The sequence below is a fragment of the Nocardioides sp. GCM10028917 genome, assembly GCF_042666175.1.
GTDB lineage: Bacteria > Actinomycetota > Actinomycetes > Propionibacteriales > Nocardioidaceae > Nocardioides.
Genome location: NZ_JBHTFL010000014.1, coordinates 54,559 through 107,100, shown reverse-complemented (window position 1 = coordinate 107,100; position 52,542 = coordinate 54,559). Strand labels below are relative to the sequence as shown.

The 52,542-nt window shown below is 71.8% G+C and carries 48 protein-coding genes (1 of these 48 only partly in view); 27 read left to right on the top strand and 21 right to left on the bottom strand.

Annotation, left to right across the window (positions count from 1 at the left end):
* The 3 genes from ACFQW6_RS22795 to ACFQW6_RS22785 all read right to left on the bottom strand — a co-directional run.
* A partial coding sequence (locus ACFQW6_RS22795) for an HNH endonuclease (RefSeq protein WP_378550970.1) occupies positions 1-1,163 on the bottom strand: 1,163 nt, incomplete at its 3' end.
* A gap of 119 nt (positions 1,164-1,282) precedes the next feature.
* A complete protein-coding gene (locus ACFQW6_RS22790) occupies positions 1,283-2,023 on the bottom strand; it encodes a dienelactone hydrolase family protein (protein WP_378550969.1) in 741 nt (246 codons plus the stop codon).
* A 46-nt stretch (positions 2,024-2,069) separates the two neighbouring features.
* The gene (locus ACFQW6_RS22785; RefSeq protein ID WP_378550968.1) at positions 2,070-2,714 is read right to left on the bottom strand and encodes a sulfotransferase family 2 domain-containing protein; all 645 of its coding nucleotides are present in this window, start codon (positions 2,712-2,714) and stop codon (positions 2,070-2,072) included.
* A gap of 91 nt (positions 2,715-2,805) precedes the next feature.
* Between ACFQW6_RS22785 and ACFQW6_RS22780 the strand changes: the two genes are divergently transcribed.
* The gene (locus tag ACFQW6_RS22780; protein WP_378550967.1) at positions 2,806-3,483 is read left to right on the top strand and encodes a hypothetical protein; all 678 of its coding nucleotides are present in this window, start codon (positions 2,806-2,808) and stop codon (positions 3,481-3,483) included.
* On the opposite strand, the gene ACFQW6_RS22775 is transcribed toward ACFQW6_RS22780, so the two are convergent.
* Entirely contained in the window at positions 3,474-4,118 is a 645-nt protein-coding gene (locus tag ACFQW6_RS22775; RefSeq protein WP_378550966.1) for a sulfotransferase family 2 domain-containing protein, read from the bottom strand. The two genes, ACFQW6_RS22780 and ACFQW6_RS22775, sit on opposite strands and share 10 nt — an antisense overlap.
* A 41-nt stretch (positions 4,119-4,159) precedes the next feature.
* Between ACFQW6_RS22775 and abc-f the strand changes: the two genes are divergently transcribed.
* Both abc-f and ACFQW6_RS22765 read left to right on the top strand, forming a co-directional pair.
* Positions 4,160-5,797: a ribosomal protection-like ABC-F family protein gene (gene abc-f, locus ACFQW6_RS22770; protein WP_378550965.1), complete on the top strand. Its 1,638-nt coding sequence runs from the start codon at positions 4,160-4,162 to the stop codon at positions 5,795-5,797.
* Positions 5,798-5,807: 10 nt separating this feature from the next.
* On the top strand, positions 5,808-6,371 hold the full coding sequence (locus ACFQW6_RS22765; protein WP_378550963.1) for a cytochrome b/b6 domain-containing protein: 564 nt from the start codon (positions 5,808-5,810) through the stop codon (positions 6,369-6,371).
* A 24-nt stretch (positions 6,372-6,395) separates the two neighbouring features.
* On the opposite strand, the gene trxA is transcribed toward ACFQW6_RS22765, so the two are convergent.
* From trxA to ACFQW6_RS22745, 4 genes are read right to left on the bottom strand one after another with little or no spacing between them, the layout of a single operon-like run.
* The gene (gene trxA, locus ACFQW6_RS22760) at positions 6,396-7,076 is read right to left on the bottom strand and encodes a thioredoxin (RefSeq protein ID WP_378550961.1); all 681 of its coding nucleotides are present in this window, start codon (positions 7,074-7,076) and stop codon (positions 6,396-6,398) included.
* Positions 7,073-8,662, bottom strand: a complete 1,590-nt coding sequence (locus ACFQW6_RS22755) for an FAD-binding oxidoreductase (RefSeq protein WP_378550959.1) — start codon at positions 8,660-8,662, stop codon at positions 7,073-7,075. Before ACFQW6_RS22755 ends, trxA begins: the two co-directional genes overlap by 4 nt.
* Complete coding sequence (locus tag ACFQW6_RS22750; protein ID WP_378550957.1) at positions 8,659-9,348, bottom strand: MBL fold metallo-hydrolase; 690 nt, start codon at positions 9,346-9,348, stop codon at positions 8,659-8,661. Before ACFQW6_RS22750 ends, ACFQW6_RS22755 begins: the two co-directional genes overlap by 4 nt.
* Positions 9,342-10,058: a maleylpyruvate isomerase family mycothiol-dependent enzyme gene (locus tag ACFQW6_RS22745; RefSeq protein ID WP_378550955.1), complete on the bottom strand. Its 717-nt coding sequence runs from the start codon at positions 10,056-10,058 to the stop codon at positions 9,342-9,344. Before ACFQW6_RS22745 ends, ACFQW6_RS22750 begins: the two co-directional genes overlap by 7 nt.
* Before the next feature lie 169 nt (positions 10,059-10,227).
* On the opposite strand from ACFQW6_RS22745, the gene uvrA reads away from it, so the two are divergent.
* The 6 genes from uvrA to whiA all read left to right on the top strand — a co-directional run bounded on the left by uvrA (position 10,228) and on the right by whiA (position 18,757).
* Positions 10,228-13,248 (top strand): excinuclease ABC subunit UvrA, encoded by a 3,021-nt coding sequence (gene uvrA / locus ACFQW6_RS22740; protein WP_378550953.1) that lies wholly within the window; start codon positions 10,228-10,230, stop codon positions 13,246-13,248.
* Between the two features lie 73 nt (positions 13,249-13,321).
* Complete coding sequence (locus tag ACFQW6_RS22735) at positions 13,322-13,798, top strand: Rieske (2Fe-2S) protein (RefSeq protein WP_378550951.1); 477 nt, start codon at positions 13,322-13,324, stop codon at positions 13,796-13,798.
* Positions 13,799-13,831: 33 nt separating this feature from the next.
* Complete coding sequence (gene uvrC / locus ACFQW6_RS22730) at positions 13,832-15,862, top strand: excinuclease ABC subunit UvrC (protein ID WP_378550949.1); 2,031 nt, start codon at positions 13,832-13,834, stop codon at positions 15,860-15,862.
* A gap of 2 nt (positions 15,863-15,864) precedes the next feature.
* The gene (gene rapZ / locus ACFQW6_RS22725) at positions 15,865-16,731 is read left to right on the top strand and encodes an RNase adapter RapZ (protein WP_378550947.1); all 867 of its coding nucleotides are present in this window, start codon (positions 15,865-15,867) and stop codon (positions 16,729-16,731) included.
* 1 nt (position 16,732) lies between these two features.
* Complete coding sequence (gene yvcK / locus ACFQW6_RS22720) at positions 16,733-17,701, top strand: uridine diphosphate-N-acetylglucosamine-binding protein YvcK (RefSeq protein WP_378550945.1); 969 nt, start codon at positions 16,733-16,735, stop codon at positions 17,699-17,701.
* A 69-nt stretch (positions 17,702-17,770) separates the two neighbouring features.
* On the top strand, positions 17,771-18,757 hold the full coding sequence (gene whiA / locus ACFQW6_RS22715; RefSeq protein WP_378550943.1) for a DNA-binding protein WhiA: 987 nt from the start codon (positions 17,771-17,773) through the stop codon (positions 18,755-18,757).
* 25 nt (positions 18,758-18,782) lie between these two features.
* Here whiA and ACFQW6_RS22710 read toward each other — a convergent pair whose 3' ends face one another.
* From ACFQW6_RS22710 to ACFQW6_RS22695, 4 genes are read right to left on the bottom strand one after another with little or no spacing between them, the layout of a single operon-like run.
* Entirely contained in the window at positions 18,783-21,833 is a 3,051-nt protein-coding gene (locus ACFQW6_RS22710) for an FtsX-like permease family protein (protein WP_378550941.1), read from the bottom strand.
* Positions 21,830-24,055 carry a hypothetical protein gene (locus ACFQW6_RS22705; protein WP_378550939.1) on the bottom strand — a complete coding sequence of 742 codons (2,226 nt, stop codon included), beginning with the start codon at positions 24,053-24,055 and terminating at the stop codon, positions 21,830-21,832. Before ACFQW6_RS22705 ends, ACFQW6_RS22710 begins: the two co-directional genes overlap by 4 nt.
* The gene (locus tag ACFQW6_RS22700) at positions 24,052-24,708 is read right to left on the bottom strand and encodes an ABC transporter ATP-binding protein (protein ID WP_378550937.1); all 657 of its coding nucleotides are present in this window, start codon (positions 24,706-24,708) and stop codon (positions 24,052-24,054) included. Before ACFQW6_RS22700 ends, ACFQW6_RS22705 begins: the two co-directional genes overlap by 4 nt.
* Positions 24,705-25,577, bottom strand: a complete 873-nt coding sequence (locus ACFQW6_RS22695; protein WP_378550935.1) for an ABC transporter ATP-binding protein — start codon at positions 25,575-25,577, stop codon at positions 24,705-24,707. The genes ACFQW6_RS22700 and ACFQW6_RS22695 overlap by 4 nt, the downstream gene beginning before the upstream one ends.
* Before the next feature lie 245 nt (positions 25,578-25,822).
* On the opposite strand from ACFQW6_RS22695, the gene gap reads away from it, so the two are divergent.
* From gap to ACFQW6_RS22665, 6 genes are all read left to right on the top strand, one after another.
* Positions 25,823-26,818, top strand: coding sequence for a type I glyceraldehyde-3-phosphate dehydrogenase (gap, locus tag ACFQW6_RS22690; RefSeq protein WP_378550933.1), 996 nt, complete (start codon positions 25,823-25,825; stop codon positions 26,816-26,818).
* Positions 26,819-26,820: 2 nt separating this feature from the next.
* Positions 26,821-28,035 carry a phosphoglycerate kinase gene (locus ACFQW6_RS22685; RefSeq protein WP_378550931.1) on the top strand — a complete coding sequence of 405 codons (1,215 nt, stop codon included), beginning with the start codon at positions 26,821-26,823 and terminating at the stop codon, positions 28,033-28,035.
* A 29-nt stretch (positions 28,036-28,064) separates the two neighbouring features.
* Positions 28,065-28,835, top strand: a complete 771-nt coding sequence (gene tpiA, locus ACFQW6_RS22680) for a triose-phosphate isomerase (RefSeq protein ID WP_378550980.1) — start codon at positions 28,065-28,067, stop codon at positions 28,833-28,835.
* Between the two features lie 44 nt (positions 28,836-28,879).
* On the top strand, positions 28,880-29,119 hold the full coding sequence (gene secG / locus ACFQW6_RS22675) for a preprotein translocase subunit SecG (protein WP_378550929.1): 240 nt from the start codon (positions 28,880-28,882) through the stop codon (positions 29,117-29,119).
* Positions 29,120-29,149: 30 nt separating this feature from the next.
* Positions 29,150-29,509 carry an RNA polymerase-binding protein RbpA gene (locus tag ACFQW6_RS22670; protein WP_172259783.1) on the top strand — a complete coding sequence of 120 codons (360 nt, stop codon included), beginning with the start codon at positions 29,150-29,152 and terminating at the stop codon, positions 29,507-29,509.
* A 154-nt stretch (positions 29,510-29,663) separates the two neighbouring features.
* A complete protein-coding gene (locus ACFQW6_RS22665) occupies positions 29,664-30,638 on the top strand; it encodes a hypothetical protein (RefSeq protein WP_378550927.1) in 975 nt (324 codons plus the stop codon).
* Positions 30,639-30,703: 65 nt separating this feature from the next.
* Here the strand turns inward: ACFQW6_RS22665 and pgl are convergent, their stop codons facing one another.
* From pgl to tkt, 6 genes are read right to left on the bottom strand one after another with little or no spacing between them, the layout of a single operon-like run.
* On the bottom strand, positions 30,704-31,438 hold the full coding sequence (gene pgl, locus ACFQW6_RS22660; protein ID WP_378550925.1) for a 6-phosphogluconolactonase: 735 nt from the start codon (positions 31,436-31,438) through the stop codon (positions 30,704-30,706).
* Positions 31,439-31,442: 4 nt separating this feature from the next.
* Positions 31,443-32,360 carry a glucose-6-phosphate dehydrogenase assembly protein OpcA gene (locus tag ACFQW6_RS22655; protein WP_378550923.1) on the bottom strand — a complete coding sequence of 306 codons (918 nt, stop codon included), beginning with the start codon at positions 32,358-32,360 and terminating at the stop codon, positions 31,443-31,445.
* Positions 32,357-33,880, bottom strand: coding sequence for a glucose-6-phosphate dehydrogenase (gene zwf / locus ACFQW6_RS22650; RefSeq protein ID WP_378550921.1), 1,524 nt, complete (start codon positions 33,878-33,880; stop codon positions 32,357-32,359). The genes ACFQW6_RS22655 and zwf overlap by 4 nt, the downstream gene beginning before the upstream one ends.
* Positions 33,877-35,538 (bottom strand): glucose-6-phosphate isomerase, encoded by a 1,662-nt coding sequence (gene pgi / locus ACFQW6_RS22645; RefSeq protein WP_378550978.1) that lies wholly within the window; start codon positions 35,536-35,538, stop codon positions 33,877-33,879. Before pgi ends, zwf begins: the two co-directional genes overlap by 4 nt.
* Positions 35,535-36,647 carry a transaldolase gene (gene tal / locus ACFQW6_RS22640; RefSeq protein ID WP_378550919.1) on the bottom strand — a complete coding sequence of 371 codons (1,113 nt, stop codon included), beginning with the start codon at positions 36,645-36,647 and terminating at the stop codon, positions 35,535-35,537. Before tal ends, pgi begins: the two co-directional genes overlap by 4 nt.
* A 27-nt stretch (positions 36,648-36,674) precedes the next feature.
* On the bottom strand, positions 36,675-38,774 hold the full coding sequence (tkt, locus tag ACFQW6_RS22635; protein ID WP_378550976.1) for a transketolase: 2,100 nt from the start codon (positions 38,772-38,774) through the stop codon (positions 36,675-36,677).
* A 224-nt stretch (positions 38,775-38,998) separates the two neighbouring features.
* Here tkt and ACFQW6_RS22630 point away from each other — a divergent pair, with 224 nt between their 5' ends.
* From ACFQW6_RS22630 to ACFQW6_RS22620, 3 genes are all read left to right on the top strand, one after another.
* Positions 38,999-39,967: a heme o synthase gene (locus tag ACFQW6_RS22630; protein ID WP_378550918.1), complete on the top strand. Its 969-nt coding sequence runs from the start codon at positions 38,999-39,001 to the stop codon at positions 39,965-39,967.
* Between the two features lie 246 nt (positions 39,968-40,213).
* Entirely contained in the window at positions 40,214-41,155 is a 942-nt protein-coding gene (locus ACFQW6_RS22625) for a hypothetical protein (RefSeq protein ID WP_378550916.1), read from the top strand.
* Positions 41,152-41,643 carry a class F sortase gene (locus ACFQW6_RS22620; RefSeq protein WP_378550914.1) on the top strand — a complete coding sequence of 164 codons (492 nt, stop codon included), beginning with the start codon at positions 41,152-41,154 and terminating at the stop codon, positions 41,641-41,643. The genes ACFQW6_RS22625 and ACFQW6_RS22620 overlap by 4 nt, the downstream gene beginning before the upstream one ends.
* 13 nt (positions 41,644-41,656) lie before the next feature.
* Here the strand turns inward: ACFQW6_RS22620 and ACFQW6_RS22615 are convergent, their stop codons facing one another.
* The 3 genes from ACFQW6_RS22615 to ACFQW6_RS22605 are packed head-to-tail and all read right to left on the bottom strand — an operon-like array spanning position 41,657 to position 44,363.
* Positions 41,657-42,604: a heme A synthase gene (locus ACFQW6_RS22615; RefSeq protein WP_378550912.1), complete on the bottom strand. Its 948-nt coding sequence runs from the start codon at positions 42,602-42,604 to the stop codon at positions 41,657-41,659.
* Positions 42,604-43,428: an ABC transporter permease gene (locus ACFQW6_RS22610; protein ID WP_378550910.1), complete on the bottom strand. Its 825-nt coding sequence runs from the start codon at positions 43,426-43,428 to the stop codon at positions 42,604-42,606. Before ACFQW6_RS22610 ends, ACFQW6_RS22615 begins: the two co-directional genes overlap by 1 nt.
* Entirely contained in the window at positions 43,425-44,363 is a 939-nt protein-coding gene (locus ACFQW6_RS22605) for an ABC transporter ATP-binding protein (RefSeq protein WP_378550908.1), read from the bottom strand. The genes ACFQW6_RS22610 and ACFQW6_RS22605 overlap by 4 nt, the downstream gene beginning before the upstream one ends.
* A gap of 64 nt (positions 44,364-44,427) precedes the next feature.
* Here ACFQW6_RS22605 and ACFQW6_RS22600 point away from each other — a divergent pair, with 64 nt between their 5' ends.
* The 9 genes from ACFQW6_RS22600 to sufU form a co-directional block, all read left to right on the top strand.
* Complete coding sequence (locus ACFQW6_RS22600; RefSeq protein WP_378550906.1) at positions 44,428-45,438, top strand: ATP-binding cassette domain-containing protein; 1,011 nt, start codon at positions 44,428-44,430, stop codon at positions 45,436-45,438.
* Entirely contained in the window at positions 45,435-46,259 is an 825-nt protein-coding gene (locus ACFQW6_RS22595; protein WP_378550904.1) for an ABC transporter permease, read from the top strand. The genes ACFQW6_RS22600 and ACFQW6_RS22595 overlap by 4 nt, the downstream gene beginning before the upstream one ends.
* 90 nt (positions 46,260-46,349) lie before the next feature.
* Entirely contained in the window at positions 46,350-47,057 is a 708-nt protein-coding gene (locus ACFQW6_RS22590; protein WP_378550902.1) for a helix-turn-helix transcriptional regulator, read from the top strand.
* Entirely contained in the window at positions 47,054-48,472 is a 1,419-nt protein-coding gene (sufB, locus tag ACFQW6_RS22585) for a Fe-S cluster assembly protein SufB (RefSeq protein WP_378550900.1), read from the top strand. The genes ACFQW6_RS22590 and sufB overlap by 4 nt, the downstream gene beginning before the upstream one ends.
* 82 nt (positions 48,473-48,554) lie before the next feature.
* Positions 48,555-49,778 carry a Fe-S cluster assembly protein SufD gene (gene sufD / locus ACFQW6_RS22580; protein ID WP_378550898.1) on the top strand — a complete coding sequence of 408 codons (1,224 nt, stop codon included), beginning with the start codon at positions 48,555-48,557 and terminating at the stop codon, positions 49,776-49,778.
* A complete protein-coding gene (locus ACFQW6_RS22575) occupies positions 49,778-50,113 on the top strand; it encodes a non-heme iron oxygenase ferredoxin subunit (protein ID WP_378550896.1) in 336 nt (111 codons plus the stop codon). Before sufD ends, ACFQW6_RS22575 begins: the two co-directional genes overlap by 1 nt.
* A complete protein-coding gene (gene sufC / locus ACFQW6_RS22570; RefSeq protein WP_378550894.1) occupies positions 50,110-50,871 on the top strand; it encodes a Fe-S cluster assembly ATPase SufC in 762 nt (253 codons plus the stop codon). The genes ACFQW6_RS22575 and sufC overlap by 4 nt, the downstream gene beginning before the upstream one ends.
* 65 nt (positions 50,872-50,936) lie before the next feature.
* Positions 50,937-52,175 (top strand): cysteine desulfurase, encoded by a 1,239-nt coding sequence (locus ACFQW6_RS22565; protein WP_378550892.1) that lies wholly within the window; start codon positions 50,937-50,939, stop codon positions 52,173-52,175.
* Positions 52,172-52,542, top strand: partial view of a Fe-S cluster assembly sulfur transfer protein SufU gene (gene sufU / locus ACFQW6_RS22560; protein WP_378550890.1) — the 5' portion only. 85 nt of this gene lie beyond the right edge of the window; the window shows 371 of its 456 coding nt (coding positions 1-371); its start codon is at positions 52,172-52,174; the stop codon falls past the right edge of the window. The genes ACFQW6_RS22565 and sufU overlap by 4 nt, the downstream gene beginning before the upstream one ends.

Sequence of the window (52,542 nt, the reverse complement as noted above, 5' to 3'; positions counted from 1 at the left end):
TGGTGAACTTCCTCATCACAACTCCTCAGGTGAGGTGTTGCGTCACTACCTAGAACTCGCCTGCGATCCCGCAGGATCACTTGCTCACGGATCCGGTCGGGCACCTCGTACGCCGGCGTGGAGAGGTCGGCGTTGAGGTCGATCACCGGCTTCACGGTGACCTTCGTGCGGGTGTCGCCGCACCAGTTCCTGACTTGGTCGAGGACGACGAGGCGTTTCCGCTCCTCGAGTCGACCGGTCGCGTCGAAGACTGTCGCGTCGCCGACAGCGCTGACATCGAAGTGGGCGTGCAGCACGACCTCGCGGGCGGCCGGCAAGCCGTCAGCATTGCGGGCGCCGGTAGCGCCGTGGGCGTGGAGGTCGAGGGCGGTCTGGGTCCGGGCCAGGTCGCCGAGGGCAGCGGCACGCCGGGCATCGAGCGGCGCCTTGGACCCGAGCGCCTTCAACGTTTCCGCGCCGTGAGCGAGGACCCGGTCGAGGTCCAGGGCGTCGGCGAGGTCGAGCTCGGCCTCGAGGCGCATCGTCCCCGCGTAGTGCACGTCGTCGTCGTGGATCGTGGCGTGGCGCGGGTCGACGTGGAGGTAGCCGTCCTCCGGGTCAGCAGCCGGGTCGGTGCTCACGAGGTCGAACCGCTTGATCGCCTCCGCGACCAGCCGGTCCAGCTGCGCCGCACCAACTCGACCGGCGACCGCGGCGACCTGCGCGTCCACGAAAGCCGCTGCCTCGACAGTCAGCGCCGGGGTCGAGTGGATAGTGACCTCGGCGACCGCGCGCGCCCGCCACGCCGGCACCCGGCCTGCCTGGACCTGCGCCCACAGCCGCGGGAGGCGGTGCCGGAGCTCGAGAGCGTGGCCCACGAGCTTCTTCGCCGCGGTCGTCGAGATCCCCAGGACGGTGCCGAGCTCGGCCAGGCAGAACTCCGCCACCAGCGGCGCACCCTCGCCCGCGATGGGCTCCTCGTGCTCACAGCCCGGCACGGTGAACGCGGCCGCGTCGTGGATGGACTCCGGCGGGTGCAGGTCGGCCCACTGAGCAGCCAGGACGAGCTGGGCCGCTGCCGCGCGTTCCTCATCGACGCGCTGGGCACGGATTGCTGACAGGATCGCGGAGGCGGTGAGGTCGTCGACCTCGCCTGCTCCAGAGCCTGCCAGCGTCTCGATCATGTGTTCGATCCTATCGGCGACCACCGACATCAGCCATGGCTGTGGACGGTTGCTGGACACCCTTCTCAGAGTGGTTTCGTGACGGGACTTCGTCCCTTCCTCAACCAGCGACCAGGCAGCTATCGCAGCCGCGAACCGAAGAACTCAAGCACCGCGTCCACGGCCACCTGAGAGCGGTGCTCCGTCACCGTGGAGTGGCCCTTGCCCTCGAGCTCGACGCGGAGGAAGGCGTCACCGAGCTCGGTCGTGAGCGTCTCGAAGCGCTTGCCGATCGCGGGGTCGGAGCGGAAGCGGACGCCGAGCACCTGCTGACCGGCGGAGCAGCGGCCCTTGACGATGTCGAGGTCGCCGGGGGAGAGGTTGACGTCGCGGGACCGTGCGGGGCTCACCGCGAACGGAGTGCTCGGCTGGCACAGCACCGGAGCGACGACCGACTCGTCGACCATCATCGCGAGGGCGAAGCCGCCGGTGAAGCACATCCCGCGCGCACCGACGCCGGGCCCGCCGAGCTCGGCGTGGAGCTCGCGCGCCAGGGATCGGAGCCACCCGGCCACCGGGGTCGTGACGCCACGGGCGAGCTTGGTGAGCTCCCGGCTGATGCAGACCCGGGGGAAGACCCGTGCCACGTCGGCGTTGTTGAACTCGGGGCCGGCCGGGCCGAAGAGGTGCGGCAGCAGGACCGTGTAGCCGGCCGCGACCAGCTCCTCGCCGAAGCGGACCACGCCGGCGGTCAGGCCCGGCAGCTCGTGGATGACCACCACTCCGGGGCCGGTCCCGCGACGCCAGACGGGGTGGGTGGTCGGGACGCCCGCCACGTCATCGGTGTGCTCGCTGCGGGTCCAGCCGTCGAGTGCGTCCACGGGAGGAATGTGGCAGGCCGGGGATCCGAGCGGAAGGGCAACGGGGTCAGAAGGTGTAGCCGAACGCCTCGAGGTCGGGCGCGTAGACCTCGGCGACCTTCGCCCGGGTCGCGTCGGTGTAGTAGTCGCGATAGCTGCCGTGCGGCGACTTGTTGCGGTGCGGCACATGGACCGGCTCGCCGCCGAGCCGGCGCTCGACGTGGGCGAGGTCGTCGGCGAACGTCTCGGTCCGTCCGACGAAGTCGACCTCGCGGTCGGGCGCGCGCAGGTAGTCCACCTGCGGCCGGCCGACCCGGGGCAGCTCCTCGGTGCCGCGCAGCACGAACTCGTCGAAGCCGGCGTACGACGCTGCCGCCCGCCACATGTCGTTGCCGCGCATCCGCGTGGCCTCCGCGCCCTGGGGGCGGCCGCTGGACGGTCCCCACTCGCGGTCCCAGTCCTGGATCATCGACCACCACGAGACCATCCGCGCCCAGGGGTTCCGGACGAACGCGAAGGACCAGTAGCCCGCCGTCTGCGGCTCGGCGCGGAGGATCCGGGCGTACGGGGCATGGCGGCCGAGCGGGGGCGTGACGCCGGGTGCCTTGCTCCGCGCATCGGGGCAGCAGCGCTCGAACGCGACCCCGACCGACACCCCGCCCGTCTTGGGCACGTGCACGAAGAGCGCACGCCTGGCGTCGGAGATGAGCACGGGCGCGAGGCTAACCCACGCACCGGTGACAGGCCCCGCCTGCGTCTCGCCCGCCCGCCGACCGGACGGGCCGGTGCGGGATGATCGGCCGGTGATGACGTTCCTCGAGCTCGGGCCCGGCCGGGACTTCGTGCTCCTCGCCCTGCCCAAGACGGCGAGCACGGCCCTCGAGCGGACGCTGTCGCCGTACGCCACCGAGTCGGTCAGCGCACCACCCGGCCGCAAGCACCTCCCGGCGCGGGGGTTCGTGCACACCAAGGCACACGAGCTCGCCGAGCAGGGGCATCCGCGCGAGTCCTACGAGCTCGTCGCCATGTTCCGTGAACCGATCGCCTGGCTCGAGTCGTGGTGGCGCTACCGGGCCCGGGAGGACAGCCGGCAGTCGACCGCCGACATGACGTTCGAGGAGTTCGCGCTGCACTACCTCGCCGGCCACGACGACGCGCCGGTCCCCAAGGGGCGCCCGGCGAGGTTCATCCACGCCCAGGGCGCGGTTGCCGTCGACCGGGTCTTCGCCGTCGAGCGGCCCGACGTCTGGTCGGCATGGTTCAGCGAGCGGATCGGCCGGCCGCTGGACTTCGAGCGGCGCAACGCCTCCACCGCTGAGCACGGGGAGCTCGGTTTCGCCACCCGCGAGGCGCTGGTGGCCCACTTCGCGCCGGAGTACGACGTGTGGCGCCGGCTCGAGGCCACGGGCGAGTGGGCGGGCGCGCGCGGCACCCGGCTGCCGGACCTCGACGGCCCGGCAGGTCCCAGCCGTCAGTCGTAGGTGTAACCGAAGACCTCGATGTCCTCGGCGTAGACCTCGGCGACCCGCTGGCGGGTTTCGTCGGTGTAGTAGTCGTGGTAGGTGCCGTGCTTGGACTTGTTCTTGTGCACCGGCGTCGACGGCTCGAGCCCGAGCTGCACCTGCACCTGCTGCAGGTCCGCGACGAAGTTCTCCGTGCGACCGATGAAGTCGACCTCGCGGCCGTGCTTCGGCGCGCGCAGGTAGGTGATCTGCGGCGTCCCGACGCGCGGCAGCTCCTCGGTCCCGCGCATCACGAACTCGTCGAAGCCGGAGTAGGCCGCGGCCGCTCGCCACATGGCGTTGCCGTCGCGCATCGAGCCGTGCCTGACGTCCTGCGGCTTGCCGCTGCTCGGCCCGTGCCGACGGTCCCAGGCCGAGATCATCGAGTACCACGAGACCATCCGGGCCCACGGGTTGCGGACGAACCCGAAGGTCCAGTAGTCGATCACCTGGGGCTCGGTCTTGATGATCTTGCCGAGCGTCGCGTGGCGGCCGATCGGGACGCGGGCCTTGCGCGCATCGGGGCAGGCCTCCTTGACGGTCTCCTCCACCGACACGCCGCCCGTCTTGGGGACGTGGACGAAGAGGACCTTGCGCGAGTCGCTGATCAGCACGCGGCGAGGTTATCCCACGCTCCGCTGACTACTCTGGGCGCGTGACCGGCACCCTTGTCGCGAAGGACCTGGCCGGTGGCCACGGGCCGCGCACCCTCTTCGAGTCCCTCGACCTCACCGTCTCCCCGGGGGACGTGGTGGGGGTCGTCGGGGCCAACGGCGCCGGGAAGTCGACGCTGCTGCGACTGCTCGCCGGCGAGTCGACGCCGATGGCCGGGCGGGTGTCGACCGCACCTTCGGACGCCTTCGTGGGCTGGCTCCCGCAGGAGCACGAGCGCATCGTCGGGGAGACGATCGCCGGCTACCTCGGCCGCCGGACGGGTGCGACTCGCGCGACCCGGGCGATGGAGGACGCCGCCGCGGCGCTCGAGTCGGAGGACCCTGAGGCCCCCGACGTGTACGCCGTCGCGCTGGACCACTGGCTGGCGACGGGTGCGCCGGACCTCGAGGACCGTGCTCCCGCGGTCCTGGCTGAGCTGGGTCTCGACCTCGGGCTGGACGCTCTCATGACCACGCTCTCGGGCGGTCAGGCGGCTCGTGCCGCCCTCGCTGCGCTGCTGCTGAGCCGGTTCGACGTCGTGCTGCTCGACGAGCCCACCAACGACCTCGACCTCGCCGGTCTCGAGCGGCTGGAGTCGTTCGTGCGTGGCCTCCGCGCCGGCGTCGTCGTGGTCTCCCACGACCGGGAGTTCCTGGCGCGCTGCGTCACCCGGGTCGTCGAGCTCGACCTCGCCCAGCGCCAGGTCGCGGTGTACGACGGTGGCTACGACGCCTACCTCGAGGAGCGGGCGGTCGCCCGGCGGCACGCCCGCCAGGCCTACGAGGAGTTCGCGGACAAGAAGGCCGACCTCGTCTCCCGGGCCCGCACCCAGCGGGAGTGGAGCTCGCAGGGCGTGCGCAACGCGATGCGGAAGGCGCCCGACAACGACAAGATCCGCCGGCGCGCGCAGAGCGAGTCGTCGGAGAAGCAGGCCCAGAAGGTGCGACAGATGGAGTCCCGGATCGCGCGCCTCGAGGAGGTCGAGGAGCCCCGCAAGGAGTGGGTGCTGCAGTTCGACATCGCGACCGCACGCCGCTCATCGAGCGTCGTCGCGGTCCTCGACGCGGCGGTCGTCCGGCTGGGCGACTTCCAGCTCGGGCCGGTGTCGCTCCAGGTCTCGGCCGGGGACCGCATCGCCATCACCGGCCCCAACGGCGCCGGCAAGACCACCCTGCTGCGGCTGCTGCTCGGTCACGTGGCACCCGACGAGGGCCGTGCCACCCTTGGCGCGAGCGTCGCGGTCGGCGAGATCGACCAGGCCCGTACGTCCCTGGCGGAGGCACTGCCGCTCTGCGACGCCTTCGAGGCCGCCGTGCCGGCGATGACCCCCGCGGAGGTGCGCACCCTGCTGGCCAAGTTCGGCCTCAAGGCCGACCAGGTCGCCAGCCTCGTCCACCGGCTCTCGCCCGGCGAGCGCACCCGGGCCGCCATGGCGCTCCTGCAGGCCCGCGGCGTCAACCTGCTCGTCCTCGACGAGCCCACCAACCACCTCGACCTGCCCGCGATCGAGCAGCTCGAGCAGGCCCTGGCGACGTACGACGGGACGCTGCTCCTGGTCTCCCACGACCGCCGGATGCTCGCCAACGTCACGCTCGACCAGCGCTGGGACCTCGACGGCGGCCGCGTCACCGCTCGCTAGCATCCCCGACGTGACGACGACGGGGGACATGCGTGGGTACCGCGTCTCGCAGAAGGTCCTGCACTGGCTGACCGTGCTCGCGGTGGCCGCCCAGTTCTCGGTCGGCTACCTCCTCGACCTCGACGGGAACTGCGACCCGCCCGGTGAGGAGCGGAGCGGCGGCGACACCAGCGACGCCGAGGAGGAGCGGCTCGACCGGCTCGAGGACCAGTGCGAGGCCCGCGCCGACGACTACGACCTGCTCGGCGGTGGGTTCGACCTCGCCGAGCTGCACCTGCTGCTCGGCCTCACCGTGCTGGCGCTGGGCGTCGTACGACCGCTGTGGCGCAGGGTCGCCGGTCTGCCGCCGTGGTCGGAGCACCTCTCGGCCGGTCAGCGACGCCTGGTCCACTGGACCGAGCGCGCCCTCCTGGCGCTGCTCGTCGTCGTGCCGCTCAGCGGGATCGTGCTGGTCACCACCGGGGACGACGCCTGGCTGCCGCTGCACGTCGGCGCCCACGTGGCGTTCTTCGTGGCGCTCGCGGCTCACCTGTCGACCAACCTGCGGCCGGTGATCCTGCGGCGGATGACCTGAGCGTCGGTCGGGTGCGCGGAGGGCTCAGGCCTCGAGCGGCCAGCCCCGCTGCGCCCAGCCGCCGGTGCCGCCCGCCACGTTGATCGCCGCGACGCCCTTCGCACGCAGGTGGTCCACGACCTGGCGGCTGCGGCCGCCGGCCTGGCAGATGACGAAGACGGGCTGGTCCTGCGGCAGCTCCGCGACCCGGGCGGGGACGTCGTTCATCGGGATGTGCACGGCGCCGGGAACGCGGCCGCCGGCCACCTCGTCGGCCTCGCGGACGTCGACGACGTAGGCGCCCTGGCTGTGGGCCGCGGCGAACTCGTCGAGGCCGACCTCGTCCTGGGGACCGTTGGCGGCGGCCTCCTGCGCGGCGGCCACCTCCTGGCGCACGGCGTCCATGTCGAGCTCGCGGGCCTGCTCGATCACGCCGGTGAGGGCCTGTGGCGGGAGCGCACCGGCCTGGTTGAAGAGCAGGATGCCGTCGCGGAAGAGCATGAGGGTCGGGATGGACGTGATCGCAGCCATCTGGGCGAGCTGCTGCTCGGCCTCGGTGTCGACCTTGCCGAAGACGATGTCGGGGTTGTCCTCGGACGCCTTCTCGAAGACGGGGGCGAACTGGCGGCACGGTCCGCACCACGCAGCCCAGAAGTCGACGAGGACGATGCCCTCGCCGCTCACGGTCTGCTCGAAGTCGGCCAGGGTCAGCTCACGCGTGCTCATGCCTCCAGCCTGCCACGGCGGTCCGAGTCGAGCAGCACCCCCGGGTTCAGCACCCAGGCCGGGTCGAGGACGGACTTCGCCGCGGCCAGGGCGGCGGCGAACGCGTCGGGCCGCTGCTCGTCGTACCAGGGTCGGTGGTCGCGGCCCACCGCGTGGTGGTGGGTGATGGTGCCGCCGTGGTCCACGATCGCGCGCGACACGCTCGCCTTCACCTCGTCCCACTGCTCGACCAGCGATCCCCAGCGCCCGGGGGCGTAGACGCCGTAGTAGGGCGCCGGGCCGTCGGGGTAGACGTGGGTGAACCGACAGGTGACCACCGCCGCGCCGCAGACCCGCTCCGCAGCCTCATGGGCGGCGGCGGTGACCGCGGCGTGGAGCGCGGGGAAGCGGTCCCAGGTGCAGGCGGTCTCGAGGGTCTCGACGACCATCGAGCGCCGGGCCATCGCGTCGCGCTGGTAGGGCATCCTGATGAACGACGAGCGCCAGCTCGCGGCCGCGCCGGCGTCGCCCCGCTCCGGGGTCGTCGCCGCGCCGCCGTGCTCGGCGGTGATCGCGAGGGCTCGCGCGACCGCGTCGTCGACGGGGTGGTCGGCCGACTCGAAGCCGAGCACGAGCACGCCGCCGCTGGTCGACGATCCCGCGTTGAGGAAGGCCTCCGCCGGGTCGAGCAGCCGGCAGTTGCCGGGGTGCAGGCCGGACTGCGCAATCGCGCGGGTGGCGTCGACCGCTCGCTCGTAGGAGTCGAACGTCACGGACGCCGTACGCCGCCACCGCGGCCGCTGCTGGAGCCTGACCCATGCCTCGGTGATCACTCCGAGCGTGCCCTCCGAGCCGAGGAACAGGCGGTCGGGCGAGGGCCCCGCACCCGAGCCGGGCAGCCGCCGGGTCTCGGTGACCCCGGCCGGCGCGACGACCCGCATGGACTCGGTCAGGTCGTCGATGTGGGTGTGGAGGGTGGCGAAGTGACCGCCCGCCCGCGTCGCCAGCCACCCGCCGAGCGTCGAGAACTCGAAGGACTGGGGAAAGTGCCGCAGGGTCAGCCCGTGGGGGCGGAGCTGGTCCTCGAGGTGCGGGCCGAGGACGCCGCCCTGCACGCGGGCGGCGCGGCTGAGCGCGTCGACCTCGAGCACCCGGTCGAGGCGCCCGAGGTCGAGGGTGACCGCTGGGCCGTCGAAGCGCGGCTCGACGCCGCCGACGACCGAGCTGCCGCCGCCGTACGGCACCACGGCGACGTCCTCCCCGCTGCACCACTCGAGGACGGCCGCCACCTCGTCGTCGTCACGGGGCCGGACGACGACGTCCGGGAGCGGTCCGACGTCGCCCTGGAGGTTGCGCACCACGTCGCGGAAGGCCTTGCCGCGGGCGTGGGAGAGCCGGTCGGTGGGCTCGGTGGACGCGATCGCCTGCATCCGCGGTGGGACGGAGATGCGGGGAGCCGGCAGGGCGAGCGAGGCCGGGTCAGGTGGGTCGTGCGGGGTGAAGTCGTGGTCGGGGAGCAGGGCCGAGGCGCGGGCCACCAGGGCCCCGGCCTCCTCGGTGGTGACCGCCTGCCCGACCTCGCCCCAGCCCCACCACGAGCGCGTCACCAGCCGCGCTCGCGCCACTCCGCGAGGTGGGGCCGCTCGTCGCCGAGCCGGCCGTCCCCGCCGTGCCCGGGGTAGAACCACGTCTCGTCGGGGAGCCGGCCGAAGATCTTGGTCTCCACCTCGCCGACGAGCTGGGCGAAGGCGTCGGCGTCACCGAACGTCGCTCCCACCCCGCCGGGGAAGAGGGAGTCGCCGGTGAACAGGTGCGGGGTGGGGCCGACGGCATCGTCTCGCAGGAGCAGGCAGATCGACCCGGGCGTGTGCCCGGCCACGGGGATCACCGACAGGTCGCAGGTGCCGACCGCGACCTTGTCGCCCGCGCCAACGCGGCGCTCCACGCTGACGCCGGTCTGCTCCTCGATGGCATCGGCGTCGGGGGCGCCGGCCACCACCGTCGCGTCGGGGTGCGCGGCCTTCACGGCGGCGAGCGCCCGGTGGTGGTCCCAGTGCTGGTGCGTGGTGACGATCGACGTCAGCGAGCTGTCGCCGATCAGCTCGAGCAGCCGCTCCGGCTCGGCGGCGGCGTCGACGAGGACGAGCTCCTCGGTCTCGCCGCAGCGGAGCAGGTAGCAGTTGTTGGACATCTCCGGGTCGACCGCGACCTTGGTCAGCGTCAGGCAGCCGAGCGCGCGGATGTCGGGAGCGCCACCGGGCGCCACGTCGCCGGTGTAGCCGTCGTTCACCATGTCTCCACCTCCGGGAGGTCGTTCGAGTCGGACGTGAGGCCCTCGCCGGAGCCCCGGCCGGTCAGCCACCACCCCAGCGCGGCCGACGTACCGGTGACGACGGGGCCCCCGTCGCCCTGCTCGGGCGAGGGGCCGTAGTGCCAGGTGCGGTCGAGGTCGGTGGGACGTACGTCGAAGGGCGCGGGGTAGGGGCGCTTGGTCATCGACTCCAGCAGGATCGCCCGGAAGTCTGCCGGCCAGTCGTCGGCGGTGTAGCCGGTGCCGAGGTCTGCGTGGTGGATCTCGAGCTCGCGCAGTCGCATCAGCACGACGTTGCGCAGCGCGAAGTCAGGTCCACCTGGCGTGCGCTCGAAACGGCCCTCCCAGTCGGTCTCGTGCATCGCCCCGAGCGCCTCCTCGAAGCGGGTGGTGGCGGCGAGGAAGCGGTCCCGCAGCTCGGCGGGCGCGACCGCGGCGAGCTCCTCGATGTCGGCGTCGCGGGCCTCGGACGAGGCGTACATGGGCTGTGGCCGGCCGACGTGCGCCCCGTGGAGGACGCCCGCCAGCCCCTCGCCGTTGAGCGCGAGGTGGGCCACGACGTGAGCACGCGTCCAGCCGGGGAGTTGGGACGGCTCGGCATACTGGGAGTCGGAGAGCGCGTCGACCGTGCGGACGAGCGCTCGATCGGCTCGGGCGATGGTGTCCGGGTCGGGTCTCGGGACGTCGATCACCCGCCCATCGTGCCACTTCGACAGACACCCCAGGGTCCACCCTGCCGGGTGGACGATGGGCCCGCTGTCGGTGGCGCGTGAGAATGTTGACCGGTGCGTCGACTTGCCAGCGACGACGCCCCGGGACGAACATGTGTTCGACTCCGTCAAAGCCAGAACGAGGACCACTGTGGCCGACCAGCTCATCATCCGGGGCGCCCGGGAGCACAACCTCAAGGACGTCTCCCTCGACCTCCCGCGTGACTCGCTCATCGTCTTCACCGGGCTGTCCGGGTCGGGCAAGTCGAGCCTGGCGTTCGACACGATCTTCGCCGAGGGGCAGCGCCGCTACGTCGAGTCGCTCTCGGCCTACGCCCGCCAGTTCCTCGGGCAGATGGACAAGCCCGACGTCGACTTCATCGAGGGCCTGAGCCCGGCGGTCAGCATCGACCAGAAGTCCACCTCGAAGAACCCGCGCTCCACCGTCGGCACGATCACCGAGGTCTACGACTACCTCCGCCTGCTCTACGCCCGCGCGGGCCGCGCCCACTGCCCGACCTGCGGCGCCCCGATCGAGCGCCAGACCCCGCAGCAGATCGTCGACCGCATCCTCGCGCTGGAGGAGGGGCGGCGCTTCCAGGTGCTCGCGCCGGTCATCCGGGGCCGCAAGGGCGAGTACGTCGAGCTCTTCCGCCAGCTCCAGCAGCAGGGCTTCAGCCGCGCGCGCGTCGACGGCCAGACCCACACGCTCGACGACCCGCCGACCCTCGACAAGAAGCTCAAGCACACGATCGAGGTCGTGGTCGACCGCCTCGCGGTCAAGGAGTCGTCCAAGCGTCGCCTCACCGACTCGGTCGAGACCGCGCTGGGCCTCGCCGGCGGGCTGGTGGTCTTCGACTTCGTCGACCTCGACGCCAAGGACCCCGGGCGCGAGATGAAGTTCTCGGAGAAGATGGCGTGCCCCAACGACCACACCATCGACACCGACGACCTCGAGCCGCGCTCGTTCTCCTTCAACTCGCCCTTCGGCGCGTGCACCGTCTGCTCGGGCCTCGGCACCCGGATGGAGGTCGACCCCGAGCTGGTCGTCCCCGACCAGGGGGCCACCCTCGGCGAGGGCGCCATCGCGCCGTGGAGCGGAGCGCACGTCGCCGACTACTTCCTCCGCCTGGTCAACGCGCTGGGCGAGGAGCTCGGCTTCGACCTCAACACCCCGTGGGACCAGCTGACCCCCAAGGCGCGCACCTCCCTGCTCGAGGGCCACAAGACCAAGGTCCACGTCGTCACCAAGAACCGCTACGGCCGCCAGCGCGCCTACTACGCGGCGTTCGAGGGCGTGCGCCCCTACGTCGAGCGCCGGCACCGCGAGGCCGAGTCCGACACGAGCCGGGAGCGGTTCGAGGGCTTCATGCGCGAGGTGCCGTGCCCTGCCTGCCGCGGCACTCGCCTCAAGCCGGTCTCGGTGTCGGTCACCCTGGGTGCCCGCGACGAGGGCGGCAAGAACATCGCCGAGGTCTGTGCGCTGCCGATCAACGAGGCCGCCCACTACCTCCGCACCGTCGACCTCTCCGTGCGTGAGCGCCAGATCGGCGAACGGGTGCTCAAGGAGATCCAGGAGCGCCTGCAGTTCCTGCTCGACGTCGGCCTCGACTACCTCTCCCTCGACCGGCCGAGCGGCTCCCTCTCCGGCGGCGAGGCACAGCGCATCCGCCTCGCGACCCAGATCGGCGCCGGCCTCGTCGGCGTCCTCTACGTCCTGGACGAGCCGTCGATCGGGTTGCACCAGCGCGACAACCAGCGCCTCATCGAGACGCTGGTGCGGCTCAAGGAGCTCGGCAACACCCTGATCGTGGTCGAGCACGACGAGGAGACCGTCCGCGTCGCCGACTGGGTGGTGGACATCGGGCCGGGCGCCGGCGAGCACGGCGGCCAGGTCGTCCACTCGGGCACGGTCGAGGACCTCCTCACCCACCCCGACTCGATGACGGGCCAGTACCTCAGCGGTCGGCGTGAGATCCCCGTCCCCGCCGTGCGCCGTCCGCGCACCAAGGGCCGCGAGCTCACCGTCCACGGAGCCCGCGAGCACAACCTGCGGGACGTCGACGTCAGCTTCCCGCTCGGCGTCTTCACCGCCGTCACCGGCGTCTCCGGATCCGGCAAGTCGACGCTGGTCAACGACATCCTCTACACCTCGTTGGCCAAGCAGATCTACAACGCCCGCACGGTCCCCGGTCGCCACACCAAGATCACCGGCCTCGACCACGTCGACAAGGTGATCCACGTCGACCAGTCGCCGATCGGTCGCACCCCGCGGTCCAACCCGGCCACCTACACCGGGGTCTTCGACCACGTCCGCCGGCTCTTCGCCTCCACCCCGGAGGCCAAGATGCGGGGCTACCTGCAGGGCCGCTTCTCGTTCAACGTCAAGGGCGGACGCTGCGAGGCGTGCTCCGGCGACGGCACGATCAAGATCGAGATGAACTTCCTCCCGGACGTCTACGTCCCGTGCGAGGTGTGCCACGGCGCCCGCTACAACCGCGAGACGCTCGAGGTCCACTACAAGGGCAAGACCATCGCCGAGGTCCTCGACATGCCGATCGAGGAGGCCGCCGAGTTCTTCGCCGCGGTGCCCGCCATCGCGCGTCACATGAAGACGCTGGAGGAGGTCGGGCTCGGCTACGTCCGCCTCGGACAGCCGGCGACGACGCTCTCCGGCGGCGAGGCCCAGCGCGTCAAGCTCGCCAGCGAGCTGCAGAAGCGCTCCACCGGCCGCACGGTCTACGTCCTCGACGAGCCGACGACCGGCCTGCACTTCGAGGACATCCGCAAGCTGCTGGGCGTGCTGTCCAGCCTGGTCGACAAGGGCAACTCCGTCCTGGTGATCGAGCACAACCTCGACGTCATCAAGACGGCCGACTGGATCATCGACATGGGTCCCGAGGGCGGGTCCCGTGGCGGCATGGTCGTCGCCGAGGGCACGCCCGAGGAGGTCGCGGCGGTCCCGGAGAGCCACACGGGCACGTTCCTCGCGCCGATCCTCGAGGGTCGTGGCGCGCAGCAGCCCGGTGCGCCACGGCGCCAGAAGGTCGTCGCCGCCAAGTCGGCCCCTGCATCGAGGACGACCAAGAAGGCGCCGGCGAAGAAGACGGCCTCGAAGACGGCGGCGAAGAAGGCCCCGGCCCGGAAGGCTGCTGCGAAGAAGTCCTCGTGAGCACCATCCTCGTGATGACCATCCTCGTGATGACCATCAGGGTCCTCACACGACCGCTGGCTAGGGTCGCCGCATGACCGCCATGAACAGACGTCGCGCCCTGACCGGCTCCGCCGCCATCGTCGTCGGTGTCCCCGTCCTCGCCGCGTGCGGCTCCGACGACGAGCCGACGGCCACCGACCCGTCCTCGTCGGCCTCGCCGTCGCCGAGCGACGAGTCGCCCTCGGAGCCCAGCGCCGACGGGACGGAGACCCCGAGCGCCGCGGCGGCGTTGGCGACCACCTCCTCCGTGCCGGTGGGTGGTTGCTTCGTCAACGCGGACGCCAAGGTCGTGGTGACCCAGCCGACCGAGGGTGACTTCAAGGCGTTCTCAGCCGTGTGCACCCACCAGGGCTGCCTCGTCGAGTCCAGCAGCGACGGCGAGATCCCGTGCCCGTGCCACCTCAGCCGCTTCTCCCTGGATGACGGGTCGCCGCTGTCGGGACCGGCGTCGGCGCCCCTCGCGCCGGTCGGGATCACCGTCGACGGCGACTCGATCACCCAGGCCTGATCCGCTGTCGGGGGCCGCCCGTAGGGTTGGCGGGTGGCCACGCCGAGCTCCTATCGACCCGCGCCCGGGTCGATCCCGACCAAGCCGGGGGTCTACCGCTTCCGCGACGCCAAGGGCCGCGTCATCTACGTCGGCAAGGCCAAGAGCCTGCGCCCGCGCCTGTCGTCGTACTTCCAGGACATCGGCAACCTCCACCCGCGCACGGCGACCATGGTCACGACCGGCGCGAGCGTGGAGTGGACCGTCGTCGACACCGAGGTCGAGGCCCTCCAGCTGGAGTACAGCTGGATCAAGGAGTTCGACCCACGCTTCAACGTCAAGTACCGCGACGACAAGTCCTACCCCTGGCTGGCGGTGACCGTCGGCGAGGAGTTTCCCCGGGTGATGGTCGGCCGCGGTGCCAAGCGCAAGGGCACCCGCTACTTCGGCCCCTACAGCCACGCCTGGGCGATCCGCGAGACCGTCGACCTGCTGCTGCGCGTCTTCCCGATGCGCTCGTGCAGCAACGGCGTCTTCAGGCGCTCGGCCCAGATCGGTCGCCCGTGCCTGCTGGGCTACATCGACAAGTGCGCCGCCCCGTGCGTCGGCAACGTCACGCCCGAGGAGCACCGCGAGATCGTCGACGACTTCTGCGACTTCATGGCCGGCAACACGGCGGCCTTCACCAAGCGCATCGAGCGGGAGATGTACGCCGCCTCGGAGGCGCTCGACTTCGAGAAGGCCGCCCGGCTCCGTGACGACCTCGGCGCGCTCACCAAGGCGCTGGAGAAGCAGGCCGTGGTGCTGCGCGACGGCACCGACGCCGACGTGATCGCGCTCGCCGAGGACCCGCTCGAGGTCGCCGTGCAGATCTTCTACGTGCGTGGAGGTCGCATCCGCGGCCAGCGCGGCTGGGTCGCCGACCGCACCGACGAGGGCGGCACCCCCGAGCTGGTGCAGGACTTCCTCCTCCAGCTCTACGGCGGCGAGGACGACGCCATCCCGCGCGAGGTGCTGGTGCCGGCCCTGCCGCCGGACAGCGACGTGCTGGAGCAGCTGCTCAGCGAGCGGCGGGGGAGCAGGGTCGCCATCCGCGTCCCGCAGCGCGGCGACAAGCGCGACCTCCAGCAGACGGTGGCCAACAACGCCCTCCAGGCGCTCGCCCTGCACAAGACCAAGCGGGCCAGCGACCTCACGACCCGCAACCGCGCGCTCGAGGAGATCCAGCAGTCACTGGGGCTCGACGAGGTGCCGCTGCGGATCGAGTGCTACGACGTCTCCAACCTCCAGGGCACCGAGGTCGTCGCCTCGATGGTGGTCTTCGAGGACGGCCTCTCCCGCAAGTCCGAGTACCGCCGGTTCGTGATCCGCGGCGTGGACGGCCAGAACGACGTCGCCTCGATGCACGAGGTGATCACCCGGCGGTTCCGGCGGCTGCTCGACGAGCAGAGCAAGCACGGCGCTGAGCTTCAAGCGGCTCCTGCGGTCGGCCAGAGTGCTCCGCAAGCGGAGCAGTCTGGCCAACCGCCGTCAGGTCCGATGCTCGTCGATCCGGAGACAGGTCGCCCGCGCAAGTTCGCCTACGCGCCCTCGCTGGTCGTCGTCGACGGCGGACCGCCCCAGGTGGCGGCGGCCCAGCAGGCGCTCGCCGAGCTCGGCATCAACGACGTACCCGTGTGCGGGCTGGCCAAGCGGCTGGAGGAGGTGTGGCTGCCGGGGGAGGAGGACCCGGTGATCATGGCCCGCACCAGCGAGGGCCTCTACCTCCTGCAGCGGATCCGCGACGAGGCCCACCGCTTCGCCATCACCCACCACCGCAACCGGCGCTCCAAGTCGATGGTGGAGAGCACCCTCGACGACGTCCCGGGGCTCGGGGAGGTGCGTCGCAAGACGCTCCTCAAGCACTTCGGGTCGCTCAAGAAGCTGCGCGAGGCCGACGTCGACCAGATCGCGCTCGTCCCCGGCATCGGGCCGCGGACGGCCACGGCCATCAAGGACGCCGTCGCCAAGGCCGAGGCGACCGGCAAGACTGCTGCCAAGGCGCCGACCGTCAACACCGCCACCGGCGAGATCCTGGAGGACTGAGAGTGGAACCCACGCCCGGCGAGCTCGTGATCGTCACCGGCATGACCGGCGCCGGTCGCAGCACGGCAGCCAAGGAGCTCGAGGACCTCGGCTACTTCGTCGTCGACAACCTCCCCCCGACGCTGGTGCGCGACGTCGTGCGGCTCGTCGACGACAGCCGCGGCATCGACCAGCCGATCGCGGTGGTGGTCGACGTCCGGTCGGGCTCGTTCTTCGACTCCCTGCAGGCCAACCGCCACCAGCAGGTGACCGGCCGCCCCACGACGCTGCTCTTCCTCGAGGCGACCGAGGAGGTGCTGGTGCGCCGCCAGGAGGCCGCCCGCCGGCCGCACCCCCTGCAGGGGGGCGGACGCCTCCTCCACGGCCTGCAGCGCGAGCGCGGCGTGATGGCTGACATCCGCGGCGACGCCGACGTGCTGCTCGACACCTCCAACTTCAACGTCCACCAGCTCCAGGACCGGATCGCCGAGCTGTTCGGCACGGCGGCCTCGACGCGCCTCAAGGTCACGGTCATCAGCTTCGGCTTCAAGTACGGCATCCCCGTCGACGCCGACTGGGTGGCCGACATGCGCTTCCTGCCCAACCCGCACTGGGTCCCCGAGCTGCGCCCGCAGAACGGTCGCGATCCCGACGTGTCGGACTACGTGCTCTCCCAGCCCGGCGCGGGCCGGTTCCTGGAGCAGTACCTCCCCGTCCTCAAGACGGTCGCGGAGGGATACCTGGACGAGGGCAAGCGGTTCATGCAGGTCGCCATCGGCTGCACGGGCGGCAAGCACCGCAGTGTCGCGATGACCGAGGAGATCGCCGGGCTCCTCCGCGAGTCCGGCTACGACGTCAGCACCGCCCACCGCGACCTCGGCAGGGAGTGACGTGGCCCGCGACACCGCCCAGGCTGCGGTGGCCCTCGGCGGCGGGCACGGCCTGTTCGCGACCCTGTCGGCGCTGCGCCGGCTCCACGACGACCTCACGATCGACGACCTGACGGCCGTCGTGACCGTCGCCGACAACGGCGGCTCGTCCGGCCGGCTGCGCGGCGAGTTCGGCGTCCTGCCCCCGGGCGACCTGCGGATGGCGCTCGCCGCGCTCTGCGGCGACGACGAGTGGGGACGCACGTGGGCCGAGGTCCTGCAGCACCGCTTCGCCGGCCAGGGCGAGATGAACGGCCACGTCGTCGGCAACCTGCTGATCGTCGGGCTCTGGGAGCTCATGGGCGAGCCGGTCCGGGCGCTCGACTGGGTCGGGCGGCTCCTCGGCGCCCACGGTCGCGTGCTGCCGATGGCGACCACGCCGATGGACATCACGGCGCGGGTCCGGGGCGCCGAGGAGGCCGACCCGGAGGCCGTCACCGTCGTACGCGGCCAGGTGGAGGTGGCCACCACGGGCGGCCGCATCGAGTCGGTCGCCCTCGTCCCGGAGGACCCGCAGGCCTGTGCCGAGGCCGTCGACGCGATCCTCGCCGCCGAGTGGGTCGTGCTCGGCCCGGGGTCGTGGTTCAGCTCGGTGATCCCGCACCTGATGGTGCCCGGGCTCCGCCGTGCCCTCGCCGAGACCGCCGGGCGGCTCGTCGTGGTGCTCAACCTCGAGGCGCAGGCGGGTGAGACGACCGGCTTCGGTCCTGCCGACCACCTCGCCGCCCTGTTCGAGCACGCACCCGACCTGACGGTCCACGCGGTGCTCGTCGACGCGTCCGCGATCGCGGACGACCACGCCCGGCTGGAGAAGGACGTGGCCGACCGCGGAGCCCGTCTGGTGGTGGCCGACATCGCCGTCCCGGGGGAGCCGCGCCACGACCCCGACCGGCTCGCGGAGGCGTTCCGCCGGGTCGTGGACGAGGCCTGAATCACGCCTGCGCGGGCGGCTCGACCGTTCCCGCCGAGGGTCGTTGACCTACGTGGCAGGATTCGCCCCATGGCTATGACGGCACAGGTGAAGGCAGAGCTCGCCTCCACCCAGATCACCAAGACCTGCTGCCGCAAGGCCGAGGTCGCCTCGATGCTCCGCTTCGCCGGGGGACTGCACATCGTGAGCGGCCGCATCGTCGTGGAGGCCGAGCTCGACACCGGCGCCGCGGCCCGGCGTCTCCGCACGGACATCTCCGAGGTCTACGGCCACCCGTCCGACGTGGTGATGGTCCAGGGCAACGGCATCCGCAAGGGCAGCCGCTACATCGTGCGCGTCACCAAGGACGGCGAGGCGCTGGCCCGCCAGACCGGCCTGCTCGACCAGCGCGGCCGCCCGGTGCGCGGCCTGCCGCCGGCGGTGGTCAGCGGTGGCGGGTGCGACGCCGTCGCCGCCTGGCGCGGTGCCTTCCTGGCCCACGGCTCGCTCACCGAGCCGGGGCGCTCGTCGTCGCTGGAGATCACCTGCCCCGGCCCGGAGGCCGCGCTCGCCATCGTCGGCGTCGCCCGCCGCCTCGGCATCTCCGCCAAGGCGCGCGAGGTGCGAGGCGTGGACCGCGTGGTGATCCGCGACGGCGACGCGATCGGCGCGCTGCTGACCCGGCTCGGCGCCCACGAGTCGCTGATGGCCTGGGAGGAGCGGCGGATGCGGCGCGAGGTCCGCGCCACCGCCAACCGTCTTGCCAACTTCGACGACGCCAACCTGCGCCGCTCGGCCCGCGCCGCGGTGGCCGCCGGTGCGCGCGTGGAGCGCGCCTTGGAGATCCTCGGCGAGGAGATCCCCGACCACCTCCGCCAGGCCGGCCACCTGCGCCTCGAGCACAAGCAGGCCTCGCTCGAGGAGCTCGGCCAGCTGCACGACCCCGTGCTGACCAAGGACGCGATTGCCGGCCGCATCCGGCGCCTGCTGGCGATGGCCGACAAGCGCGCCGAGGACCTGGGCATCCCCGACACGGAGTCGTCGCTGACCCCGGAGATGCTGGCCGACGAGGTCTGACCGGCCCCGACGGCCCCCGGAGGAGCTAGCGAGCCTTCTCCCGCAGGGACGCCCCGCGGGCCCGGCGCACGGTCGCCCAGGCGCTCAGCAGCGCCACCGTGCCGAGCAGGACGGCCACGACCAGGGCAGTGGCGCTCAACAGCGCAGGATCGATCCGCGCGACCACCCGGGGCCACGAGGCCTCCTCGACCTGCCCCAGGGTGATCCGGCCCAGCACGATGAGCTGCGCCGCCGCACCGGCGAGCAGGCCCGCGACGGCCGCAGCGCCGAGCACCACGACCTGCTCCACGGCCACCGACGACAGCACCGAACGGCGTCGTACGCCGACGACGCTCAGCGCGGCGGCGTCCATCCGGCGCCCCGGCAGCTGGATCGCTGTCGTGACCACGAGGCCGGCCACCGCCATCAGCAGCACGAGGACCGACGCGACCAGGTAGAGACGCAGGGCGAGGGCGTACGCCGTCCCGTCGAGGCGCTCGCGCTCCTGCGCGTAGACGCGCTCCACCGCGAGGCCCTGTCCCGCCAGCGCCGTCGTGACGCGTTCGGGCGTACCGGCCGCAGCCAGGACCCGGACCTCGAACTCCTCCTCGTAGACCGTGCGGTTGGTCGTCAGGACGGAGTAGTCGATCAGCACTCCCTCGGGGCCGAGGAACGGCACGCTCTCGGCGACCAGCACGGCCTCGGAGGGCGGGGGACCGCCGACGGTCGAGGTCGCGGCGCCCGCGGCGACCCGGCCGAGGCGGTCCACGGCCACCCGGCCGGCCACGACGGGACGCAGGCCCCCCATCCCGGACGTCAGCGCGCCCTTGCCGGTCCCGTCGGCGGTGACGACGAGACCGGTGCCGTCGACCCGCACGTCCTGCGCCGCCTGGGCGACGCCCTCGTCGACGAGGTGCCAGTCGCCGCGGGTGAGCACGTCGGAGGCATCGGTGTCGTCAGCCTCGAGCGGACCGACGACGTACTCCCCGGAGAGATCGGTGGGCAGGCCTGCCGGCCCGGCCAGGGCGAGACCCTCGACCGTGCAGCCGCGCTCGCATGGGATGGGCTCGGTGGCGGTGGACGTGCCGGGGCCGAACGGTCCGACGTACGCGTTGAAGGTGTCGCCGCCCGAGGTGCGCATCCGCATCTCGACGGTGACCTCGCCGGCGGTGCGCGGCACGGTCAGGCCGAGTCGGAGGCGTGCCCCGGTCAACGGAGGTGTGGGCGGCCTGGTGATGGCGGCGACGACGTCGTCCACGCTGTGCCCGGGCGTCCAGGAGGGGTCCCACGTCGAGGCGGTCGGCAGGCGCGGCACGTCGGCGACCACGTAGACGCCGTCCTGGGCGTTCCAAGTGCCCGTGGCCATCAGCCACCGGCCGTCGGGGTCGAGGCGGTGGGTGAGGGCCACGGCCTCGCTCATCGGCAGCTCGCTCGACCAGACCGTGCTGGCCGGAGCCTGGGTGGCGGCCACGCTGGCCCGCCAGGCACCGGCGGCGTCGAAGGTGCCGGCGCCGAAGGTGACGACGGCGATCGCGATGGTCAGGGGCAGCACGACGAGGGTGCCGACCGAGCGCCGCGCCACGGCCCGCACGGCCAGGAAGCCCGCGACACCACGCGCCGGTCGGCGGGCCAGCGCCCGCGCGGCCGCGCGGGTGCCGGCGGCAGCGGCGAGCCCGAGGACGGCGGCGATCAGGAGCGGCAGCACGAGGTCGGCCGCGTCGGCGGCACCGCCGGCCGGCCGGGTGAGCGCGGCGACCACCAGGACGAGGGTCAGCGCCACCAGGGCGAGGGCGACCAGCACCGCGAGCCGTCCGGCCGGCCGGGGCCGGGCCTGGCCGCTCAGCTGGTCGGCGAGGCTGCGGGCGAGGACCGTCCGCGTCGAGACGACGCAGACCGCGATCGAGCAGGCGACGACGGCGACGGACGCGAGCACGGCGTACGCCGGCACCGGTACCGGCAGCCCGGTGGGCAGCCATGCCCGCACGAGCGCCCAGGTGAGCGCCGCGCCGCCCGCAACGCCGATCGGCACGGCCAGGACGACGAGGAGCAGCGGCTCGCTCAGCGCCAGCAGCCAGGTCCGCCGGCGGTCGGCGCCGCGGAGCGAGGCCAGGGCCAGGTCGGGCACCCGCAGCTCGCCCGCCGCCGAGGTCAGGCGGCTGAGCAGGGCCAGGGCGACGAGGACGAGCGAGACCACGGCCGGCGTGACCGCGAGGAGCGCGGAGCGCCGCTCCCGTTCGACGTCGGCGACGATGCCGTCGAGGTCGTTGTTGGAGATCTCGGCGGCGGTGCCCACCGCGAGCTGCTGCGGTGCCGGGTCCGCGGCGGCGCGCCGGGCCAGCGCGGGCAGGTCGGCGGCGTCCAGGTCGGCCGGCACCTCGATGCGGCTGTCGACCCGGACCAGGAGCTGGCTCGGTGCCAGTCCGGCGAGCTGGTCGGGAGTGACGAGGTAGGGCGCCGGCTGCCGGGCGATGTCGGTGACCTGCCGTCCCGGGCGCACCGTGGCGGGGACCGACGCCAGCCGGCCCGGCTCGAACCAGAAGTCCTCGAGCGCCTCGCGCCGCTCGGACGAGACGGTCGGGCCCGAGGGGTAGGCGTAGGTGCCGACGAGGGTGAGCGTGCCGAACGGCTCGCCCAGGTCGATCCGGTCGCCGAGCTCGTGTCCGTCCTCCTCCGCGTCGCCGGCCAGCACGGCCACCTCGCCGGGCGCGGTCGGGCAGCGCCCCTCGAGGTCGAGGTGCGCGCAGGCGTCCGGCTTCGCCATCAGCATCACCTCGCCGAGAGAGCCCGGGGCGAGCACCCGGGCGGACTCCAGCTGGGCCGTGGCGGCGTGCTGGTCCTCCGGCAGGACGAGCTGGGCGAGCGTGTCGTCGAGCAGGGCGCCCGGGTCGTCGACGGCGCTGCTCGGCCGGACCTCCCACGTGCGCCCGGTCAGGACGTTGCGCTCCTCCTGCAGCCGGGTGACGGCGTACGCGTTGCCGACGGCGGCGGCGAAGGACGGACCGAGCACGGCCGAGCCCAGCGCCACCACCAGCAGGAGCAAGGTGCCGAGGGAGAGCAGGGAGCGCGACCGCAGGCCGTCGAGCGCCACCCGGATCACGGCGACACCTCCTCACGCAGCCGGGCCGGGAGGCTCGCGCGGTCGGGGACGTGGCCGGTCCACCAGGTGGTGACCCCTGCGAGCAGGGTCGCGACCGTGCCCGCCAGGACGAGCGCGGGGACCCGGGGTCCGGTGTCGAGGGGGAGCTGTCCCGGGCCGGCGGCCAGCACCGGGAGGGCGTCCGAGAGCGTCGAGACGACCAGCAGCGTCGCCGCGACGCTCGCCAGGCCGGCCGCGAGGGCCATCACGACGACCTGCAGGCGGCCGGCGGAGCGCTGGTCGGACCGGCGTACGCCGACGAGGCGCAGCACCGCCCGCTCGTGGGTGCGCTCGCGCCGCAGCCTCGCGGCGGGCAGCACGACGGCCAGCAGGCCGAGCAGCGCGCCTTCACCGGCGAGCACGGCGAACCGGCCCGCCACCCCGTCGTCGGCCGCCTGCACGACCTCGCGTGAGAGCTCGGATCCGGGCCGGGGCGTGCCGACCTCGGCCAGCACGCTGTCCGGGGTGTCGGCGCGCGCGAGGACCAGTGGCTCGGCGCGCGCGACGGCACCGGTGCCCGGGACCACGGAGGTCGGCAGGTCGAGCACGGTGCCCGCCGCGCCGACGACGGGCAGGGCGTCGGCGGTCGCCAGGACGCGCGCCGGCCGCGCCATGCCGCCGGTGGTCGGTGCCTCCGGCGCGTCGGGCCAGTCCACGCTGCTCGTGGCGAGGACCGGCGTGGCCCAGGGCGACCGGTCGGTGGCGAGGTAGCTGGTGCCGGCGCTGCTCGGCCGGACCCTGAGCCGTCCCGGCGTGGCCGCGAGCTCGCCGGGGGGACGGTCGTCGGGCTCGGTCAGCACCCACGGGCGGTCCAGCAGGTCGAGCCCGCCGAGGTCGAGCGCGGTGAGGGTGAGGGCCGGCCGCTGGCAGCGGGGCTGGGCCCAGGTGTCGTCGTTGCACGGGATCCCGATGGCCACCTCCATCCCGGTCACCCGGCAACCGGTCTCGCACCGGACGAGGTCGGTGGAGACGGTCGTCGGCGTCCCCGGGGTCGGCCGGGCGAAGACGGTCTGGCGGCCCGACCCGGACGGGCTCACCGTCAGCACGTCGAGGCGCAGGGGGCGTGGGCGCGGACCGGCGAGGGCCAGGCGGACGGTCATGCGGCGGCCCGTGGTGACGGGTTCAGGATCGGTCCCGGCGGCCGCGGCGCCGAGGTCGGACACCTGGTCAGCGCCGCGGGCCGCTGCGGTCCCCGCGAGCCGGTCACCGACGACCCGCTCGTAGCGCGCGGTGTCGAGGTAGACCCGACGCGAGATCGGCCGCTCGTCCTCGAGGACCCGGATCGCCGCCATCAGCCACCGCCCGTCCGGGTCGGCCTCGCGGGTCGCCTCGAGCAGGCCGTCGGCAGGTCCGTCGTACGACACCACCAGGGGCGTCGCGGACGTCACGAGCGAGGTGTCGCGCGCCCAGTCGTGGACGGCCATCGCGGTGTTGGCCGCGCAGCCGAGGAGCACGGCCGAGCCGACCAGGACGGGGAGACCGGTCGCGGCCCGCGGCAGCGCGAGCCGGTGGCCGGCCAGCGACGGCCCGAGGTCGGGACGCCGGGCGAGCCGGTGCGCGACCAGTCGGACCACCGCGGTCGCCAGCAGACCGGCGGCGAGGCCCACGACCACGGGGGCGGTGAAGGCCCAGGCGTCGGGGGCGGTCGAGGAGCGGCGGAGCAGCGCGACGACCGCGGCCACGGCGACGACCACGGGGACGAGGGCGGCGAGGGCGCTGGCGCGGCGCGCCCGCTCGGCACCGGCAGGGCGGAGCAGCTCGGTCAGGGGTCCGCGCAGTGCGACCACCATCGCGGTGACGACGGTGGCCGAGGCGAGGAGCCACACCGCGGCGACGAGGGACCGGGACGCGATCTCGGCGCCCAGGACCAGCGGCACCGCAGCGCCTGCCAGGCCGCCGAGGACCGCGGTCAGCATCGGTTCGGCGACGAGCGCGGTCACCCAGCGCACGCCGCGGCGTCCGTGCAGTCGCAGCAGCGCCGCCTCCTGCCGCCGCGCGCCGCCGAGGGCGAGGCCGGCGCCGGGCAGCACCCCGGCTGCGAGCACGACGAGCGGCACGAGGACGGCAGGCCTGCCGCCCGCGTCGGCGAGCACGGTGGCCGCGGTCACCACCGCGATGGCCGCGGCGACGGGCAGGTGGGTGCCACGCCGGGCCCACCACCCGGCCCAGACGCGCAAGGTCATGCGATCCGGCCCTCGTCGAGCGCGACGTGGTGGTCGGCCAGCTCGACGATGGCGGGGTCGTGGGTCGCGATGACGACGACGCATCCCCGCTCGGCCTCGGCGCGCAGGGCGTCGAGGACGACCGCGACGTTGCCCTGGTCGAGCTCGCTCGTCGGCTCGTCGGCCAGCAGCACGGGGGCCCCTACCACCAGGCCGCGGGCACAGGCGACGCGTTGCAGCTGTCCGCCGGAGAGCTCCTCCACCTGGCGGTCACCGAGGTCGGCGATGTCGAAGCGGGCCAACGCCGCCTCGGCGCGGTCGGAGGCGTCGGTCCACGGGGTGCCGCGGGCGCGCAGCGCGATGGCGACGTTCTCGCGCGCGGACAGGATGGGCACCAGGCCGTAGACCTGGAGCACGAAGGCGATCTCGGGCGGCGGGTCCCCGTCGCCCTGCCACGTCGCGCGGCCGTCGTACGTCGCGGCGCCCGTGCTCGGGGCGATCAGGCCACCGGCGATCGAGAGCAGCGTCGTCTTGCCCGACCCGCTGGGTCCGGACAGCGCGGTCACCCGGCCGGCCGCGAACGTCACGGAGACGTCGTCGAGCAGGAGCGGCCCGGGCTGGTAGCTGACGTGGTCGAGGACCAGGTCGCCGGTCCCATCCATCTCGGCGTTCATCGCAGACCGTCCCGCGGGATGCCGGTCTCGTCCGCCGGGTGCGTGATCACGATCCGTCGCGGCTCCGCATCGACGCGGACGAGCGTGCCGGCGGGCCACTGGGTGGTGAGGTGCGAGGGCAGGTGCAGGACCCCTTCGCTCCCGATGACGGCGTACTCGGCGCCGTGGTGTCCCTCGGACCCGACCCGGCCGCCCTTCATCGTCACGGTGCGGGGGAAGGTCGCGGCGACCTCCGGCTGGTGGGTGACCACCACGACGGTGGTGCCGAAGTCGCGGTTGAGGTCGTGGAGCAGTCCGACGACGGCGTCGCGGTCCACGTGGGAGAGCTGGCTGGTCGGCTCGTCGGCGAGGAGCAGGCCCGGCGTCGTGGCGACGGCGCACGCGAGGGCCAGTCGCTGGCGCTGGCCACCCGACATCGTGCTCACCACCTGGTCGGCCTGGTCGGTCAGCCCCACCCGGTCGAGCAGGTCGGCCACACCCGGCGCCCGGTCCGCCTCCTCGGCCGTCATGCCGATGCGGGCGAACTCCACGTTGCGCCGCGCCGTCGTGTAGGGGAGGAGGTTGCGCGTGGACCCCTGCAGCATGGTCGCCACCCGGCGCGCACGGAGGCGGGACAGGTGCCGCTCGCTCATCCGTGAGATGTCGTCGTCGCCCAGCAGGATCCGTCCGGCGCTGGGGCGCTGGATGCCGCCGAGGAGCGCGAGCAGCGTGGACTTGCCCGACCCGCTCGGGCCGAGGAACGCGACCCGTTCGCCCGGGGCGATCTCCAGGTCGACCCCCTGCAGCGCCACCACGTCGTGGCCCTCGAAGGTCCGGTAGAGGTGCACCACGCCCGAGCACCGGACGCCGATGCCGCCCCCGTCCTGCACCTGAAGCCCTCCTGAAGTGGATCGTCGTACCGTCAACCGGCCGCGCCGGAAATGCTGGGACATCATGCACCGGCGGTGGAGCCCGGGGGTGTGACGACGCCGTTGGATCGATCCAAAGTTACCGGTCCGTACCGCGGGAGACCTCGGACCGCGCCCGGGTCGGCACCCGCTAGGGTCGGAGGTGGTCACCAAAGGCCGCAGCTGTCGACGGGGTCACCGAAGGCCCCACCAAGGAGGCATGACCCATGACTGTCCGCGTAGGTATCAACGGCTTCGGTCGCATCGGCCGCAACTTCTTCCGCGCCGTGCGCGCCTCGGGTGCCGACATCGAGATCGTCGGTGTGAACGACCTGACCGACAACGCCTCGCTGGCGAACCTGCTCAAGTTCGACTCGATCCTGGGCCGGCTCGACGCCGACGTGTCCAGCGACGACACGTCGATCAAGGTGGGCGACCAGACCATCGCGGCGTTCGCCGAGCGCGACCCGTCCGCCCTCAAGTGGGGCGACATCGGCGCCGACGTGGTCGTCGAGTCCACCGGCTTCTTCACCGACGCGACCAAGGCCAAGGCCCACGTCGACGCCGGCGCCAAGAAGGTCATCATCTCCGCGCCCGCCTCCAACGAGGACATCACCATCGTGATGGGCGTCAACCACGAGCTCTACGACCCCTCGGCGCACACCGTCATCTCCAACGCGTCGTGCACGACCAACTGCCTCGCGCCGATGGCCAAGGCGCTGCACGACGGCCTCGGCATCAACAAGGGCCTGATGACGACCATCCACGCCTACACCGCCGACCAGAACCTCCAGGACAACATCCACAAGGACCCGCGTCGCGCCCGCGCCGCGGCGCTCAACATGGTGCCGACCTCGACCGGTGCGGCGAAGGCCATCGGCCTCGTCCTGCCCGAGCTCAAGGGCAAGCTCGACGGCTACGCCATGCGCGTGCCGGTCCCCACCGGCTCCGCCACCGACCTGACCTTCGAGGCCAGCCGCGAGACGTCGGTCGACGAGGTCAACGAGATCGTCAAGGCTGCGGCCGACGGGCGCTACCTGCGCTACTCCACCGACCCGCTGGTCTCCACCGACATCGTCACCGACCCGGCGTCCTGCATCTTCGACGCGCCGCTCACCAAGGTGATCGGCAACCAGGTCAAGGTGCTCGGCTGGTACGACAACGAGTGGGGCTACTCCAACCGACTCGCCGACCTGATCACGCACGTCGGCACGTCGCTCTGACGATGGCCGAGTCCACCGCTGGCATCGAGTCCCTCGGTGACCTGAGGGGCAAGCGCGTCCTGGTCCGATCGGACCTCAACGTGCCCCTCGACGGCACCACCATCACCGACGACGGCCGGATCCGCGCGAGCGTACCGACCATCACGCAGCTGTCCGACGCGGGCGCCCGGGTGGTCGTGACCGCCCACCTGGGCCGCCCCAAGGGCGCGCCCGACCCGGCGTACTCGCTGGAGCCGGTCGCCGGTCGGTTGTCCGAGCTGCTGGGGCGGCCGGTGGCGTTCGCGACCGACACCGTCGGCGCGAGCGCGTCCGAGACCGTCGCCGGCCTGGAGGACGGTGACGTCGCCCTCCTGGAGAACGTCCGCTTCAACGACGGTGAGACCAGCAAGGAGGACGAGGTCCGCGGGGCGTTCGCCGACCAGCTCGCCCAGCTGGCCGACGCCTTCGTCTCCGACGGGTTCGGCGTCGTCCACCGCAAGCAGGCGAGCGTGTACGACGTCGCGCTGCGGCTGCCGTCCGCGATGGGCGGCCTGGTGGCGGCGGAGGTCGACGTGCTGCGGCGACTGACGGAGGAGCCCGAGCGGCCCTACGTCGTCGTGCTGGGCGGGTCAAAGGTCTCCGACAAGCTCGGGGTCATCGACAACCTCATCGACAAGGCCGACAAGCTGCTCATCGGCGGCGGCATGGTCTTCACCTTCCTCAAGGCCCAGGGCCACGAGGTCGGCAAGAGCCTCCTCGAGGCCGACCAGCTCGACACCTGCAACCGCTACCTCAGCGAGGCGGCGGACCGTGGCGTCGAGATCGTGCTGCCGACCGACGTCGTGGTCGACACGGCGTTCCCGTCGGGCGACCGCGAGGCGCAGCCGTCCGTCGTACCCGCCTCGGAGATCCCGGCCGACGCCCTCGGTCTCGACATCGGGCCCGAGTCGGCAGCCGCCTTCGCGGCGGAGCTGTCCGACGCCAGGACGGTCTTCTGGAACGGCCCGATGGGGGTGTTCGAGACCGACGCGTTCGCCGGCGGCACCCGTGCCGTCGCGCAGGCGCTGACCGAGGTGGACGGGCTGTCCGTGGTCGGTGGTGGCGACTCCGCCGCCGCCGTCCGCCAGCTCGGCTTCGACGAGGGCGCGTTCGGTCACATCTCCACCGGCGGTGGCGCGTCGCTGGAGTTCCTCGAGGGCAAGGAGCTCCCGGGCATCGCTGTACTCGAGAGGGGCTGAACGACGTGGCTGACAAGCGCACGCCGCTGATGGCGGGCAACTGGAAGATGAACCTCAACCACCAGGAAGCGGTGGTGACGGTCCAGAAGCTCGCCTGGACGCTGGCGGACAAGCGCCACGACTTCGGCAAGGTCGAGGTCGTCGTGGTGCCGCCGTTCACCGACCTGCGCTCGGTGCAGACGCTCGTCGACGGCGACCGGCTGTCGATCCGCTACGGCGCCCAGGACGTCTCCGTCCACGACAACGGCGCCTACACCGGCGAGATCTCCGCGGCCATGCTGTCCAAGCTGGGGTGCTCCTACGTCGTGGTCGGGCACAGCGAGCGCCGGATGTACCACAACGAGTCCGACGAGCTGGTCAACGCCAAGGCCCACAAGACGGTCCACGCCAGGATGACCCCCATCGTGTGCGTCGGAGAGGGTCTCGACGTGCGCCAGGCCGGCGAGCACGTGCCCTTCACGCTCACGCAGCTCGACGGCTCGCTCGACGGGTTCACCGCCGAGCAGGTCGCCGGGCTCGTGGTCGCCTACGAGCCGGTCTGGGCCATCGGGACGGGCGAGGTGGCGACCCCGGACGACGCGCAGGAGGTCTGTGCGGCGATCCGCGAGCGCGTCCGCGAGGTGCACGGCGACGGTGCGGCCGACGGCCTGCGGATCCTGTACGGCGGGTCGGTCAAGGCCGCCAACGTCGGCGGGATCATGGAGAAGGCGGACGTCGACGGATGCCTCGTCGGAGGTGCCAGCCTGCAGGTCGACGAGTTCGGCGGGATCTGCCGTTTCTACGACATGCCGGTGCTGTGAGGGCGCTCACCGGTTTGCGGCGTACGTGACGTAGGCTTCCGCTCGTGATTCTTGCTTTCACCATCCTGCTCGTCCTGACGAGCGCGATCATGATCCTGCTCGTGCTCCTCCACAAGGGCCGCGGAGGCGGCCTGTCCGACATGTTCGGTGGCGGCGTGTCCAGCAGCCTGGGGGGATCGTCGGTGGCGGAGCGCAACCTCGACCGGTTCACGGTCGGGGTCGGCGTCATCTGGTTTGCGTGTGTTGTCGCCCTCGGCCTGCTCATGGCCTACCAGGGCAGCTGAGTCCCCGAGCGTTTCTGAGAAGGAGTCGTCATGGCTGGTGCTGGAAACGCGATCCGCGGTAGTCGGGTCGGGGCCGGCCCGATGGGTGAGGCCGAGCGCGGCGAGGCCGCGCCGCGGCAGGCAGTGACGTACTTCTGCAGCCACGACCACCGGTCCGTGGTGACGTTCGCGATCGAGGCCGCCGTGCCGGAGTCGTGGGACTGCCCCAAGTGCGGACTGCCCGCGAGCCTCGACTCCGAGAACCCGCCCCCGGCCCCCAAGATCGAGCCCTACAAGACGCACCTCGCCTACGTGAAGGAGCGTCGCAGCGAGACCGAGGCGGCCGACATCCTCGACGAGGCCGTCGCCCTGCTGCGCAGCCGCCGCAAGGCCGGCGAGATCATCTTCTGAACTACACGTGACCGGGCACTTCGTGCCCGTCCTGCATGCCGACCGGGCACTTCGTGCCCGTCGTGAGCCCTGACCGGGCACGTCCTGCCGGTCGGGCAACTGCCCCTGTGGATGACGTACGACGTCCTCCGCCGGCAGGCGGCAGGCTGGACGGATGCACGTCATGCCCGCCTGGTGTCGCGACGTCGGCGCGTTGGGCACGGACGCCCCGATCCCGCTGGACCGTCCCTTCTCGGCCCGGGAGGCGACCCGTCTGGGGGTCGGGGAGAGCCTGCGGCGACGCCTGGTCGAGCGCGGCCTGCTGCGACCGGTGCTGCGCGGCGTCTTCGTAGCCACGACGGTGCCCGACTCGTTCCGCCTCCGCGTCGCCGCGCTCGAGCTGGTCGTGCCCGAGCACGCGGTCGTCGTCGACCGCACCGCGGCGTGGCTGCACGGTGTCGACGCGCTGCCTCGCTCGGCGATCCACGAGATGCCGGTGCTCGACGTGGTCAGCCGGTCCGGCAGCCGGATGCGCCGACCGGGCGTGGCGAGCGGCGTCCGCGAGCTCACGACGCGTGACCTGGACCAGATCGGCACCCTCACCGTCACCACCCCGCTGCGGACCGCGTGCGACCTCGGACGTCTGCTGTGGCGCTTCGACGCCCTCAGCGCCATCGACGGCTTCCTGCGCCTCGGTCTCGACCACGGGCTGCTGATCAGCGAGGTCCCGAGGTTCGCCGGCCACCGCGGCATCCGCCAGCTCCGCACCCTCGCCCCGCTCGGCGACGCAGGAGCGGAGTCCCCGCCGGAGAGCGCCCTGCGACTGCACTGGTACGACGCCGAGCTGCCGCGTCCGGAGACGCAGGTCTGGGTGAAGGACGACGCCGGCGTGCCGAGGTTCCGCATCGACGTCGGCGACGCCGACGTCCGCTACGGCGCGGAGTACTTCGGTGAGGCCTACCACGGCGACGCCGAGCGTGAGCACGACGAGGACCGGCTCGACTGGCTGCGCGACGAGCGCCGATGGCACATGGACGTGTTCACGAAGGAGGACGTCTACGGTCGCGGGCTGGCGGCGAGCGACCGCCTCCGCGCGGGCCACGCGACCGCGGCGGCCCACCGACCGACGTACATCGATCTGTCGCGCTGACCGGACGGGCAGGAAGTGCCCGCTCGGCGGCCGGGACGGGCACGAAGTGCCCGCTCACGTGTAGTTCAGGCGGGGAGGGCGGAGGCGGCGGCCTCGTCGAGCCACCAGACGGTCTCCTCACCGCGTACGCCGCGGGCGGGGGTCTCCGTGACCGACCCGTCGGCGGCCAGCGCGCGCGCGACCGCCTCCGCCTTGCCCTCGCCGCTGGCGATGAACCACACCGCGCGGCAGCGATCCATCGCCTCGAAGGTGAGGGTGACGCGGTCGGGTGGCGGCTTGGGGGAGTCGTGGACGGCGACGGCCAGCGCGTCGCGGGCCTCCAGAGCAGCGTGGCCGGGGAACAGCGACGCGCAGTGGCCGTCGGGGCCGATGCCGAGCATCAGCACCTCGAAGAACCCGGCGCCGTGCTGGCGCAGCGCCTCGCCGTAGGCCGCCGCAGCGTCCTCGGCGGTCGCGACCTGGTCGCTCGCCGGCACCTCGTGGACGTTGGCGGGGTCCACGGGGACGTGGTCGAGGAGTGACTCGCGGGCCTGGCGCGCGTTGCGGTCGGCGGAGTCCGCAGGGACGAAGCGCTCGTCACCCCACCAGAACACGACGCGGGACCAGTCGACCGCGGAGTCGACGGCCCGTCGGGCGAGCTCGCGGTGGAGCTCCTCGGCGATGGTGCCCCCGGTGAGCCCGACCTGCGGGACCTCCCCGCGGGCCTGCGCGGCCTCGAGGCGGTCGAGCAGGGCGGAGGCGACGTCGCCGACGAGCACGTCGGCGTCGTCGTGGCGGCTGATCAGCGGTGCGTTCGTCATCGGGTCAGGCATCCTTCTCCAGGGCGACGAGCCGTCGCGCCGTCGCGGCGTAGATGTCGTCCTCGTCGAGGCGGCGCAGCTCCTCGCTGAGGAGCGCAGGGACCTCCCGCCGCTTCAGGGCGACCGGCCGGTCGGGCCGGCCGGGGGAGGAGAACATCGCGAGTCGACCGTCCTCCCGCGTGATGGCGATGGGTCCCTGCTTGGTGTCCATCACCACCTTGGTGATCCCCGGTCCTTCAGAGGTGTGCCGCTCCACCGGGACGCGCAGGCGGTCGTTGAGCCACGCCACGAGCAGGTCCGCGCTGGGACTGATCCGCTCCGCCGAGACCGAGGCGCGCGCCACCTTGACGGGGTGCTGGTCCAGGGCCGCGGCGAGCAGCGCGCGCCACGGCGTGAGGCGGGTCCAGCTCAGGTCGGTGTTGCCGGGAGCGTAGGCCCGGCACTGGCGGAGCATGACCGAGGACTTGCCCCGCGTGGCCGCCGCGGAGTCGGTGATGCGCCGCCGCGCCAGCGCGCCCAGCGGGTCGTCGGCGGGGTCCTCGGGCGGCTCGGTGGGCCACCAGATGGCCACCGGCGAGTCCGGTAGCAGCAGCGGCAGCACGACGGACTCGGCGTAGCGCACCACTTCGCCGCGCAGCCGGATGAGGGCGGTCTCGCCGCCCCACCCTCCGCCGGTGCCCACGGTCGCGTCGACCTGCGGCTTCCCGCGGCCGTCACCGAGGATGATGCCCAGCACGCGGGCCGGGTGCTCCCGCGAGGCGCGCTGGGCAGCCTGCATGGCCGCCTCGGCGTCCTCGTCCGGCACCACGATGATCAGCGTCATCACCATGCCCATCGCCGGTGATCCGGCACGCGTGCGGGCCCGCACGAACTCGGCGGCGATCGCGGACGACGTGGTGTTCTCGAGCTCGAACATCGTCATGGCCTCCTCCAGGTTCGTCCGTCGCGGGCGAGCATCTTGTCAGCGGACTCCGGGCCCCACGTGCCGGATGCGTACGCCTCCGGCTTCCCCTTGCGAGCCCAGTGCTCGAGGATCGGGTCGAGGATCTTCCAGGAGAGCTCGACCTCCTCGTGACGGGGGAAGAGGGGCGGGTCGCCGAGGAGCACGTCGAGGATCAGCCGCTCGTAGGCCTCGGCGCTCGCCTCGGTGAACGAGCCACCGTAGGCGAAGTCCATGTTGACGTCGCGGATCTCCATCGCGGTGCCGGGCACCTTCGAGCCGAACCGCATCGTCATGCCCTCGTCGGGCTGCACGCGGATCACGAGGGCGTTCTGCGTGAGCTCCTCGGTCGCCGTCGCGCTGAACGGCAGGTGCGGGGCCCGCTTGAAGACGACGGCCACCTCGGTGACCCGGCGCCCCAAGCGCTTGCCGGTGCGGAGGTAGAAGGGCACGCCGGCCCACCGCCGGGTGTCGACGTTGAGCGTGATGGCGGCGTACGTCTCGGTCTTGGACGTGCGGCGGATGCCCTCCTCCTCGAGGAAGCCGATCACCTTCTCCCCGCCCTGCCATCCCGACGCGTACTGCCCGCGTGCTGTGGTGATGTCGAGCCGCGACGGCAGCACCACGGACGCGAGCACCTTCTGCTTCTCGAAGCGCAGGCTCTCGGCGTCGAACGACGTGGGCTCCTCCATGGCGACCAGCGCCATCAGCTGGAGCAGGTGGTTCTGGATGACGTCGCGTGCCGCGCCGATGCCGTCGTAGTAGCCCGCGCGGCCTCCGATGCCGATGTCCTCGGCCATCGTGATCTGCACGTGGTCGACGTAGTTGGCGTTCCAGATGGGCTCGAACATGTTGTTGGCGAACCGCATCGCCAGGATGTTCTGGACGGTCTCCTTGCCCAGGTAGTGGTCGATCCGGAAGACCGAGCCGGACGGGAAGACGCCGTCGAGGATCTGGTTGAGCTCGCGCGCCGACTCGAGGTCGTGGCCGAACGGCTTCTCCACCACCACACGGCGCCACTGCTCGGGCGCCGGGTCGGCGAGGCCGTGCTCCTTGAGCTGGCCCACGACGGCGCCGAAGAACGCCGGCGGGATCGCGAGGTAGAAGGCCATGTTGCCGCCGGTGCCACGCAGCTGGTCGAGCTCCTCGACGGTGCGGCGCAGGTGGTCGAACGCGTCGTCGTCGTCGAAGTCGCCCGAGACGAAGCGGAAGCCCTCGGACAGCTGCTTCCACACCTCCTCGCGGAACGGCGTACGGGCGTGCTCCTTGACCGCGTCGTGGACGATCTGCGCGAAGTCCTGGTCCGCCCAGTCGCGCCGCGCGAAGCCCACGAGGCTGAAGCCCGGAGGCAGCAGGCCGCGGTTGGCCAGGTCGTAGATCGCGGGCATGACCTTCTTGCGCGACAGGTCACCGGTGACGCCGAAGAGCACCATGCCGCACGGACCGGCGATGCGCGGCAGCCGACGGTCCTCCGGGTCGCGCAGGGGGTTCGCGTGGGTCATGGACGTCGGGTCTCCTGGTAGTAGCGGATCAGCGACTGCGTGGAGGGGTCCTGCTCGGCAGCCACGGACGCGTCTCCGGAGATCGCCGGCCGCAGCTCCTGGGCCAGCTGCTTGCCGAGCTCGACGCCCCACTGGTCGAAGCTGTCGATGCCCCACACGGCGCCCTGGACGAAGGTGATGTGCTCGTAGAGCGCGATCAGCTGGCCCAGCACGGATGGCGTGAGCGCCGGCGCCATGATCGACGTCGTGGGGCGGTTGCCCGGGAAGGTGCGCGCCGAGACCAGCTCTTCGCCGACGCCCTCCTCGCGGACCTCGTCGGCGGTCCTGCCGAGGGCGAGCGCCTTGGTCTGGGCGAGGAAGTTGGCCAGCAGCAGCTCGTGCACGTCGGTCTCGCCGTCGTCGGTGCGGTCGACGAGCTCGTACGACGGGCGCGCGAAGGCGATGAAGTCGGCCGGCACGAGCCGGGTGCCCTGGTGGATGAGCTGGTAGAAGGCGTGCTGGCCGTTGGTGCCAGGCTCGCCCCAGAAGATCTCGCCCGTGTCGTAGTCGACGGCCGAGCCGTCCCACCGCACACCCTTGCCGTTGGACTCCATCGTCAGCTGCTGGAGGTAGGCGGGGAAGCGGTGCAGCAGCTGCGCGTAGGGAAGCACAACATGGGTGTGGGCACCGAGGAAGTTGGTGTACCAGACGTTGAGCAGGCCCATCCGGAGCGGCACGTTGGACTCCGGCGGCGCGGTGCGGAAGTGCTCGTCCATCGCGTGGAAGCCGGCGAGCAGCTCGGCGAAGCGCTCCGGCCCCACGGCCACGACGAGCGACAGCCCGATCGCGGAGTCCATCGAGTATCGCCCGCCGACCCAGTCCCAGAAGCCGAACGCGTTGTCGGGGTCGATCCCGAAGTCGGCCACCTTGTCGAGCGCCGTGGACACGGCGACGAAGTGCTGCGCGACCGCGCCCGCCTCGTCGGTGCCGGACGGCAGCTTCTCGAGGAGCCAGGCCCGGCACAGGCGGGCGTTGGTGAGCGTCTCGAGCGTGCCGAAGGTCTTGCTGGAGACGATGAACAGCGTCGTCTCCGGGTCGAGGTCGGACAGAGCCTGCCCGGCATCGGTGGGGTCGATGTTGCTGATGAAGCGGCACGACAGCCCGTCCTGGCGGTAGGGCTCGAGCGCCTCGTAGGCCATCACCGGGCCGAGGTCGGACCCGCCGATGCCGATGTTGACGACCGTCTCGATCCGCCTGCCGGTGACGCCGGTCCACTCGCCCGACCGCACACGGTCGGCGAAGGCGTACACCCGGTCGAGCACCTCGTGCACGTCGGCCACCACGTCCTGGCCGTCGACGCTCAGCGAAGCGTCGGTCGGCAGCCGCAGCGCCGTGTGCAGCACCGCGCGGTCCTCGGTGACGTTGATGTGCTCGCCCGCCAGCATGGCGTCGCGCCGTCCCGCCACGTCGACCTCGTCGGCGAGGGCGAGCAGCGCCGCCTCCACGTCACCGTCGAGCAGGTTCTTCGACAGGTCGACGTGGAGGTCGGCGGCGGCGAAGGTCTGGCGGTCGACCCACTCCGGCGTGAGCGTGGCTCGGAGGTCGGGCTCGTACGACGCCGCGAGCTCGGCGAGCCGCGTCCACGCCCCAGTGCTCGTGGGGTCGACCGCACCCATCAGCGAGCGGCCTCGAGGGACTTCGCAAGCGTCGTCTGCAGCTCGTCCCAGGCGACGACGAACTTCTCGACGCCCTCCTTGATGAGCACCTCGATCACGTCGTCGTAGTCGATGCCGGCGTCCGAGAGCGCCTTCATGTGGGCGGCGGCGTCGTCGTAGAACGGACGGATGCGGTCGCCGCGGACCTCGCCGTGGTCGGCGACGGCCTCGAGGGTCTTCTCGGGCATCGTGTTGACGGTGTCCTCGACGACCAGGTCGACGACGTACATCGTGTCGTCGTAGTCCGGGTTCTTCACCCCGGTCGAGGCCCACAGCGGGCGCTGCTTGCGCGCGCCCTTGGCCTCGAGCGCCGCCCAGCGCTCGCCGCTGAAGAACTCCTCGTACATCTGGAAGGCGAGCCGCGCGTTGGCGACTCCGGCCTTGCCACGGAGGGCGGGGTCGGTGCCAGGCCCCTCGGACATGGCCTCGAGCCGCTTGTCGATCTCGGAGTCGACACGGGAGACGAAGAAGGACGCCACCGAGTGGATGTCGGCGAGGTCGTGGCCGTTGTCGGCCGCCTGCTCGAGGCCGGAGACGTAGGCCTCCATGACGTTGTGGTACTGCTCGAGGCCGAAGATCAATGTCACGTTCACCGAGATGCCCGCGGCGATGGTCTCCGTGATGGCCGGCCAGCCCTCCTTGGTGCCGGGGATCTTGATGAGGAGGTTGGGCTGGTCGACGATCCGCCAGAGCTCTGCCGCCTCCTTGACGGTCTCGCCCGTGTCGTGCGCGAAGCCCGGGGACACCTCGATCGAGACCCGGCCGTCCACACCGTCGGTGGCGTCGAAGACCGGCCGCATGACGACGCAGGCGTCGCGTACGTCGTCGGTGGTGATGACCTGTGTGGCCTTGTCGACGTCGGCGCCCGCGGCGGCGAGCTCGCGCACCTGCGGGTCGTAGCGCTCACCGTCAGCCAGCGCGGTCTGGAAGATCGCCGGGTTGGACGTGACACCGACGACGTGGCTGTTCTTCACCAGGTCGGCCAGGTTGCCGGTCTCCAGCCGCTCGCGGGAGAGGTCGTCGAGCCAGATGGACACCCCGGCGTCGGCCAGGGCCTTGAGACGGTCGTTCATGTGGTGCCTCCTGTGAGGGGTCGTACGTCAGTCGGTCAGGGTGCGCAGGCTGTCGCGGGCGGCGTTGGCCACCGCCTCGCCGGTGATGTCGAACTCCTCGTAGATGCGCGCGAAGTCGGCCGAGGCGCCGTAGTGGTCGATGGACACGATCCGGCCGTGGTCGCCGACGTACTCGCGCCACCCCTGCTTGACGCCCGCCTCGACCGAGACGCGCGCCTTGACGGTGGGCGGCAGGACGGTCTCGCGGTAGGCCTCCTCTTGCTCCTCGAACCACTCGAGGCAGGGGAAGGACACGACGCGGGCGCGGATGCCGTCGGCGGCGAGGAGCTCCCGGGCGGCGACCGCCACCTGCACCTCGGAACCGGTGCCCATGAGGATCACGTCGGGGTCGCCCTCCTCCACGTCGAGCAGGACGTAGCCGCCGCGGTGCACGTTGGAGGTGTCGCTGAAGCCGTCCTCGCCGCGCGGGAAGACCGGGACGTTCTGGCGGGTCAGCGCGATGCCGGCCGGGTGGTCGGTGCGCTCGAGGACGGCGTGCCACGCAGCGGCCGTCTCGTTGGCGTCCGCAGGGCGTACGACGTCGAGGCCGGGGATGGCGCGCAGCGCGGCGAGGTGCTCGACCGGCTGGTGCGTCGGGCCGTCCTCGCCCAGGCCGATGGAGTCGTGGGTCCAGACGTAGGTGACCGGGATGCCCATCAGCGCCGCCAGCCGGACCGACCCGCGCATGTAGTCGCTGAACGTGAGGAACGTGCCGCCGAAGACGCGTGTGCCGCCGTGGAGCGCGATGCCGTTGAGGATGCCGCCCATGCCGTGCTCGCGGATGCCGAAGTGCAGCACCCGTCCGGCGAGCGGGTCACCGGTCCACTGGTCGGTCGAGCGGCTCTCGGGGATGAAGGACGAGGCGTCCTCGATGGTGGTGTTGTTGGACTCGGCGAGGTCGGCCGAGCCGCCCCACAGCTCGGGCATCACGCCGGCCACGGCGTTGATCACCGCGCCCGACGCCTTCCGCGTCGCCACGCCCTTGGGGTCGGCGTCGAAGGTCGGGAGCGCGTCGGCGAGCCCGACGGGCAGCGCGCGGATCTGCATGCGCTCGAAGGTCTGGACGGCGTCCTCGGACGCCGCGCCCTTCCATGCGTCGAAGCGCTCCTGCCACGCGGCCTGCTGCTCCTTGCCGCGCGCGACGAGGGAGCGGGTGCGCTCGATCACGTCGGTCGGCACCTCGAAGTGCTGCTCGGGGTCGAAGCCCAGGATCTCCTTGGTGGCAGCCACCTCCTCCTCGCCGAGGGCGGAGCCGTGGGACTTGCCGGTGCCCTGCGCGTTGGGCGCGGGCCAGGCGATGACCGTGTGCAGGACGATGAGGCTGGGCCGGTCGGTGACCTCGTCGGCGGCGCGAACGGCGGCGTAGAGCTCGGGGACGTCCTCGACGTACTCCGTGCCGTCGTTGGTCCAGTCGACGTGCTGGACGTGCCAGCCGTAGGCCTCGTAGCGGGCGCCGACGTCCTCGGTGAACGCGACATCGGTGTCGCCCTCGATCGAGATCTGGTTGGCGTCGTAGATCAGGGTGAGGTTGCCGAGCTGCTGGGTGCCGGCGATGGAGGACGCCTCGGCGCTGACGCCTTCCTGAAGGTCACCGTCGGAGCAGAGGGCGTAGACGTGGTGGGTGAACGGCGAGTCGTCCTCGGCCGTGTCGGGGTCGAGCAGCCCCCGTTCGCGGCGGGCCGCCATGGCCATGCCGACGGCGTTGGCGACACCCTGGCCGAGCGGGCCGGTGGTGGTCTCCACGCCGGCCGTGTGCCCGTGCTCGGGGTGCCCGGGCGTCTTGCTGCCCCAGGTGCGCAGCGACCGCAGGTCCTCGATCTCGAGGCCCCACCCGCCGAGGAAGAGCTGGGTGTAGAGAGTGATGGAGCTGTGGCCGCAGGACAGCACGAAGCGGTCGCGACCGGTCCAGTGCGGGTCGGCGGGGTTGTGCCGCATCACCTTCTGGAACAGCAGGTACGCCGCCGGCGCGAGGCTCATGGCCGTGCCGGGGTGGCCGTTGCCGACCTTCTGGACCGCGTCCATCGCCAGGACCCGGGCCGTGTCGACGGCTCGGCGGTCGATGTCGTCCCACTCGAGGGTGGCGGGCAGGGCGGACTTCTTGGTCAACGCAGTTCCTCTCGATGGAGTGCAACCGGGTGCAGTCAGGATCACAGCCCAGCAGGGGTGGCCTCGACTGCGACCCTATCGTCGTGGCCGAGTAGACTCGACCGTGCCCGAGGGTCGTCCCGGACGCCGGAACAGCTGGCCGTTCATCCCTCCGGTTCCCCGCTGTCCGCGTCCCATCCGCCCCCGTCCCCGCGAGGTCCTCCACCGTGTCCCATGCCGGCCCGAACGCAGCCGCGTCCGCCCGGCCATCGACCGGTGACCCGGGCGCCGCGAGCGAGGCGCCGAAGTCCTGGCGCGACGTGGTCGCCGCCTACGTCGGGCTGACCAAGCCGCGCGTGATCGAGCTGCTCCTCCTGACGACGGTGCCGGTGATGTTCTTCGCCGAGCGCGGCATCCCCCCGCTGGGGCTGGTCGCCGCGACCGTCGTCGGTGGTGCCCTGTCGGCGGGCTCGGCCTCGGCCTACAACTGCATCTACGACCGCGACATCGACGAGCAGATGCGGCGTACGCGGCGGCGGGCGCTGCCCCGCCACATCGTCTCGCCGGTCTCGGCCCTCGTCTTCGCGACGGTGCTGGCCGTGCTGTCCACGGTGGTCCTGGCGCTGTGGGTGAACTGGCTCTCGGCCGCGCTGTCGGTGCTGGCCAACGCGTTCTACGTCTTCGTCTACACGATGCTGCTCAAGCGCCGGACCACGCAGAACATCGTGTGGGGCGGCCTGGCCGGCTGCTTCCCCGCCCTCATCGGCTGGACGGCGGTGACCGGCGAGCTGGCCTGGACGCCCGTCGTGCTCTTCCTCGTCGTGTTCTTCTGGACGCCGCCGCACACGTGGGCGCTCGCGCTGCGCTACCGCGAGGACTACCGCAACGTCGACGTGCCGATGCTCCCCGTGGTCAAGCCGGCGACCGAGGTGGGACGGCAGGTCGTGATCTACAGCTGGGTGATGGTCGCCACGTCGCTGCTGCTGTGGCCGGTCGCCGGGACGAGCCTGGTCTACCCGGTCGCCGCCGCCGTCCTGGGTGCCGTCTTCCTGGTCGAGGCGCACCGGATGTGGAAGCGCGCGAAGGGCTCCGAGGCCCTGACCGACATCAACCCGATGCGGCTCTTCCACGCCTCCAACCTCTACCTCTCGCTGCTCTTCGTCGCCGTAGCACTGGATCCCCTGCTCGGCCGGTAGCGCATCGTGAAGGTCTCGTCTGGCGAATGCGGGAAGCTTTGAGATCTTCTTGAGACAACGTTCTGTGTCCGCCGGCGCCGTCCCCCGTTGAATGCTCCGCAGGGGGGAGGCAGTGGGCCATGCCCCCGCGGGAGCAGGGGGTAGTTCTGCATGTCTTCAACACCTGAGCGACGACACCGGACCGCTGGGGGCGGGGCCGGACTGGGGGTTCGTCGCCGTCCGATCCACCGTGGGGTGTCGCAGGTCGTGACACTCGTCCTGGCCGTGGGCTTCGCCGTCGTCGGCGTGGCCGGCGCGGCCAGTGCGCACCACAACACGATCACCGGCACCGTCGTCTGCAAGACCGGCGGCGGCTGGGCGGTCACGTGGCACGTCGAGAACAGCGAGGCGCGCACCGAGTCGATCACCGCGTCCAACCGCGCGGCCGTCCCGGTCGGCACGCAGCTGAGCGCCAACGAGACGCGCAGCTTCAACGAGACCATCACCACCAAGCCGACCTCGCCGCTGACGCTGACCCTGTGGGCGAAGTGGACCAACGGCGCCACCAACACCAGCTCCGGGAGCATCGCGGTCGCGAAGTTCCTCGACGGCTGCAACCCCACCACCGTCCAGCCGCCGACGATCCCGGTGATCGACGACTGCGGGCCGGGCAACGCCCACTACGGCCAGGTCCCGTCCGGACCGTGGACCTCGGTCACCCACCCTGACGGCAGCGTCACGGTCACGGCCAACGCGGGCCACCAGTTCCCCAACGGGCAGACCGTCCTCACCTTCCCCGCGCCGGCCGACAGCAACGAGCCGTGCCCGACCCCGCCGGTCGTGACGCCGCCGGTGGTCACGCCGCCGGTGGTCACGCCGCCGGTGGTCACCCCGCCCGTCGTCACCCCGCCCGAGGTGCTCCCCGCCGAGGCACGCGTCGTGTCGGCCCGCGCCCGGATGATCGACAAGTGCGGCACGCGCGGTGACGTCTACAAGGTCATCAAGCGGTCGGGCGTGGTCTACACCTCGAAGGGCAAGGTCCTGCGCCAGGGCGTGTGGCTGAAGGCCGGAGCCAAGCGCGTCACCGTCCGCGCCCACGCAGCGGACGCGTCCTACCAGCTGCAGGGCAAGCAGGTGTGGAAGATGACGTTCCGCACCCGTCCGTGCGCCAGCGCCCCGGAGGTCGCACCCAGCACCGGGGCGCGATGACCGGCTCCCGCGCTGTCGGGATCGTCGCGTCGATGGTCCTCTGCGTGACCGCGGTGGTCGGTCAGGGTGCGGCTCACGCCGCCCCTGACCGGCTCACCATCGCTCGCACCGGGACGGACGCGGCCATCGTCAGGGTCCCGGCGCGCAACGACACCCTCGCCGTCGGCGACCGGCTCCGCGGCGCGGTCTACACCTGGTCGAAGGGCGACCCGCCCTGCGACCCCACCGGCAGCACCGTCTACGCCGGGCACGCCTGGCGCGCCGGCAACGGCGTCGCCGACCGGTGGGGCGCGCTGCGCCGCGGCGACGTCATCGAGGTGGCTGGCTGCCGGTTCGAGGTCACCCGGCGGGAGTACTGGCCGGCCTCGCGGCGGATGGGGTCTCTCTACTCCGTCGCAGGGCCGGCTCGGATCGTGCTCGTCGGCTGCAAGGCGGACGACTACTCCCGGCGCACGGTCGTCTTCGCGCGCAAGATCGGGCGGTCCTAGCCGCCCGGTCCCGTCAGGGACCGATGCGGGTGGCGGCGTGCGTCTGGGGCACGCCGTCCGCCCGCGCCTCGTCGGCGCCGCGGTGGGGCAGCACGGCGAGGGCGATGCGGGCCAGGCCGGCCGCGAGGAGCCCCGCGCCGAGCATGTGGAGGGCGACGAGGCCGACGGGCAGGTCCAGCCAGTACTGCACCCAGCCGAGGACGCCCTGGAGCAGCTCGATGAGCAGCACCAGCCCGGTCACGCGTGCGAGCCACGGGTGCCCGCCGCGCAGCGCCGCGACCAGCAGGGCGACGGTCAGCGCGACGAGGACGTACACCGAGGTCGCGTGGAGCTGCGACACCGTCGCCGGGTCGAGGCCGTTGCGGGGCGACTCGGTGTCGCCGGCGTGCGGACCGGCCCCGGTCACGACCGTGCCCAGGTAGAGCACCACCCAGCCGGACGCGAACGTCGCCCAGGCGAGGGCGCGCGGCCGCGGCGGTGCCATCCCGCGGGTGGGGCTGCGCAGCTCGTCGATCAACGCGACGCAGACCATGATGATCGCCATCGACAGCAGGAAGTGACCGGCGACGACCCAGGGATTGAGGTCGGTCAGCACCGTGATGCCGCCGAGCACCGCCTGCAGCGGGATGCCCAGGCCGATCACCAGCGCCAGCCGCGTCGCGCGGCGGTGCCGCGCGCCGAGGGCGGCGAGGAAGCACAGGACGGCGACCGCGGCGAGGGCGAAGGTCAGCAGCCGGTTGCCGAACTCGATGGCGCCGTGCAACCCCAGCTCACCGTGCGCGACGTACGACGCGTCGGTGCATCGAGGCCACGTCGGGCACCCGAGTCCCGAGCCGGTGAGCCGGACGGCCGCGCCGGTGACGACGATGCCGATGTTGGCGAGGAGGTTCGCCACGGCGAGCGGCCAGAGGAACCGCCCGAAGCGATCGAGCAGGGTGCGGTCGAGCAGGGTGCGTCCCATCATTCCCACCTGAAGGTCCGGGCCGTGAGCAACGTGCCGAGCAGCGCCCAGGCGGCGAGCACGAGCAGCGAGCGGCCGTCGATGTCGGCGTACATGAGCGTGGAGCGCATGGCCTCGCCGAGGGCGCCGGACGGGAGCCACTGGATCAGCCCTCCGGCGTCGCCGTAGGTGCTGGTCGGCAGCAGCACGCCACCACCGACCATGAGGAGCAGGTAGACGAGGTTGGCCAGCGCGAGGGTCGCCTCGGCGCGCAGCGCGCCGGCGACGAGCAGCCCGAGGGACGCGAAGGCCGCGGTGCCCAGGCCGACCGTGAGCACCAGCCCGACCACGGTGTGCGGCGGGCTGGCCAGGGAGGGCTCCCAGCCCAGGACCAGCGCGACGACCACGAGCACCACGAGCTGCAGGACGACGACGTTGAGCAGCGCCAGCACCTTGCCCAGGAGCAGGCCGTGGCGGGGGAGGGGGGAGGAGCCCAGCAGCTTGATCACGCCGTAGCGGCGCTCGAAGCCGGTGGCGATGGCCACGGACGTGAACGCGGTCGACATCACTGCGAGGGCCAGCACGCCGGGGGTGAGGAGGTCGACCGGCGCATGACCCTCGAAGGTGCCGCCGAGGCGACCCGCAGCGGCGACACCTCCCACCAGCGCGATCACCGGGATCACGATCGCGAGCAGCAGCTGCTCGCCGTTGCGCAGCATCAGCCGCGCCTCCATGCGTGCCTGCGCCAGCACCATCCGGGCGAGGCCCGCGCCTCCGGGGGCCGGGGTGAAGGTGCCGGTCGGGCGGGCGTCGGCGGGAGCGGTCCCGGCGGGAGGAGTGCTCATGAGGCCAGCTCCCGGCCGGTGAGCTCGAGGAAGACGTCCTCGAGGGTTCGCTGGCCCAGGGTGAGCGTCTGGGGGAGCACGGCGTTCTCCTCGCACCACCGCGAGACGCGGCCGAGCGTGGTGGCGTCGGCGGGGCCGTGGATGAGCATGCTCACCTCGTCGAGCTGGCGCACCTCGGTGAGCGGTCCGAGCTCCCTGCGCAGCGACTCGGGGGCGCCGTCCGGGAACGGCCGGTTGACGACCAGCCGGATCGTCGCGGAGTGGCCGCCGCGGGTCAGCTCGGCCGGGGTCCCGGAGGCGATCAAGGTGCCGCGGTCGATGATGTGGATGCGGTCGGCCAGGTGCTCGGCCTCGTCCATGTGGTGGGTGGTCAGCACGACCGTGACGCCGTCGGCGCGCACCTCCTCGAGCATCGCCCACGTCGTGCGCCGGGCCTGGGGGTCCATGCCGGCGGTCGGCTCGTCGACGAACACCAGCTCGGGTCGTCCGACGAGCGCGATCGCCAGGCCGAGGCGCTGCTTCTGGCCCCCCGACAGCCGGCGGTAGGGGGTCCGGCCGCAGTCGCCCAGGCCCAGGCGGTCGACCAGCATGCTCGTGTCGAGCGGGTGCGCGTGGAGCGAGGCCATGTGCTCCAGCATCTCCACGGCGCGTACGCCGCTCCAGGCGCCGCCGCTCTGCAGCATGACGCCGATCCGGGGGAGCAGCTCCGCGCGGTCGCGCTGCGGGTCGAGCCCGAGCACGCGGACCGTCCCGCGCTGGGCCACCCGGTAGCCCTCGCAGGTCTCGAGCGTCGTGGTCTTTCCCGCGCCGTTGGGTCCGAGGACGGCGGTGATCGATCCCCGCGCCACCTCGAGCGACAACGCGTCGACGGCCACCTTGTCGCCGTACGCCATCACCAGACCGTCGATCTCGACGGCGGGGGAGGCGGGTGGCACGCACTGATTCTAGGTGCGCCTTAATCAGGAGCGACTGTCGGTCCCCGCGGCTAGCGTGGTCGCCATGACGCGATCCGCGATCGAGGCGGAAGGCCTCGTCAAGCACTTCGGTGACACTGTGGCCGTGGACGGGGTGTCCTTCGCCGTTCCCGAGGGCTCGGTGCTCGGGCTGCTCGGGCCCAACGGCGCGGGCAAGACCACCACCGTCCGGATGATGACCACCCTGACCCGCCCGACCGCGGGCACGGGACGCGTCGCCGGCCACGACATCCAGGCCGACCCGGCGGCCGTCCGACGCAGCATGGGGCTGACCGGGCAGGCTGCGACGGTCGACGAGCTCCTGACAGGTCGGGAGAACCTCCGCCTCATCGGCAACCTCTACGGCCTCGACCCCTCCTACATCCGGCGCGCGAGCGACCAGCTGCTCGAGCGCTTCTCGCTCGCCGACGCCGGCGACCGCACCGCGAAGACCTACTCCGGCGGCATGCGGCGACGGCTCGACCTCGCGGTCAGCCTGATCGCGACGCCGCCCGTGCTGTTCCTCGACGAGCCGACCACGGGCCTCGACCCGCGCTCGCGTGTGGAGCTGTGGGAGGTGCTGCGCGAGCTCGTCGCGGATGGGACCACCCTGCTGCTGACGACGCAGTACCTCGAGGAGGCCGACCAGCTCTCCGACAACATCGTCGTGATCGACCGCGGCACGGTCATTGCCGAGGGCACGCCGCTGGAGCTGAAGGACCAGTCCGGTGCGGCCGCGCTCGTCGTGACCGTCTCGCACGCCGGCGACCTCCAGACCGCTGAGGCTCTGCTGCGCCCCCACGTCCGCGAGGTGCACGTCGACGTGGGCGCGCGCCAGCTCACGGCGCCCTCGGAGGGCCTGGGCCACATGACACGCGTGGCCGGGATCTTCGACGAGAGCGGCATCGTGCTCGACGACATCGGGCTCAAGCGTCCGAGCCTCGACGACGTCTTCCTCCACCTCACCGGGCACCGCGCCGAGCAGGAGACCGACGACGCAGCCCAGGGCGACCACGCAGACCAGCTCGACCAGACCGCAGGAGGAAGGGCCCGATGACCACGCTCGAGCGACCGGAGATCCGCCCCACCGGGCTGCTGTCCCAGTCCTGGGCCATCGCCCGCCGCAACTTCCTGCACATCCGGCGGATGCCCGAGATGCTGCTCGACGTCACGATCCAACCGGTGATGTTCGTGCTGCTCTTCGCCTTCGTCTTCGGCTCGTCTATCGCCGTCGACACGGAGGCCGGCTACCGCGCGTTCCTCCTTCCCGGGATCATGGCGCAGACCGTCGCCTTCGCCTCGTTCATCGTCGCCGTCGGGCTCACCTCCGACCTCGAGAAGGGCATCGTCGACCGGATGCGGTCGCTGCCCATCAACCCCGCGGCCGTGCTGGTCGGCCGCAGCATCTCGAGCCTGGCCCACTCCTCGATCGGCCTCGTCGTCATGTCGTTGACGGGCCTCCTCATCGGCTGGCGCATCCACACCGACGTGTTCCAGGCGGCCTTCGGCTACCTCCTGCTCCTCGGCTGGGGGTTCGCGATGATCTGGGTCGGCATCTGGGTCGGCTCCGCGTTGCGCTCGGTCGAGGCGGTCAACGGCGTCATGTTCGCGACGATCTTCCCCATCACGTTCCTGGCCAACACGTTCGCGCCGACCGACCAGATGCCGACCGCCCTGCGGTTCATCGCCGAGTGGAACCCGATCTCCTCGCTGACCCAGGCCGTCCGCGTGCTCTGGGGCAACGACCAGCCGCTCGCCGAGGGCGCGGCGTTCCCGATGCACCACCCGATCCCGTTCACCATCGGCTGGATCATCCTCATCGCCGTCGTCGTGGCGCCGCTGGCCATCCGCACCTTCCGCGCCCGCACCGCGGACTGAGCACGCGACCGGGGTCGACTCCGCAGTGGGCCGGGTCACTTAGGGGACCCTTGCTTGAACGACGGGAAGCATTAACGACACACTGGCGTTGTGGAATTCGTGAGGACGTCGACGGCACAGCGTGAGGGCGATGCGCCCACGCGCGACCGTGTGGCGCGCACGATCCTCGAGAACGGTCCCTCGACCGCCGCCGACCTGGCCCTCCGGCTCGACCTCACGCCCGCCGCCGTACGCCGTCACCTCGACCACCTCGCCGACGAGGGGATCGTGGAGTCGCGCGACCAGAAGGTCTACGGCACCCGCGGACGTGGCCGACCCGCGAAGGTCTTCGCGCTCACCGAGATCGGTCGCGACAGCTTCGACCAGCAGTACGACGACCTGGCCGTGCAGGCCATGCGGTTCCTGGCCGAGACGCAGGGCGAGGAGGCCGTCGTCGAGTTCGCGCGGCGCCGGGTCGCCTTCGTCGGGCGCGACTACGCCGACATCATGGCGGTCGACCCCGACCTGACGCCCGCCGAGGCTCTGGCACGGGTCTTCACCCAGAACGGCTACGCCGCATCGGTGCGCGAGCTCCCGGTCGTGGGGGAGCAGCTGTGCCAGCAGCACTGCCCGGTCTCCCACGTCGCCCACGAGTTCCCGCAGCTCTGCGAGGCCGAGACCGAGGCGATCGCCTCCGTGCTCGGCACCCACGTCCAGCGGTTGGCGACCATCGCCCACGGCGACGGCGTGTGCACCACGTGCATCCCCCAGACCCTCAAGACGGACCAGAAGACGGTCCCGACAAAGGAGCAGGCATGACCTCCATCGAAGAACTCAACCCGGAGCTCAAGGGCATCGGCAAGTACGAGTTCGGCTGGTCCGACTCCGACACCGCCGGCGCCACCGCGACGCGTGGTCTCAACGAGGACGTCGTGCGCGACATCTCCGGCAAGAAGTCCGAGCCGCAGTGGATGCTCGACCTGCGCCTGAAGGGCCTCAAGCTCTTCCACCGCAAGCCCATGCCCACCTGGGGCTCGGACCTGTCGACGATCGACTTCGACAACATCAAGTACTTCGTCCGCTCCAGCGAGAAGCAGGCGACGTCGTGGGAGGACCTCCCCGAGGACATCAAGAACACCTACGACAAGCTCGGCATCCCGGAGGCGGAGAAGCAGCGTCTCGTCGCCGGCGTCGCCGCGCAGTACGAGTCGGAGGTCGTCTACCACTCGATCCGCGAGGACCTCGAGGAGAAGGGCGTCATCTTCGTCGACACCGACACCGCGCTGAAGGAGCACGAGGACCTCTTCAGGGAGTACTTCGGCACCGTCATCCCGGTCGGTGACAACAAGTTCTCCGCGCTCAACACCTCGGTGTGGTCGGGTGGCTCGTTCATCTACGTCCCCAAGGGTGTCCACGTCGACATCCCGCTGCAGGCCTACTTCCGGATCAACACCGAGAACATGGGCCAGTTCGAGCGGACGCTGATCATCGCGGACGAGGACTCCTACGTGCACTACGTCGAGGGCTGCACCGCCCCGATCTACTCCTCGGACTCGCTGCACTCCGCGGTCGTCGAGATCATCGTGAAGAAGGGCGCCCGCGTCCGCTACACGACCATCCAGAACTGGTCCAACAACGTCTACAACCTCGTCACCAAGCGGGCGACCTGCGAGGCCGGCGCCACGATGGAGTGGGTCGACGGCAACATCGGCTCCAAGGTGACGATGAAGTACCCCGCCATCTACCTCATGGGGGAGCACGCCAAGGGCGAGACGCTGTCGATCGCGTTCGCCGGCGAGGGCCAGCACCAGGACGCCGGCGCCAAGATGGTGCACGCGGCGCCGCACACCTCGTCGTCCATCCTGAGCAAGTCGGTGGCGCGCGGCGGCGGTCGTACGTCGTACCGCGGGCTGATCCAGGTCAACGAGGGCGCCCACGGCTCGAAGTCCAACGTGCTGTGCGACGCGCTGCTGGTCGACCAGATCAGCCGCAGCGACACCTATCCCTACGTCGACATCCGCGAGGACGACGTGTCGATGGGCCACGAGGCCAGCGTCTCCAAGGTCTCCGACGACCAGCTGTTCTACCTCATGTCGCGCGGCATGGAGCAGGACGAGGCGATGGCGATGATCGTGCGCGGCTTCGTCGAGCCGATCGCCAAGGAGCTGCCGATGGAGTACGCCCTCGAGCTCAACCGCCTGATCGAGCTGCAGATGGAGGGCGCGGTCGGCTGACCTGCCGGCCCCGCCGCCTGACCCGTGGTCGTGACGTCCCGCCCCGGCGGCCGTCACGAGACCGAAACGAGAAAGTAGAGCTTTGACCGTCACCACTGATTCCGTCCGCTCCGCGCTGGAGCAGGGCCCCGAGCACGGCAAGGTGGAGAGCCACCTCCACCCGGCCGGCTCGTTCGTCGTCGCCGACCACGAGGCCCCGACCGGCCGTGAGGAGATCTGGCGCTTCACGCCGCTCAAGCGGCTCAAGGGCCTGCACGCCGACGCAGAGTTCATGCGGTCGGCCACCTCGTGCACCTGGAACACCCCCGAGGGCGTTCGCGTCGAGGGCGTGTCCGGCGACGAGGCGCGGGGCCTGCGCGGCATCTCCGGCCTGGTGCCCAACACGCGCTGGGCGGCCCGCGTGCTGGCCGAGGTGCCCTCGAGCCTGCTCATCGACGTGCCTGCGGACACGGAGGTCGCCGAGCCGATCGTGGTCGACCTCGACGGCGAGGACGTCTCGGTCACCGAGGCCGGACACGTCGCCATGCGCTTCGGCGCCCACAGCAAGGCGATCGTGGTCCTCAACCACACCGGCTCCTCCACCATCGCCGCGGTCGTCGAGATCAAGGTCGGTGACGGCGCCGACGTCACCGTCGTCTCGATCCAGGACTGGGCCGACGACGCCGTCCACCTGTCGCACCACCAGGCCGTCGTGGGTCGCGACGCGACCTACAAGCACGCCGCGATCTCCTTCGGCGGCGACCTGGTCCGGATGGACGCCAACGTGACCTACGACGGTCCCGGCGGCTCGGCCGAGCTGCTCGGCCTCTACTTCGCCGACGCCGGTCAGCACATCGAGCACCGGATCTTCGCCGACCACACGGCTCCGCGCACGAAGTCGCACGCCGTCTACAAGGGCGCGCTGCAGGGCGAGAAGGCGCACACGGTCTGGGTCGGCAACGTGCTCATCCGCAAGGTCGCCGAGGGCATCGAGACCTATGAGGAGAACCGCAACCTGGTGCTCACCGACGGCTGCCGGGCCGACTCGATCCCCAACCTGGAGATCGAGACCGGCGAGATCGAGGGTGCCGGCCACGCGTCGGCCACCGCGCGCTTCGACGACGAGCAGCTCTTCTACCTCCAGTCGCGTGGCGTCTCCGAGGCGGAGGCACAGCGCCTGGTCGTGCACGGCTTCTTCAACGACCTGATCCGCCAGGTGGGCGTGCCGTCCATCGAGGACCGCCTGCTCACCACCGTCGAGGCCGAGCTCTCCAAGAACGTCCTCAAGGACATCGGATCGCTCGCCGCCTTCGGATCGGACGACTGATGGCGTACGAACGGGTCTGCTCCCTCGACGAGGTGAACGACGACCAGGGTCTCGCGGTCACCGTCGGTGACCACGAGATCGTCATCGCCCGCAACGGCGACGAGGTCTTCGCGCTGCAGAACGAGTGCAGCCACGCCGCGGTCGCCCTCAGCGAGGGCGAGGTCGCCGACTGCCAGATCGAGTGCTGGCTGCACGGGTCGATGTTCGACCTCCGCACCGGCAAGCCCACCAACCTCCCGGCGACCGAGCCGGTTGCCACCTTCCCCATCGAGGTGCGCGGCACGGACGTGTACGTCGACACCGACACCACCCTGAACGGAGTCACCCCCGCATGAGCAAGCTCGTCATCACCGACCTCCACGTCACCGTCGAGACCGAGGACGGTCCCAAGGAGATCCTCAAGGGCGTCACCCTCACCATCCAGGAGGGCGAGACCCACGCGATCATGGGGCCCAACGGCTCGGGCAAGTCGACGCTCGCCTACTCGATCGCCGGGCACCCGAAGTACACGATCACCGGCGGCTCGGTGACCCTCGACGGCCAGGACGTGCTGTCGCTCTCGGTCGACGAGCGCGCCCGTGCGGGCCTGTTCCTCGCCATGCAGTACCCCGTCGAGGTCCCGGGCGTGTCGGTGTCCAACTTCCTCCGCACCGCCAAGACGGCCATCGACGGCGAGGCCCCCAAGCTGCGCACGTGGGTCAAGGACGTCAACGGCGCCCTCGAGCGGCTCAACCTCGACCCGTCCTTCGGCACGCGGAGCGTCAACGAGGGCTTCTCCGGTGGCGAGAAGAAGCGCCACGAGATCGCCCAGCTCGAGCTGCTCGACCCCAAGGTCGCGGTGCTCGACGAGACCGACTCCGGCCTCGACATCGACGCGCTGAAGATCGTCGCCGAAGGCGTCAACCGCTTCCGCGAGCGCGAGGGCAAGGGCGTCCTGCTCATCACCCACTACACCCGCATCCTGCGCTACATCGAGCCCGACTACGTCCACGTGTTCGTCGACGGCAAGGTCGCCGAGTCCGGCGGCAAGGAGCTCGCCGACGCTCTGGAGGCCGAGGGCTACGACAAGTACCTGAAGGCCGCGCAGGTCTGAGACCACCGTTGGTCGAGGAGTGCGCGCAGCGCCCGTCACGAGACCAGGACCAGAAAGGAAGGCCGATGGAAGGACTGCTCCCGGATCTCGACGTGATCCGCAAGGACTTCCCGATCCTCGAGCGCACGCTCGCGGGCGGAGTGCCGCTGGTCTACCTCGACAGCGCCAACACCTCGCAGAAGCCGCAGGTCGTCATCGACACGATGGTCGACCACCTCGAGCGGCACAACGCCAACATCGCCCGCGCGATGCACCAGCTCGGGGCGGAGTCGACCGAGGCCTACGAGGCGGCGCGCGACCAGGTCGCGAGCTTCCTCAACGCGCCGTCGCGCAACGAGGTGATCTTCACCAAGAACGCCACCGAGGCGCTCAACCTGCTCGCCCGCACGATCGAGCTCGGCCCCGGCGACAACGTCGTCATCACCGAGATGGAGCACCACTCCAACATCGTGTCGTGGCAGCTGGCCTGCGAGCGCTCGGGCGCCGAGCTGCGCTGGTTCGGTCTCACCGACGACGGCCACCTCGACCTGTCGAACGCCGACCAGCTGGTCGACGAGCACACCAAGGTCGTCGCGTTCACCTGGGTGTCCAACATGCTCGGGACGATCAACCCGGTCACCGACCTCGTCGCCCGTGCGAAGTCCGTCGGCGCCCTGTCGGTCATCGACGCCTCCCAGGCCGCGCCACAGCTGCCGGTCGACGTCCAGGCGACGGGGTGCGACTTCCTGGTCTTCACCGGCCACAAGGTGACCGGCCCGACGGGGATCGGTGTCCTGTGGGGGCGTGAGGAGCTGCTCAACGAGCTGCCTCCCTTCCACGGTGGCGGCGAGATGATCGAGACCGTGACCATGGCGCGGTCGACGTACGCCAAGGTGCCGCACCGGTTCGAGGCCGGCACCCCGCCGATCGTCGAGGCCGTCGGCCTCGGCGCAGCGGTCGACTACCTCGGCCACATCGGTCTGGACGCCATCCACCGCCACGAGCAGGCGATCACGGCGTACGCCCTCGAGGGACTGCAGTCCGTGCCGGGCCTCACCGTCCTCGGCCCGCTCGACGCCGCGCAGCGCGGCGGGGCGATCTCGTTCGAGCTGGCTGGTGTCCACCCGCACGACATCGCGCAGGTCCTGGACTCGCGCGGCATCGCGATCCGTGCCGGCCACCACTGCGCCAAGCCGGCGCACGCCCGCTTCGGCGTGCAGAGCTCGAGCCGGATGTCGTCCTACCTCTACACGACGCCGGCGGAGATCGACGCGCTGGTGGAGGGCCTCCACCACACCCGCAGCTACTTCAAGGTGGACGGATGAGCACCGACCTCGACGCGCTCTACCAGGAGATCATCCTGGACCACTACAAGAACCCGCACCACAAGGGCCTGCGCGACCCGTTCGAGTCCGAGGTGCACCACGTCAACCCGACCTGCGGCGACGAGGTGACGCTGCGCGTCCACCTGTCCGACGGCGTGGTGGAGGACGTGTCCTACGACTCCGTGGGCTGCTCCATCTCGCAGGCGTCGGCGTCCGTGCTGACCGACCTCGTGATCGGCAAGCCCGTCGACCAGGCGATGCAGGTCCACCAGACCTTTCTCGAGCTCATGCAGGGCAAGGGACAGGTGGAGCCCGACGAGGACGTCCTCGAGGACGGCATCGCGTTCGCCGGTGTCGCCAAGTTCCC

What these genes read in the sequence shown, in the direction of transcription:
- ACFQW6_RS22600 (WP_378550906.1), top strand. Translation starts at nt 44,428, where the DNA reads ATGACGCGATCCGCGATCGAGGCGGAAGGCCTCGTCAAGCACTTCGGT.
- tal (WP_378550919.1), bottom strand. Translation starts at nt 36,647, where the DNA reads ATGAACGACCGTCTCAAGGCCCTGGCCGACGCCGGGGTGTCCATCTGG.
- ACFQW6_RS22595 (WP_378550904.1), top strand. Translation starts at nt 45,435, where the DNA reads ATGACCACGCTCGAGCGACCGGAGATCCGCCCCACCGGGCTGCTGTCC.
- ACFQW6_RS22670 (WP_172259783.1), top strand. Translation starts at nt 29,150, where the DNA reads ATGGCTGGTGCTGGAAACGCGATCCGCGGTAGTCGGGTCGGGGCCGGC.
- ACFQW6_RS22685 (WP_378550931.1), top strand. Translation starts at nt 26,821, where the DNA reads ATGGCCGAGTCCACCGCTGGCATCGAGTCCCTCGGTGACCTGAGGGGC.
- tpiA (WP_378550980.1), top strand. Translation starts at nt 28,065, where the DNA reads ATGGCGGGCAACTGGAAGATGAACCTCAACCACCAGGAAGCGGTGGTG.
- sufC (WP_378550894.1), top strand. Translation starts at nt 50,110, where the DNA reads ATGAGCAAGCTCGTCATCACCGACCTCCACGTCACCGTCGAGACCGAG.
- ACFQW6_RS22665 (WP_378550927.1), top strand. Translation starts at nt 29,664, where the DNA reads ATGCACGTCATGCCCGCCTGGTGTCGCGACGTCGGCGCGTTGGGCACG.
- ACFQW6_RS22700 (WP_378550937.1), bottom strand. Translation starts at nt 24,708, where the DNA reads ATGAACGCCGAGATGGATGGGACCGGCGACCTGGTCCTCGACCACGTC.
- ACFQW6_RS22735 (WP_378550951.1), top strand. Translation starts at nt 13,322, where the DNA reads ATGACCGCCATGAACAGACGTCGCGCCCTGACCGGCTCCGCCGCCATC.
- pgl (WP_378550925.1), bottom strand. Translation starts at nt 31,438, where the DNA reads ATGACGAACGCACCGCTGATCAGCCGCCACGACGACGCCGACGTGCTC.
- ACFQW6_RS22565 (WP_378550892.1), top strand. Translation starts at nt 50,937, where the DNA reads ATGGAAGGACTGCTCCCGGATCTCGACGTGATCCGCAAGGACTTCCCG.
- ACFQW6_RS22705 (WP_378550939.1), bottom strand. Translation starts at nt 24,055, where the DNA reads ATGACCTTGCGCGTCTGGGCCGGGTGGTGGGCCCGGCGTGGCACCCAC.
- gap (WP_378550933.1), top strand. Translation starts at nt 25,823, where the DNA reads ATGACTGTCCGCGTAGGTATCAACGGCTTCGGTCGCATCGGCCGCAAC.
- ACFQW6_RS22615 (WP_378550912.1), bottom strand. Translation starts at nt 42,604, where the DNA reads ATGGGACGCACCCTGCTCGACCGCACCCTGCTCGATCGCTTCGGGCGG.
- ACFQW6_RS22575 (WP_378550896.1), top strand. Translation starts at nt 49,778, where the DNA reads ATGGCGTACGAACGGGTCTGCTCCCTCGACGAGGTGAACGACGACCAG.
- sufB (WP_378550900.1), top strand. Translation starts at nt 47,054, where the DNA reads ATGACCTCCATCGAAGAACTCAACCCGGAGCTCAAGGGCATCGGCAAG.
- ACFQW6_RS22655 (WP_378550923.1), bottom strand. Translation starts at nt 32,360, where the DNA reads ATGACGATGTTCGAGCTCGAGAACACCACGTCGTCCGCGATCGCCGCC.
- ACFQW6_RS22620 (WP_378550914.1), top strand. Translation starts at nt 41,152, where the DNA reads ATGACCGGCTCCCGCGCTGTCGGGATCGTCGCGTCGATGGTCCTCTGC.
- whiA (WP_378550943.1), top strand. Translation starts at nt 17,771, where the DNA reads ATGGCTATGACGGCACAGGTGAAGGCAGAGCTCGCCTCCACCCAGATC.
- ACFQW6_RS22610 (WP_378550910.1), bottom strand. Translation starts at nt 43,428, where the DNA reads ATGAGCACTCCTCCCGCCGGGACCGCTCCCGCCGACGCCCGCCCGACC.
- ACFQW6_RS22750 (WP_378550957.1), bottom strand. Translation starts at nt 9,348, where the DNA reads ATGGTGAACGACGGCTACACCGGCGACGTGGCGCCCGGTGGCGCTCCC.
- trxA (WP_378550961.1), bottom strand. Translation starts at nt 7,076, where the DNA reads ATGAGCACGCGTGAGCTGACCCTGGCCGACTTCGAGCAGACCGTGAGC.
- zwf (WP_378550921.1), bottom strand. Translation starts at nt 33,880, where the DNA reads ATGACCCACGCGAACCCCCTGCGCGACCCGGAGGACCGTCGGCTGCCG.